The organism is Mycolicibacter algericus DSM 45454, from assembly GCF_002086455.1.
GTDB classification, from domain to species: domain Bacteria; phylum Actinomycetota; class Actinomycetes; order Mycobacteriales; family Mycobacteriaceae; genus Mycobacterium; species Mycobacterium algericum.
This window is the reverse complement of the sequence record NZ_MVHC01000027.1, coordinates 1-46,319: the sequence shown is the minus strand read 5'-3', so window position 1 is coordinate 46,319 and position 46,319 is coordinate 1. Positions and strand designations below refer to the sequence as shown.

Annotated in this window: 47 protein-coding genes and 2 pseudogenes; 20 read left to right on the top strand and 29 right to left on the bottom strand. The window is 68.8% G+C overall.

What is annotated here, in order from left to right; all coding sequences use genetic code 11:
• The 3 genes and pseudogenes from BST10_RS18355 to BST10_RS24310 all read left to right on the top strand — a co-directional run.
• A partial coding sequence (locus tag BST10_RS18355; RefSeq protein ID WP_207567911.1) for a DUF349 domain-containing protein occupies nt 1-1,282 on the top strand: 1,282 nt, incomplete at its 5' end.
• 74 nt (nt 1,283-1,356) lie between these two features.
• Nucleotides 1,357-1,815 carry an SRPBCC family protein gene (locus BST10_RS18350; RefSeq protein WP_013829403.1) on the top strand — a complete coding sequence of 153 codons (459 nt, stop codon included), beginning with the start codon at nt 1,357-1,359 and terminating at the stop codon, nt 1,813-1,815.
• Nucleotides 1,812-2,477 (top strand): annotated as a pseudogene (locus BST10_RS24310) (phosphodiesterase); the annotation flags it as partial. The gene BST10_RS18350 and the pseudogene BST10_RS24310, both read left to right, overlap by 4 nt.
• A gap of 12 nt (nt 2,478-2,489) precedes the next feature.
• Here the strand turns inward: BST10_RS24310 and BST10_RS18340 are convergent.
• Together BST10_RS18340 and miaB are read right to left on the bottom strand one after the other, a co-directional pair.
• Nucleotides 2,490-3,086, bottom strand: a complete 597-nt coding sequence (locus BST10_RS18340) for an Rv2732c family membrane protein (protein WP_013829405.1) — start codon at nt 3,084-3,086, stop codon at nt 2,490-2,492.
• Entirely contained in the window at nt 3,083-4,549 is a 1,467-nt protein-coding gene (gene miaB / locus BST10_RS18335) for a tRNA (N6-isopentenyl adenosine(37)-C2)-methylthiotransferase MiaB (RefSeq protein WP_083039679.1), read from the bottom strand. Before miaB ends, BST10_RS18340 begins: the two co-directional genes overlap by 4 nt.
• A gap of 128 nt (nt 4,550-4,677) precedes the next feature.
• Here miaB and BST10_RS18330 point away from each other — a divergent pair, with 128 nt between their 5' ends.
• The 5 genes from BST10_RS18330 to BST10_RS18310 all read left to right on the top strand — a co-directional run bounded on the left by BST10_RS18330 (nt 4,678) and on the right by BST10_RS18310 (nt 8,075).
• Complete coding sequence (locus BST10_RS18330) at nt 4,678-5,406, top strand: amino acid ABC transporter ATP-binding protein (protein WP_165757211.1); 729 nt, start codon at nt 4,678-4,680, stop codon at nt 5,404-5,406.
• Nucleotides 5,406-6,227: a glutamate ABC transporter substrate-binding protein gene (locus tag BST10_RS18325; protein ID WP_165757210.1), complete on the top strand. Its 822-nt coding sequence runs from the start codon at nt 5,406-5,408 to the stop codon at nt 6,225-6,227. The genes BST10_RS18330 and BST10_RS18325 overlap by 1 nt, the downstream gene beginning before the upstream one ends.
• The gene (locus BST10_RS18320; protein ID WP_083039671.1) at nt 6,224-6,901 is read left to right on the top strand and encodes an ABC transporter permease subunit; all 678 of its coding nucleotides are present in this window, start codon (nt 6,224-6,226) and stop codon (nt 6,899-6,901) included. The genes BST10_RS18325 and BST10_RS18320 overlap by 4 nt, the downstream gene beginning before the upstream one ends.
• Nucleotides 6,898-7,782 (top strand): amino acid ABC transporter permease, encoded by an 885-nt coding sequence (locus BST10_RS18315; RefSeq protein ID WP_083039668.1) that lies wholly within the window; start codon nt 6,898-6,900, stop codon nt 7,780-7,782. Before BST10_RS18320 ends, BST10_RS18315 begins: the two co-directional genes overlap by 4 nt.
• Nucleotides 7,783-7,844: 62 nt before the next feature.
• The gene (locus BST10_RS18310; RefSeq protein ID WP_013829411.1) at nt 7,845-8,075 is read left to right on the top strand and encodes an Rv1893 family protein; all 231 of its coding nucleotides are present in this window, start codon (nt 7,845-7,847) and stop codon (nt 8,073-8,075) included.
• A 2-nt stretch (nt 8,076-8,077) separates the two neighbouring features.
• Here BST10_RS18310 and recX read toward each other — a convergent pair whose 3' ends face one another.
• The 3 genes from recX to BST10_RS18295 form a co-directional block, all read right to left on the bottom strand.
• The gene (gene recX / locus BST10_RS18305) at nt 8,078-8,617 is read right to left on the bottom strand and encodes a recombination regulator RecX (RefSeq protein ID WP_085975772.1); all 540 of its coding nucleotides are present in this window, start codon (nt 8,615-8,617) and stop codon (nt 8,078-8,080) included.
• Nucleotides 8,583-10,724, bottom strand: a complete 2,142-nt coding sequence (recA, locus tag BST10_RS18300; RefSeq protein WP_083039666.1) for an intein-containing recombinase RecA — start codon at nt 10,722-10,724, stop codon at nt 8,583-8,585. The genes recX and recA overlap by 35 nt, the downstream gene beginning before the upstream one ends.
• Nucleotides 10,725-10,889: 165 nt before the next feature.
• Complete coding sequence (locus tag BST10_RS18295; RefSeq protein ID WP_083039662.1) at nt 10,890-12,110, bottom strand: oxygenase MpaB family protein; 1,221 nt, start codon at nt 12,108-12,110, stop codon at nt 10,890-10,892.
• Nucleotides 12,111-12,186: 76 nt separating this feature from the next.
• Here BST10_RS18295 and BST10_RS18290 point away from each other — a divergent pair, with 76 nt between their 5' ends.
• Entirely contained in the window at nt 12,187-12,837 is a 651-nt protein-coding gene (locus BST10_RS18290; RefSeq protein WP_083039660.1) for a TetR/AcrR family transcriptional regulator, read from the top strand.
• Here BST10_RS18290 and BST10_RS18285 read toward each other — a convergent pair.
• Entirely contained in the window at nt 12,828-13,022 is a 195-nt protein-coding gene (locus BST10_RS18285; protein ID WP_013829416.1) for a DUF3046 domain-containing protein, read from the bottom strand. The genes BST10_RS18290 and BST10_RS18285 overlap by 10 nt on opposite strands.
• A gap of 14 nt (nt 13,023-13,036) precedes the next feature.
• Entirely contained in the window at nt 13,037-14,206 is a 1,170-nt protein-coding gene (locus BST10_RS18280) for a glycosyltransferase (protein ID WP_083039657.1), read from the bottom strand.
• Between the two features lie 42 nt (nt 14,207-14,248).
• Here BST10_RS18280 and BST10_RS18275 point away from each other — a divergent pair, with 42 nt between their 5' ends.
• The 4 genes from BST10_RS18275 to BST10_RS18260 all read left to right on the top strand — a co-directional run bounded on the left by BST10_RS18275 (nt 14,249) and on the right by BST10_RS18260 (nt 16,847).
• Entirely contained in the window at nt 14,249-14,686 is a 438-nt protein-coding gene (locus BST10_RS18275) for a limonene-1,2-epoxide hydrolase family protein (protein WP_083039655.1), read from the top strand.
• Nucleotides 14,687-14,764: 78 nt separating this feature from the next.
• On the top strand, nt 14,765-15,106 hold the full coding sequence (locus BST10_RS18270) for a DUF5313 family protein (RefSeq protein WP_013829419.1): 342 nt from the start codon (nt 14,765-14,767) through the stop codon (nt 15,104-15,106).
• 201 nt (nt 15,107-15,307) lie between these two features.
• Entirely contained in the window at nt 15,308-16,090 is a 783-nt protein-coding gene (locus tag BST10_RS18265; RefSeq protein ID WP_083039652.1) for a class I SAM-dependent DNA methyltransferase, read from the top strand.
• A 43-nt stretch (nt 16,091-16,133) separates the two neighbouring features.
• Entirely contained in the window at nt 16,134-16,847 is a 714-nt protein-coding gene (locus BST10_RS18260; RefSeq protein WP_083039649.1) for a TRM11 family SAM-dependent methyltransferase, read from the top strand.
• Here the strand turns inward: BST10_RS18260 and pspM are convergent.
• The 4 genes from pspM to pgsA form a co-directional block, all read right to left on the bottom strand.
• Nucleotides 16,844-17,647, bottom strand: coding sequence for a phage shock envelope stress response protein PspM (pspM, locus tag BST10_RS18255; protein ID WP_083039646.1), 804 nt, complete (start codon nt 17,645-17,647; stop codon nt 16,844-16,846). The two genes, BST10_RS18260 and pspM, sit on opposite strands and share 4 nt — an antisense overlap.
• A 3-nt stretch (nt 17,648-17,650) precedes the next feature.
• On the bottom strand, nt 17,651-18,466 hold the full coding sequence (gene pspA / locus BST10_RS18250) for a phage shock protein PspA (protein ID WP_013829423.1): 816 nt from the start codon (nt 18,464-18,466) through the stop codon (nt 17,651-17,653).
• A gap of 125 nt (nt 18,467-18,591) precedes the next feature.
• Nucleotides 18,592-18,933, bottom strand: coding sequence for a transcriptional regulator ClgR (gene clgR, locus BST10_RS18245; protein WP_083039644.1), 342 nt, complete (start codon nt 18,931-18,933; stop codon nt 18,592-18,594).
• Nucleotides 18,934-19,022: 89 nt separating this feature from the next.
• Nucleotides 19,023-19,610, bottom strand: a complete 588-nt coding sequence (gene pgsA, locus BST10_RS18240) for a CDP-diacylglycerol--glycerol-3-phosphate 3-phosphatidyltransferase (protein WP_049792890.1) — start codon at nt 19,608-19,610, stop codon at nt 19,023-19,025.
• Between the two features lie 55 nt (nt 19,611-19,665).
• Here pgsA and BST10_RS18235 point away from each other — a divergent pair, with 55 nt between their 5' ends.
• Nucleotides 19,666-20,190 (top strand): amino-acid N-acetyltransferase, encoded by a 525-nt coding sequence (locus BST10_RS18235; RefSeq protein WP_041318178.1) that lies wholly within the window; start codon nt 19,666-19,668, stop codon nt 20,188-20,190.
• 9 nt (nt 20,191-20,199) lie between these two features.
• Here BST10_RS18235 and BST10_RS18230 read toward each other — a convergent pair whose 3' ends face one another.
• Nucleotides 20,200-20,709, bottom strand: a complete 510-nt coding sequence (locus tag BST10_RS18230) for a DUF421 domain-containing protein (protein WP_083039642.1) — start codon at nt 20,707-20,709, stop codon at nt 20,200-20,202.
• 180 nt (nt 20,710-20,889) lie between these two features.
• On the opposite strand from BST10_RS18230, the gene BST10_RS18225 reads away from it, so the two are divergent.
• Nucleotides 20,890-22,239, top strand: a complete 1,350-nt coding sequence (locus BST10_RS18225) for a wax ester/triacylglycerol synthase family O-acyltransferase (protein WP_083039640.1) — start codon at nt 20,890-20,892, stop codon at nt 22,237-22,239.
• 10 nt (nt 22,240-22,249) lie between these two features.
• On the opposite strand, the gene BST10_RS18220 is transcribed toward BST10_RS18225, so the two are convergent.
• On the bottom strand, nt 22,250-24,772 hold the full coding sequence (locus tag BST10_RS18220; protein WP_083039638.1) for an FtsK/SpoIIIE family DNA translocase: 2,523 nt from the start codon (nt 24,770-24,772) through the stop codon (nt 22,250-22,252).
• Nucleotides 24,773-24,929: 157 nt separating this feature from the next.
• Between BST10_RS18220 and BST10_RS18215 the strand changes: the two genes are divergently transcribed.
• Nucleotides 24,930-25,247 carry a putative quinol monooxygenase gene (locus BST10_RS18215; RefSeq protein WP_083039636.1) on the top strand — a complete coding sequence of 106 codons (318 nt, stop codon included), beginning with the start codon at nt 24,930-24,932 and terminating at the stop codon, nt 25,245-25,247.
• A complete protein-coding gene (locus tag BST10_RS18210) occupies nt 25,247-26,065 on the top strand; it encodes a mycofactocin-coupled SDR family oxidoreductase (RefSeq protein ID WP_083039634.1) in 819 nt (272 codons plus the stop codon). The genes BST10_RS18215 and BST10_RS18210 overlap by 1 nt, the downstream gene beginning before the upstream one ends.
• 1 nt (nt 26,066) lies before the next feature.
• Here the strand turns inward: BST10_RS18210 and BST10_RS18205 are convergent, their stop codons facing one another.
• Genes BST10_RS18205 through BST10_RS18190 form a run of 4 tightly spaced genes read right to left on the bottom strand, consistent with a single transcriptional unit; the run spans nt 26,067 to nt 30,185 of the window.
• Entirely contained in the window at nt 26,067-27,743 is a 1,677-nt protein-coding gene (locus BST10_RS18205) for a ribonuclease J (protein WP_041319959.1), read from the bottom strand.
• A gap of 6 nt (nt 27,744-27,749) precedes the next feature.
• The gene (gene dapA / locus BST10_RS18200; RefSeq protein WP_083039631.1) at nt 27,750-28,652 is read right to left on the bottom strand and encodes a 4-hydroxy-tetrahydrodipicolinate synthase; all 903 of its coding nucleotides are present in this window, start codon (nt 28,650-28,652) and stop codon (nt 27,750-27,752) included.
• Nucleotides 28,653-28,684: 32 nt separating this feature from the next.
• Nucleotides 28,685-29,449 (bottom strand): FAD-dependent thymidylate synthase, encoded by a 765-nt coding sequence (gene thyX, locus BST10_RS18195; protein ID WP_013829434.1) that lies wholly within the window; start codon nt 29,447-29,449, stop codon nt 28,685-28,687.
• Nucleotides 29,450-29,480: 31 nt separating this feature from the next.
• Nucleotides 29,481-30,185, bottom strand: a complete 705-nt coding sequence (locus BST10_RS18190) for a sensor domain-containing protein (RefSeq protein WP_083039629.1) — start codon at nt 30,183-30,185, stop codon at nt 29,481-29,483.
• A 315-nt stretch (nt 30,186-30,500) separates the two neighbouring features.
• Here BST10_RS18190 and mbp1 point away from each other — a divergent pair, with 315 nt between their 5' ends.
• Nucleotides 30,501-30,743 (top strand): microaggregate-binding protein 1, encoded by a 243-nt coding sequence (gene mbp1, locus BST10_RS18185; protein ID WP_083039627.1) that lies wholly within the window; start codon nt 30,501-30,503, stop codon nt 30,741-30,743.
• A 15-nt stretch (nt 30,744-30,758) separates the two neighbouring features.
• Nucleotides 30,759-31,511 carry a DoxX family protein gene (locus tag BST10_RS18180; protein WP_083039675.1) on the top strand — a complete coding sequence of 251 codons (753 nt, stop codon included), beginning with the start codon at nt 30,759-30,761 and terminating at the stop codon, nt 31,509-31,511.
• A gap of 1 nt (nt 31,512) precedes the next feature.
• Here the strand turns inward: BST10_RS18180 and BST10_RS18175 are convergent, their stop codons facing one another.
• The 3 genes from BST10_RS18175 to BST10_RS18165 are packed head-to-tail and all read right to left on the bottom strand — an operon-like array spanning nt 31,513 to nt 34,030.
• Nucleotides 31,513-32,742, bottom strand: coding sequence for a winged helix-turn-helix domain-containing protein (locus BST10_RS18175; RefSeq protein WP_013829438.1), 1,230 nt, complete (start codon nt 32,740-32,742; stop codon nt 31,513-31,515).
• Nucleotides 32,742-33,233: a dihydrofolate reductase gene (locus BST10_RS18170; RefSeq protein WP_083039625.1), complete on the bottom strand. Its 492-nt coding sequence runs from the start codon at nt 33,231-33,233 to the stop codon at nt 32,742-32,744. Before BST10_RS18170 ends, BST10_RS18175 begins: the two co-directional genes overlap by 1 nt.
• Entirely contained in the window at nt 33,230-34,030 is an 801-nt protein-coding gene (locus tag BST10_RS18165) for a thymidylate synthase (protein ID WP_083039623.1), read from the bottom strand. Before BST10_RS18165 ends, BST10_RS18170 begins: the two co-directional genes overlap by 4 nt.
• Before the next feature lie 43 nt (nt 34,031-34,073).
• Here BST10_RS18165 and BST10_RS18160 point away from each other — a divergent pair, with 43 nt between their 5' ends.
• Nucleotides 34,074-34,814, top strand: coding sequence for an alpha/beta fold hydrolase (locus BST10_RS18160; RefSeq protein WP_083039620.1), 741 nt, complete (start codon nt 34,074-34,076; stop codon nt 34,812-34,814).
• A 17-nt stretch (nt 34,815-34,831) separates the two neighbouring features.
• On the opposite strand, the gene BST10_RS18155 is transcribed toward BST10_RS18160, so the two are convergent.
• From BST10_RS18155 to BST10_RS18115, 9 genes and pseudogenes are all read right to left on the bottom strand, one after another.
• On the bottom strand, nt 34,832-36,220 hold the full coding sequence (locus tag BST10_RS18155) for an MFS transporter (RefSeq protein WP_083039618.1): 1,389 nt from the start codon (nt 36,218-36,220) through the stop codon (nt 34,832-34,834).
• 9 nt (nt 36,221-36,229) lie between these two features.
• Nucleotides 36,230-37,258 carry a phosphotransferase family protein gene (locus tag BST10_RS18150; protein ID WP_083039616.1) on the bottom strand — a complete coding sequence of 343 codons (1,029 nt, stop codon included), beginning with the start codon at nt 37,256-37,258 and terminating at the stop codon, nt 36,230-36,232.
• Complete coding sequence (locus tag BST10_RS18145; protein WP_083039615.1) at nt 37,248-38,021, bottom strand: SDR family oxidoreductase; 774 nt, start codon at nt 38,019-38,021, stop codon at nt 37,248-37,250. Before BST10_RS18145 ends, BST10_RS18150 begins: the two co-directional genes overlap by 11 nt.
• Nucleotides 38,018-39,238, bottom strand: coding sequence for an acyl-CoA dehydrogenase family protein (locus BST10_RS18140; protein ID WP_083039614.1), 1,221 nt, complete (start codon nt 39,236-39,238; stop codon nt 38,018-38,020). Before BST10_RS18140 ends, BST10_RS18145 begins: the two co-directional genes overlap by 4 nt.
• 13 nt (nt 39,239-39,251) lie before the next feature.
• Entirely contained in the window at nt 39,252-40,076 is an 825-nt protein-coding gene (locus tag BST10_RS18135) for an SDR family oxidoreductase (protein ID WP_083039613.1), read from the bottom strand.
• A 59-nt stretch (nt 40,077-40,135) separates the two neighbouring features.
• Nucleotides 40,136-40,774 carry a TetR/AcrR family transcriptional regulator gene (locus BST10_RS18130; protein ID WP_013829447.1) on the bottom strand — a complete coding sequence of 213 codons (639 nt, stop codon included), beginning with the start codon at nt 40,772-40,774 and terminating at the stop codon, nt 40,136-40,138.
• A 9-nt stretch (nt 40,775-40,783) separates the two neighbouring features.
• Nucleotides 40,784-42,031 (bottom strand): DNA recombination protein RmuC, encoded by a 1,248-nt coding sequence (locus BST10_RS18125; protein ID WP_013829448.1) that lies wholly within the window; start codon nt 42,029-42,031, stop codon nt 40,784-40,786.
• Nucleotides 42,032-42,061: 30 nt separating this feature from the next.
• Nucleotides 42,062-45,238 carry an acetyl-CoA carboxylase family protein gene (locus tag BST10_RS18120; RefSeq protein WP_083039612.1) on the bottom strand — a complete coding sequence of 1,059 codons (3,177 nt, stop codon included), beginning with the start codon at nt 45,236-45,238 and terminating at the stop codon, nt 42,062-42,064.
• A pseudogene (locus tag BST10_RS18115) lies at nt 45,235-46,245 on the bottom strand (class I adenylate-forming enzyme family protein); the annotation flags it as partial. The pseudogene BST10_RS18115 and the gene BST10_RS18120, both read right to left, overlap by 4 nt.
• Nucleotides 46,246-46,319: the final 74 nt, after the last annotated feature.

Sequence of the window (46,319 nt, the reverse complement as noted above, 5' to 3'; positions counted from 1 at the left end):
ACCTGGGCCCCGCCCCGGCCCCAGATCCGGAGCCCGGCCAGCCCCGGTCGTTACCGGTCCTCCCAGCGCCGATCCGCACCGCTTCGGGCGGGTCGACGACGACGGCACGGTGTGGCTGGTCACCGCGGCCGGCGAGCGGCAGATCGGCTCCTGGCAGGCCGGTGACCCCGAGGCCGCGTTCGCGCACTTCGGTCGGCGATTCGATGATCTGAGCACCGAGGTCGCCCTGCTCGAGGAACGACTGGTCTCCGGGAGCGGCGACGCGCGCAAGATCAAGGCATCCGCGGCGGCGCTGGCCGAGTCGTTGCCGACGGCGAACGTGCTCGGCGACATCGACGCGCTGGCGGCGCGGGTCACCGCGGTCGGCGAGCGTGCCGACGCCGTCGCCGCGGCCAATCGGGCGCAGCGTGACGAGCAGCGGGCCGCGGCGACCGCCCGCAAGGAGGCCCTTGCCGCCGAGGCCGAGGAGCTGGCCGCGAACTCGACGCAGTGGAAAGCCGCCGGCGACCGGTTGCGGGCCATCCTCGAGGAGTGGCGCACGATCACCGGCCTGGACCGCAAGACCGATGACGCGCTGTGGAAGCGTTATGCCGCGGCCCGAGACGGCTTCAACCGGCGGCGCGGTTCGCACTTCGCCGATCTGGACCGCGGGCGAGCGGGGGCACGCGAGGACAAGGAACGGTTGTGCAAGCGGGCCGAGGAGCTGGCCGGCTCCACCGACTGGGCCGCCACCAGCGCCGCATTCCGGGAGTTGCTCACCACCTGGAAGGCGGCCGGGCGGACGACCAAGGACGCCGACGAGGCGCTGTGGCAGCGGTTCAAGGCCGCCCAGGACACCTTCTTCAGCGCTCGAAACGCCGCCAACGCCGAACGCGACGCCGAACTGGTGGCCAATGCCACGGCGAAGGAGGCACTGCTTGCCGACGCCGAGCGGATCGACCCGACCAATCAGAATGCGGCGCGCAGCGCGCTGCGCTCGATCGTGAACAAGTGGGACGAGATCGGCAAGGTCCCCCGCGAGCGCTCTGCCGACCTGGAGCGGCGGCTGCGTGCCGTGGAGAAGAAGATCCGCGACGCCGGCGCGGCCGCCGACGCCGCCGGTGTGGACCCCGAAGCGCAGGCGCGCGCCGCCCAGTTCCGTACCCGCGCTGAGCAATTCGAACGCCAGGCGGAGAAGGCGCAGGCGGCCGGCCGCGACAAGGAGGCCGCCGAGGCCAGCGCCAGCGCCGAACAGTGGCGGCAATGGGCCCAAGCCGCCGAGCAGGCACTCAACCGGCGCTGACCCACCGATGTTTGGCGGCCGGGTAGGCCGGGTTAACCCCTTGGTGACAACGACCATCTCACCTGGGGGGAAGTATGGCCAGCAATATCACCGCAGCTCTCGACGTCGAGCGGCCGATCCGGACGGTCTACAACCAGTGGACCCAGTTCGAATCGTTCCCGCAGTTCATGGAGGGCGTCGAGCGCGTCGAACAGCGCGACGACACCCACCTGCACTGGACGATCAAGGTCGGGCCCGCGACCCGGGAGTTCGACGCCACCATCACCGAGCAGCATCCCGAGGAACGGGTGGCCTGGCGATCCGACACCGGTCCCCGGCACGGCGGCGTGGTGACCTTCCACAAGATCGATGAGGGCACCACCCGGGTGACCACCCAGATGGACATCGACCCGGAAGGCGTCGTGGAGAACGTCGCCGACAAACTCAACATCCTCGACCACCGGGTCCACTCGGATCTCAGGCGGTTCAAGGACTTCATCGAGAACCAACCCGCGGAGACCGGCGCGTGGCGCGGAGACGTGCCGCGGCGCTGACCGGCCCCGCCGCGCGGGTGTTCCGCTGGGGGGCCGCCGCGCGGCACCGTCGGTTGTTTCATCCGTCGGGCGTACTGGCGACCGGCTTCCTGGACCGGGTCGCACCGGCCGACGAGGGTCTGCCGGTGGGGTCGTCGGCCGTCGTCGCTCGTGTTTCCAAGGGTGTAGGCACTCCCGGCGCGGCGCCCGATGCCGTCGGATTGGCCCTGCGGGTGCCCTTCTCGCAGCACGATCCGGACTGCTGGGACATTCTGCTGGTGTCGGCGGGTTCGGGGGTGTTCGGCCGCGCGCTGGGGCTGCGCCCGGTGCTGTCATGGGCGGGCCTGACCATGACCACGCTCATGCCGCTGGGCTATCGGGAAGCCACGTGGTGGCTACGCGCCCGGTTGGTCACGTCGGTGCACGGCTACGGCTTGGCGCTGGGCAGCATGCGGCGCGAGATCGAGCGGGGCCGGGTCTGCTTCGAACTCGACCAGGCCCACGGCACGGGGGACTTTCGTCCGTTGGCCGATCTGGTGCTCACCGGCCTGGATCAGTGCCACGGGGCGTGCCACGACGTGTCGTTCGACCCGATCGTGAACACCGCGCCGGGGGTGGTCCTGCGTCCCCGGTGGCTGGCGGCACTGCGCGCCCAGGCCTATCGGGGAAGCCACGACGGCCGGGGGCGCCGCCGGTCACTCGCCGGGCGGCCGGTCGTCCGGACGCTTGATGTCGTCCAGCAGTCCGCGGGGCTGGCGCTGCGCGGTGCGTCGGCGCCGCTCTTCCTCGGCGGCCAGTTGCACCGCGGTGCGCGACCACACCAGTCGAGCCCAGTGAAACGTCAGCACGATCACCGTGAGCCAGCACAGGATCAGTCCGAAGCCGGGGCCCGGATGGCCTTGCATCACGGTCTGCCGCGACCATACGGCCAGCAGTCCGGCCACGCTGGCCACCGCCGAGCCAGCCAGCGCCACCCAGGCCACCGTCCAGCGCCGGGTCATCAGCGCCAGCATCGAGAACCCGACACCGAACACCAGCGCCAGCCACATGAACAGCCGCGACGGCAGCGTCACGAGCGCTTCGTCGGAACCGTTGGCCGCGAACAACACATCCCAGCCCCGCACGGTTCCGGTATGCGGCAGCAGAAACGACGCCAGCAGCACGAAGACAGCGATCGAGACGACCAGTCCCCTGCCGCCGGGGTCGATTTCGCTGGCGACGCGCCGCTCCGCGGCCTCGATGTCGGCCCGATAAGCCTCGAAGTCGTCCGGGTTGCCGCCGTGACCGCTCATCGCACCGCCCCCGGCATCTTCGGCATGCCCAGCCCGACACCGGGTGGGGGGCCGGCGTGGCGGTCGCCCGCCCGGGTGCGGCGATGACTGTGCAGCGGCCCGTCGGCCAGCAGGTGGTGCGGTGCGGCGCCGGTCACCGTCGTGGTCACCACGTCACCGGGACGCACGTCGGCACCGCCGGGCACGAAGTGCACCAACCGGCCGTCGCGGGCCCGACCGCTCATCCGCGCCGTCTGGGCGTCCTTGCGCCCCTCCCCGACCGCGACGAGCACCTCGACGGTGCGCCCGACCTGTGCCCGGTTCTCGGCCAATGAGATCTCCTCCTGGAGGTCCACCAAGCGGTCATAGCGTTGCTGGACAACCTCTTTGGGCAGCTGGTCGGGCAGCTCCGCGGCCGGTGTTCCGGGACGCTTGGAGTATTGGAAGGTGAACGCGGCAGCGAATCGGGCGGCCCGTACCACCTCGAGGGTGTCGTCGAAATCCCGTTCGGTCTCGCCCGGGAACCCGACGATCAGGTCGGTGGTGATCGCCGCGTCCGGGATGGCGGCCCGCACCCGGTCGAGGATCCCCAGGTAGCGCTCGGCCCGGTAGGAGCGACGCATCGCCCGCAGCACCACATCGGAGCCGGACTGCAGCGGCATGTGCAGCGTGGGACAGACGTTGCGGGTCTGCGCCATCGCCTCGATGACGTCGTCGGTGAACTCGGCCGGATGCGGCGAGGTGAACCGGACCCGCTCCAGCCCGTCGATGTCCCCGCAGGCCCGCAGCAGCGATGCGAACGCCCCCCGGTCGCGCGGCAGTTCCGGGTCGGCGAACGAGACGCCGTAGGCGTTGACGTTCTGGCCCAGCAGCGTCACCTCGAGAACGCCCTGATCGGCAAGCGCCCGAACTTCGGCGAGGATGTCGTCGGGGCTTCGGTCGACCTCGCGGCCCCGCAGCGACGGCACGATGCAGAACGTGCAGCTGTTGTTGCAGCCGACGGAGATGGAAACCCAGGCCGCGTAGGCCGATTCCCGCGCGGCCGGCAACGATGACGGGAACTCCCGCAGCGACTCGACGATCTCGACCTGCGCCTGGCGGTTGTGACGGGCCCGTTCCAGCAGCACCGGCAGCGACCCCAGGTTATGGGTGCCGAACACGACGTCCACCCACGGTGCCCGGCTCAGCACGCCGTCCTTGTCTTTCTGGGCCAGGCAGCCGCCGACGGCGATCTGCATGTCCGGGTTGCTGCGCTTGTTCGGCGCCAGGTGGCTCAGGTTGCCGTAGAGCTTGTTGTCGGCGTTCTCCCGCACCGCGCAGGTGTTGAAGACCACCAGGTCGGCGTCGGTGCCCGCGGCGGCGCGGCGGTAACCGGCCGCCTCCAGCATGCCGGCGATGCGTTCGGAGTCGTGAACATTCATCTGGCAGCCGTAGGTGCGCACCTCATAGGTGCGCAGCTGTTCGGAAATCACCGGCGAACTCACCCGGCCTATGGTACGGCGGCCGGCCTCGGCCGGACCGATCGGATTGACCCGCGGACGGGGATACAACCGCCAACACCGCATCGGTAGGGTCGGATGCCATGACCAGCGGCGGGCCGGATCCCGTGCCGATGATCGCCATCCGGGACGTCAACAAGTACTTCGGCGACCTGCATGTGCTGTGCGACATCAACCTCGACGTCGCCCGCGGCGAGGTGGTGGCGATCCTCGGTCCGTCGGGCTCGGGCAAGTCCACCCTGTGCCGCACCATCAACCGACTCGAGACCATCGACTCGGGCACCATCACCGTCGACGGCGAGCCGTTACCGGCCGAGGGTGCGTCACTGGCCCGGTTGCGGGCGCAGGTCGGGATGGTGTTCCAGTCGTTCAACCTGTTTCCCCACAAGACGGTCCTCGACAACGTCACACTGGCACCGATGAAGGTGCACAAGACCCCGCGGGCGCAGGCTCAGCGTCGGGCGATGGCACTGCTGGAACGGGTCGGGGTGGCCGATCAGGCCCGCAAACACCCCGCTCAGTTGTCCGGCGGGCAGCAGCAGCGGGTGGCGATCGCCCGTTCGCTGGCGATGAACCCGAAGGTGATGCTGTTCGACGAGCCGACCAGTGCGCTCGACCCGGAGATGATCAACGAGGTGCTGGCGGTGATGAGTTCACTGGCCGACGACGGGATGACCATGGTGGTGGTGACCCACGAGATGGGCTTCGCTCGCCGCGCCGCCGACCGGGTGGTCTTCATGGCCGACGGGACGATCGTCGAGGACGCCCCGCCGGCGGAGTTCTTCGGTGAGCCGAAGTCCGCGCGCGCAAAAGACTTTCTCGCCCGGGTCCTCGACCACTGATGCTGGTCAGGCGGCTGTTGCACCGGCTGGCACAGCTTTGTGCCGTGACGGCGGCGGGGTCCGCCCTGGCTGTGCTCGCCGCGGCGTGCACTGCCCACGACAGCGACAAGATCACCATCGGTGTCAAGTTCGACCAGCCCGGGTTGAGCGTCAAAAGACCCGACGGCACGCTCAGCGGGTTCGACGTCGACGTGGCCCGCTACGTCGCCGGGCGGTTGGGCTACCCGACTGAGCGCATCACCTGGCTCGAAGCGCCGTCCGGCCAACGCGAGATGCTGCTGCGCAACGGTCAGGTGGACTATGTGGTGGCCACCTATTCGATCACCGATTCGCGACTGGAGAAGGTCGACTTCGCCGGGCCCTACCTGCTGGCCGGGCAGTCGCTGTTGGTGCGGGCCGACAACAGCGACATCACCGGCACGGCGTCGCTGCAACGCCACAAGAAGTTGTGTTCGGTGTCGGGATCCACTCCTGCCCAACGCATCAAGGACCGCTATCCGGGGGTGCAGTTGCAGCGCTACGACACCTACTCGGCGTGCGTGGAAGCCTTGCGAAACGACGCCATCGACGCGGTGACCACCGATGACGTGATCCTGGCCGGCTATGCCGCCCAGAGCCCCGGTGCGTTCAAGCTGGTCGGCGAACGGTTTTCGCGGGAGGAGTACGGGATCGGCGTGCGCAAGGGCAACGACGGCCTGCGACACCGGATCAACGACGCCATCGAGCAGATGGAGCGCGACGGCTCGTGGCGGGCGGCGTTCATCGACAACTTCGGCGGCGCCGGCTTCGCGGTGCCCGACCCCCCGCCGGTCGCGCGATGATATTCGCCGAGTACCGGGGACAGATTGTCGAGGCGTTCACCGTCACGGTCGAGTTGGCGTTGCTGTCGGGCGGCTTGGCGCTGCTGCTGGGCACCGGGTTGGCGGCGATGCGGCTGGCTCCGGTTCCGGCGCTGCGGTGGCTGGGTGCGGCTTACGTTCATCTGCTGCGCAACACGCCGCTGACCCTGCTGTTGCTGCTGTGCTCATTCGGCCTGGCCCAGACGCTGGGGGTGACGCTGACCGATCCGCATTCGCCGACGTCGGTCGACGACAGCAATTTCCGGCTGGCGGTGCTCGGATTGGGCGTGTACACGGCGTCGTTCGTGTGTGAGGCGTTGCGTTCCGGCGTCAACACGGTGGGGATCGGCCAGGCCGAGGCCGCCCGGTCACTGGGGCTGAGCTTCAGCCAGAATCTGCGGATCATCTTGTTACCCCAGGCTTTTCGGGCGGTGATCATCCCGCTGGGATCGGTGCTGATCGCGTTGACGAAGAACACCACGCTGGCGTCGGCGATCGGGGTCGCCGAGGCGGCGCTGCTGATGAAGTCGATGACCGAGAACACCGCGGCGCTGATGGCGGTGGGTGGCATCTTCGCGGCCGGTTTCGTGGTGCTCACCCTGCCGCTGGGGCTGTTGTTCGGGTATCTGGGCCGGCGCTGGGCGGTGTCGCGATGAGGTCGGCGGCACACGCGACCGTACTGTTCGATGCACCCGGGCCGCGGGCCCGCGTCCGCCACCACGCCATATCGGTGGCGACCGTGCTGACCGTGGCGTTGCTGGGCTGGCTGGTGTATTCACGGCTGTCGGCCAAGGGCCAGCTGGCCGCGGAGAAGTGGACACCGTTTTTGACCGCCGACCTGTGGCGGACCTACGTGCTGCCCGGGGTGACGGGCACCCTGACCGCGGCGGCCTGGGCCATCGGGCTGGCCCTGGTACTCGGTGTGAGCCTCGGCGTCGGCCGGCTGTCGAGCATCCGGCCGGTCCGCTGGTGTTGCGCGGTGCTGGTGGAGTTCTTCCGGGCGATCCCGGTGCTGATCATGATGATCTTCGCCTACTTCGTCTACGGCGTGCTCAACGCGTTTCCGCCACAGCAGCTCGCGTTGGCCGGGGTGGTGACCGGCCTGACGCTGTACAACGGTGCCGTCATCGCCGAGATCGTTCGAGCCGGTGTGCACGCCCTGCCCCGCGGGCAGTCCGAGGCGGCCGCCGCACTGGGGCTGAGCTGGGGCGGCTCGATGCGACTGGTGCTCCTGCCGCAGGCCGTCACCGCGATGCTGCCGGTGCTGGTGTCACAACTGGTGGTGGCGCTGAAGGACACCGCGATCGGCTACCAGATCACCTTCGTGGAGATGGTGCGCCAGGGCACGGTGGTCGGGTCCCAGTACAGCAATTACCTGCCCGCCCTGCTGGTAATCGCGGCGCTGATGATCAGCGGAAACCTGGCGATGTCGGCAGGCGCCACCGCGCTCGAGCGCCGGCTGCGCCGCTCCCGTCGGACCCCGTTGGAGGCGGCCCCGATCGAACCGGAGGGTACTCCGGGAGCCCAGGTCGTATAGGTCTGCGCAGGCCCGGCCCGGCGTCTAGAGTCGGAGCCACCAGCCAGCGACAGGAGACCCTCATGGCCATCACTCCCAAGGACGCTTTCAACGCTGCCCGCGACATCGCCACCCACGCCGTGGAGAAGGCTTCCGACATCGTCGAGGACGCCGGCGACATCATCCGCGGCGACGTCTCCGGCGGTGTCAATGCGATCGTCCAGGACTCCATGGAGATCGCCACTCACGCCGTCGAGCGGACCAAGGAGGTCTTCACCGACCGCGACGGGGCCGACGAGGTCGACGAGGTCTGAGTTCAGACCCGGCGGCGCTCCCGTTCGGCGGCCAGTTCGGCACTGACCACGTCATAGGCGAGCGAGGGGCTATAGCCCCGCCGCGCCAGCATGGCCACCAGCCGCCGGGTGACACGCAGATCGTCCTCCCCGAGGGTTTCGCGACGAAGTTTGCTCTGCACCAGCTGTTCGGCCCGGCCCCGCTCGGCGCCCGCGTCGATACCGGCCAGCGCTCCGGCAATGACGTCTTCGTCGACGCCCTTGGTGCGCAGTTCGGCGGCGAGCACTTTGCGGCCCTTGCCCGCGCGTTCGCGCCGCGACCGCACCCACTGCGCGGCGAAATCAGCGTCGTCGATCAATCCGGCGGTGGCCAGCCGATCGAGCACCCGGGTGCTGACGTCGTCGGGATAGCCCCGTTTGCTCAGCTGCCCGGCAAGCTCTGCCCGGGTGCGGGCCCGCGCGGTGAGCAGGCGAAGGCACAGTGCCTTCGCCTGCTCCTCACGCTTGGCCGGATTGACCTCGGTGGGCTCAGAAGTCGACGGGGGCGGGAAGGACGTCATCAGCCAAGCCATCGGTCAGCACGGCGCCGATGCCGAGCTTCTCCTTGATCTTCTTCTCGATCTCGTTGGCCACGTCGACGTTGGTCAGCAGATAGTTACGGGCGTTCTCTTTACCCTGCCCGAGCTGTTCGCCGTCGTAGGTGAACCAGGAACCGGACTTGCGGATGAAGCCCTGGTCCACACCCATGTCGATCAGCGAGCCCTCACGGCTGATGCCCCGGCCATACAGGATGTCAAACTCGGCTTGTTTGAACGGCGGCGAAACTTTGTTCTTAACCACCTTGACCCGGGTGCGGTTGCCGACCGCGTCGGTGCCGTCCTTGAGCGTCTCGATCCGCCGCACGTCCAGGCGCACCGAGGCATAGAACTTCAAAGCCTTTCCGCCCGTGGTTGTTTCGGGCGAGTTGTGCACCATCACTCCGTCGACGAAGTAATTGTGGTTGCCCTCCACTTCGATGTCGAAGCGATGCATTGAGCGAGTGCGCGGTTTGACGTGTACATCGAGTACCCGGGAGGGCACCAGCCGCTGGGTGGGCTCGACGAACTGCGGTGTCACGGTGCTTTGACCACGGAATCGCGGCAGCAGCTTGTACTCCATCGACGGCGCCATGTAGGGCGCCACCATTTCCTGGAACTGCGCAGTCGCCGCGGTTGAGAACGTCAACACCGCCTTGCCTGCCGAGCCGGACGACCGCAGGCGCACATCCAGGCCGTGAGTGTCGCGCAGGTAATCACGCAACCGAGCCCGGGTACCGTCCGTCATCGCCTCGACGCAGATTTCGATGCGCCCACTGCCACCGGCGGTACGTTCTTGCAATCCCTTGGAGCGTAAGGTGAATGAGCCGTCATCCATGTACCAGATGGCCAGCGCCAGTGGAGTAAGCGCCTTGAGGTAGTCCTCGGAGAGGAACTTCTTACCGTCCCCGAGGTACACCGCGCGCTGCAGCTCCCCCAGCTCGGGCAACGGAGTGAAGTCGACGAAAGTCGCGCCCTGCGCGTTCTCCCGCACCGAGTGGCCGATGTTGCCCATCAGCGCTGTCTTCCACTGCAGGTACTCCACCTGTTTTGCGCCGTGCCCGAGCCGGAACCGCGCACCATTGCGGTCACGCCGATTAGGCGAGAGGTTCCCATCGCCCATCAACGAACCGAGTACGATCTGGAACTGCTGGCCGCTGAGCAGGTGTGGCTCCGCGGTGAGAACCCGATCGCCGGCGATCAGTTCACCGGCTTCAGTCCAGCCGCCCGGGGTGCGAATGAGGTGGTTGGGCGTCGCGGCGAATTGGGATTTACCGTTGCCGCCGGATTTCTCAACGGTGAACTGCAGAAACTTCTCGGTGGGTCCGTTGTCGAACCAGTTGACCACCTTGCGCGGCACCAACTGATCGGTGTCGACGTCGTAGGACAGCACTTCGACGTCCATCTTGTTGTTGACGATCTTGCCGATCTTCTCGGTGGTTCCGTCGGCGAGGGTCACTCGGGTGCTGTAGTTCATGCATCCGAACATCACACCGATCTTCTCCCGCAGCTGGTTGATGAAGATCGCGGTGGTGCCCGAATTGTTCAGCGCGCCGGTCATCTTCCGCAGCGCCTGGCTCATCAGCCGGGCCTGCAGGCCGACGTGGCTGTCCCCCATCTCGCCCTCGATCTCGGCACGCGGAACCAGCGCGGCCACCGAGTCGATGACCAGGATGTCCAGCGCACCGGAGCGGATCAGCGTGTCGGCGATCTCGAGCGCCTGTTCACCGGTGTCGGGCTGAGAAACCAGCAGCGAATCGGTGTCCACGCCGAGCTTCTTGGCATATTCGGGGTCCAGCGCGTGCTCGGCGTCGATGAACGCCGCGATCCCGCCGGCGGCCTGGGCGTTGGCCACCGCGTGCAGCGCCACGGTGGTCTTACCCGAGGATTCCGGGCCGTAGACCTCGACGACCCGGCCGCGGGGCAGGCCGCCGATGCCCAGCGCCACGTCCAGGGCGATGGATCCGGTCGGGATGACCGAGATCGGCTGACGCACCTCGTCGCCGAGGCGCATCACCGAGCCTTTGCCGTAATTCTTGTCGATCTGGGCCATCGCCAGTTCGAGTGCTTTTTCGCGGTCGGGGGCTTGCGCCATGATGCCTCTCCTGTGGTCTCGGTGTTCGGTTGACCGGTTCCCGGTCGGTTGGCCGTGACGCTAGCCACAGGGTCCGACAACCCGGCGAACTCTCTCCACAGTAGGCGAACGGATGTTCGAATCAAGTGCGACACGCGGCGCGGCGGCGTGTCGTATTTTCCAGGCCTAAGCCACCTGCATCACGTGCGCCGAGGCCCCGATGGCGGTGTCCTCGTCGCCCATCATGGTGCGCATGAACTGCTCCTGCTCGCGCCGCCCGCGGGCCGCCGCGCGGTCCAGTCCGCCGGGCAGCGCCAGCGCGGCGGCGCTGCGCAGCAGGTTCACCGGCATCCGCACCAGCGGATACCACGGCAGCACGAACGCCGGAAGGCCCAGCTTGCGCATCGTGCGCGGCCCCAGAAAGCTGCCGGTCACCGACAGGTGTGCCGACCGCGCGATGCGGCGCCGCACGCCGGTCAGCGCGGCATAGTGCCATTGCAGCGGATCGTCGGCCATCGGCCCGGCCAGCTGCATGGTCGACTCGTCGGGCTCAGACAGCGCACCGAGGGTCTGATAGAGGATGCGGACGCCGTCACGGAAGCTGGCCGGCAGCCAGTCCTCGCGGATGCCCATCAGCCAGCCGACGTAGCGGGTCATATGCGCGATGTCCTCGAGTTCGCCCGGCGACAGCACGATTCCCAACCCGATTCCGGCGGCGGGCGGCGCGATCAGCGCCCCCACCAGGGTGGCGGCCATGTCGGTCTGGTTGACCGGCAAGCCCCACTCGTCGCCGCGCCAGTCCGGCAGCGCGGCCACGTGCCGGCGCACGTACTCGTGGATCAGCCGGACCCGGATGGTGGCCTGATATCCGAGACCGAGCGGCTCCAGTCCCCCGTCGCCGGTGACGTCCATCGCCCACTGCAGTGTCTCGGCGAACCGCTTGTTCGAGCCCTTTTCCAGCACGCCGGTGCGCAGCAGGGTCTTGTTGAACGAGGAGAACTGGTAGCCGCCCAGGAAGGACACATCGCGGGCGATGTAGGTGCCATCGGCTCCGCTGCGGCGCAGCGCCCGCTGCCCGCGGCGCACCCGGTCCATGTCGACCCAGTCCGGGATCGGCTCGAACTCAGCGAAGAACTCGCGTAGCGGTTCCGGCGCGTCGGGCACCGCCGCCAGCCCGTCGGCGAGGATCCGCTCGAAGAGCGGCCGTGCCTCGTTGACACCGGACATCCACTCCACCAGCCGCTGCATCGGCTCGTCGCCGACGGTCAGGTCCGCACCGATCTGGCGCCACCGCTGCGGCGACGGCTTGGCGATCGCCAACACTCCGGCCAGCATCCGGATGCTGGCCGGGATCGCGCGAGGCGAGTCCGGATGGCGGGTCGGGATGGCCACGACGGGCGAGTTCATTCGATGCCCCTCCCTCCAGCGCAGATTTTGGATAACAGACGTGTTCCAAATTTAAGCCGCAGGTAGGGTGATGTCAATGAAACGCCCGGGCGTGGTGCGCGACTACGGCGGCATCAGCGCGGTTGACCGCCGCGCCGAACGCCGGGGCAAACTGCTGGCCGCCGGGCGCCGGATCTGGGGTGAATCGGGGCTCGGCGAGGTCACCGTCCGCGGTGTCTGCACGGCCGCGGGGCTGATCCCGCGCTACTTCTACGAGCAGTTCGCCAACCGCGACGCGCTGCTGTTCGCCGTCTCCGATGATGTGCGCGACCAGCTGCTCGAGGCCATGGTCACCGCCGGCGTCGGCGATCCCGGGACGCTCAGCGACAAACTGCGCTCGGCGTTGACGGCCTTCCTCGAGCTGATCGCCGTCGATCCGTACATCCACCGCATCGCCACCTGCGACCTGTCCGCCGTCCCCGGGCTCAGCGAGCACCGGGCGCGCATCCTCGACATGATCACCGACGCGGTCGTCGAACAGGCACCCGGTGTCATCGAGGGCGACCTGCCGGCGCCGGCCGACTTACGCCGCGGCGCCCTGTTCATCGTCGGCGGCGTCAACCAGATCATCGAAGCCTGGCTCGACGATCCCACCGAGACCCCGGCTGAGCTGGCCGCCACCTGCTCGGACCTCGCCGTCGCCCTGGTCCGCAGCATCATGGATACGTCCGATCACGCTCACCACTGATCACGCGGCACGTCGAAGTCCACGCACAACGCGCGCCACACGTCGCGCGGTTCCACCCCGTCCTCGATGGCCTGGGCCGCGGTACGCCCGCCCACCGCGGCCAGCACATGATCGGTCAGCACGGTGGCGCCGTAGGCCGCACCGAAGCGGTGCGTGACCCGCTCGTGGAATTCGGTCAGGCGCACGCGCCCCAACCTACTCAGCCACCCGACAGTGCCTCGTGACACACCCGCACCGGGTCGGCCACCTGGGCGGCGCCGTCGGCGGCCCGTCGCGCGGCGGCACGGTAGCTCGGCGACGCCAGCACCGCGCTCACCGCCTCGGTCAGCGCCGCCGGGCTCAGCGGACGGACCAGCCGTCCACTACCTTGGCGCACAACGCGATTGGCGATCTCCCATTGGTCGCCTCCGCCGGGAACCACCACCAGCGGCAGCCCGGCCAGCAGGGACTTGGCCACCATGCCGTGTCCGCCGCCGCAGATGACCAGATCAGCGCGCGTCAGCAGTTCGTCCTGGCGTCCGAGGCCGGCGACGGCCCATTCCGGCAGCGTCAACTCGGGGCCGTTCAGCCGCGACACCGCCACCCGGGCGCCCGCCGGCAGCCCGGCGCCCGGCACCAGATGCTCCAGCACCAGCTCGGTCAACCCGGCGGCCCCGGTCAACGCCGTGGACGGCGCCACCACGATCAGCGGGCCGGAGCCCGGCGGTACTGCCAGCAGCTCGTCGGTGGGCTCGAAGTGCAACGGCCCGACCACGACCGCCTCGGCGGGCCAGTCGGGCCTGGGCACCTCCAGGGCGGGCAACGTGGCGATCAGGCGCCGCAGCGGGCCCGGGTCGCGCTCCGGCAAACCGATGCCCGCCCGGGCCTCGGCGCGCTGGCGCAGCCCGGTTCGCACCGACCGCGCGGTCAGCGACCGCATCACCACGTCGCGCAGCCGGCCCCGCAACCCGGTGCCGGGCGCCAGGCCGCTGCCGATCGGCGGCAGCCCCTTCGACGGCAAGTACAGCGGATGCGGACTCAGTTCGACCCACGGGATGCCGAGCAGTTCGGCGGCCATGCCGCCGCAGGCGGTGATGACGTCGGAGACCACCAGGTCCGGCGCCAGCTCCCGGAGCTGGTCGAGGTTCTGGCGCGCCATGCGCGCCGCCCGCCGATGAATCTTGGCCCCGGCATCGCCGTCGTCGTCGCCGGCGGCGGGATCCAATCCGATCAGCTCGGCGGCATCCACCCCGGCGACCCGCGCGGTGTCTAGCCACTGCACTCCGGTCAGCAGCGTCGGCGCGTCCCCGGCCGCGGCGAAGCGTCGGCACAACGCCATCGCCGGGAACGCGTGGCCGGGGTCAGGCCCGGCGACCACCACGATGCGCATCGGCCTACCGTGCCACAGCCCCGCGGGCCTAGGCTGGCAGGCATGACCGACCCGAGTGTCCACGACAGCGCCGTCGACAACATCCGAACCGTGGAGACCTTCCTCGACGCCCTCGCCGACGACGATCTCAACACGGCGGCCGACGCCCTGGCCGAGGACGTGGTGTACCACAACGTCGGGCTGCCGACCATCTACGGCCGGAGCGCCACCGTCGGGGTGTTCCGCCGGATGTCCGGCCGCGCGGGCTTTGAGGTGAAGGTCCACCGCATCGCCGCCGACGGCTCGGCGGTGCTCACCGAGCGCACCGACGCCCTGACCTTCGGCCCGCTGCGATTGCAATTCTGGGTGTGCGGGGTGTTCGAGGTGCACAACGGGCGGATCACGTTGTGGCGCGACTACTTTGACTTTCTGGATATGTTCAAGGCGACGTTGCGCGCGGTGGCGGCGACTGTCTTCCCGGCGCTGCGCCCGACGTTGTAGGCCGCATTGAGCACACGCCGACGCCCCAACCCGATCCAATATCTGCGGTACTGCATCGGGCGACCGCTGCCGCCGTCCATGCAGGACTGGGTGCGCAACGACCTGGCCGGCCCCGGCGCAACCACTCGGATAATCATGCGCGCCGTCGTGCCGACGACATTGATCCTGATCCCGTTCTGGTTTCTGCCGACAGACTTCATGACGCATGTGTCGATGACGTTTCCCATCTGGTTCATGGCGATCCTGTTCTCGCACGCCCTCAACAAGGTGTGGCGCAAACACATGCTGCGGATGCACGGTCTGGACCCGGACCTGGCCGACGCACAAAAGCGCCAGCGTGATGCCCACCTCCACCGCGCCTACATCGAACGCTATGGACCGCGGCCCGAATCCGCCGATCAGCGAAGCGACGATATCTGAGTCTGGTGTCTGTCCGAATACGCGGAGTCAGCATTCTTACGCCGCATAACTTACCCGCGCCCCCCATGGATCCAACGCCGAACAGTGAACCCTACCATATTCAATCCATTATTTGTGTTTTTAGGACACGAGGATGCCCGGTGATCAGAACGGCGCGCAGCCCGGCAGAAGCGCAGCAGCCGGTAGCTGTATTATCACGATATGACTTCGCAGCTATATAGAATTGAGTTTCCGCCGGTTAATTCGGAACGCCTGACTCAAGACGAAGTTGAGTTCGGACTCGTCGATAACGGCAAAGTTCAAATGCTACGCTTTCACGACTACGCCGAAATATATAAACGGCCAGGCCTTTACGAGGAACTCTTCTATGGTCGACTGAGGTGTAAATCCCCGGACAAGGTGTTGGAATTGCTTCAACGGGCGTTACAGACCGAACGGGAGCCGCTGACCGAGTTGCGGATCCTGGATCTGGGAGCAGGCAACGGCATGATGGGCGAAGTCCTCAAGCGCGATGGAGTAGCCCGACTCGTCGGCGTCGACATCATCCCAGAGGCACGTGATGCCGCTTATCGTGATCGGCCCACCGTTTACGACGCGTACTACATCACGGATCTGAGCGACGTGGACGCGCGCTTGCGCGGCGAGCTCACCGAGTGGAATTTCGATTGCTTGACGTGTGTGGCGGCGCTCGGTTTCGGAGATATTCCACCGCGTGCTTTCATCAACGCGGTCCGACTGATCAAACCGACCGGTTGGCTGGCATTCAACATCAAACACTCATTCCTGGACGCCGACGATCAGACCGGCTTTTCACGCCTGGTTCGCGCGCTTGTTTTTTCAAGATATTTTGACGTCTATCACCTCGAGTTATACCGGCATCGGCTATCAATGGAAGGCAGGCAGCTATTTTACTACGCGCTGGTCGGAAGGTTGACGGCGCCGTTGCCGGAGGATTTTCTAGCGAGTCACAATATTGCAAGTTAGGCGAGCGGAGTAGCTGCGCCGCGCGACGCGATTATGAGTCGGGATGTGGTTGATGAGATCTAGGCCTGGGACTTCCCCGCTGGATATACGGCTGTTCGCGGCGCACGGCGCGTTTCTGGCGGAGCGCCCGCCAGCCTCCGACGAAGACGTGCACATGCTTTCCGCAACAGTCGACCATGTGATCGAACGGTGCACTGCGCCCGGCGACCTGGTGTTCGATCCGTTCGCCGGGTTCGGCACCACCCTCGATCGGGCTGTGGCTCTCGGGCGGGCAGCGCTTGGTATCGAGTTGCTGCCCGAGCGTGTCGACTACCTGCGGAGACGCGTGCCCGGTGCGCATGTTCTGCAGGGCGATGCACGGGAACTGCTGGAAGTAATCCGCGGGAGCGGACGGCACCTTCCCGACGCGAGTGTCGACCTCGTCCTCACATCTCCGCCCTACATGACCCGGCAGCATCACGAGGCCGATCCACTCACCGGTTACGAAGAGAACAACGGGGACTACGGCCGTTACCTGGCCGAACTCGGCGCCGTCGCCGCCCAGTGCGCGCGGCTGCTGGCGCCCGCGGGCTTCGCCGTGTGGAACGTGGCGGACATCCACCACTTGGGTTCCACCACGCACTTGATCTCCGATTGTGCACGCGTTCTCGAACACCACCTCACCCGGCTAGGGACGACAGCGGTGGTGTGGGATCGGTACCCGCACGATCTGATCGCCGACGCGCTGCTGGTTTTTCAGCGGATCCCGGCCTACTAAAGCCTGGGTGATTGGGCGAGTTCCTCGAATGCCTGGGCCCAGCCCAGCATTCGGTCGGTCGCGCCGGCCAACTCTTCGCGGTAAGTACCAGGAGATATCGTCGAACCATCATTGGCTGCGGCCACCAATTGCGCGGCAGCGGTGACCATTTCGTTGTACTGGCGGACCCCGGCGCTCAACTGGGCGGTGAACGCGTTGATCGTCGGCACCAGGTACTGCCCCGCCTGCGCGTTGTGCTGCACGGTGCGCTCCATCGACACCACCTGGCCGGCGGTGGCCGCCATCGTCGACGCGGCGCCGCCCGCCGCGGCGGTCAGTTCGGCGATCTCCTCGCCGGGTAGCAACCGGCCGCGTTCCAGCACGCCCAGCAGCGACACCATGCCGCGCTCGGAGGCGCCCAGCGCATACATCGCCGGCCGCGCCGCCGAACCGGGCGGCGGTAGGCGGCGCGCAGTGACGGTCCGCGCGGCCGGCAGCGGCACCGAACGCAGCCAACGGAACCGCAGCAACAGCAACGTGGCCGGCGCGGCCGCCCCGGCGGCGATCAGCCCGGTGATCAGCAACACCCACACCGGTGTGGCCCACGAGGCCAGCACCGCCGTCACCAGCAACCAGAATCCGCATGCCGCGCCGAAGAACAGGCCCAGCCGTAGCGCCCAGCGGCGCTTGCGCAGCAACCTGGCCCGCGGGTCGGCGATCGCACCGAGCTTGTCGGCCAGTACGTCGGCGGCCTCACTGGCACGGTCGACGGCCCGCTGCAGCAGCACGCGCCGGGAGCGACCTCCGACTGACATGGCCATCTACTACCGGCCCAGCGGATTCTCGGGATTGGGATCGGCGCCCGATTGCGGCGCCGCCGGCGTGACCGGCGGTGTGGCGCCGCCGGCCGGCAGCGACTCACCGCGCATCGAGGCGCGGATCTGCTCCAACCGGGAATGGCCGGCCATCTGCACGCCCGCCTGTTCGACCTCGATCATCCGACCCTGCACCGAGCCTTTTGCCAGTTCCGCTTCGCCGAGTGCGTTGGCGTAGCGCCGTTCGATCTTGTCGCGCACCTCATCGAGGCTGGGAGTGGTTCCCGGCGCGGCAATCTCGCTCATCGACCGCAGCGAGGCGCTGACCTGCTCCTGCATCTTGGCCTGCTCGAGCTGGCTGAGCAGCTTGGTGCGCTCGGCGATCTTCTGCTGCAACATCATCGCGTTCTGCTCGACGGCCTTCTTGGCCTGACCGGCAGCGGTCAGCGCCTGGTCGTGCAGCGCCTTGAGGTCTTCCACGCTCTGCTCGGCAGTGACCAGTTGAGCCGCGAACGCCTCGGCAGCGTTCTCGTACTCGGTTTTCTTGGCGGCGTCACCCGCCGCCTCCGCCTGGTCGGCCAGCGTGAGCGCCTGGCGCACGTTGACCTGGAGCTTCTCGATGTCGGCCAGCTGCCGATTCAGCCGCATCTCCAGTTGCCGCTGGTTGCCGATCACCTGGGCGGCCTGCTGGGTCAAGGCCTGGTGCTGACGCTGCGCCTCTTCGATCGCCTGCTGGATCTGCACCTTGGGATCGGCGTGCTCGTCGATCTTCGAGTTAAACAGCGCCATCAAGTACTTCCACGCCTTGACGAACGGGTTGGCCATCAGTCAGCTCCGTCTGATTGTTCGGATGTTGTCAGTCTGCCGCTTACCGCTGACAATTTATCGGTTCGCCGGTCGGTGGGTGCGGCTTCAGGCTGCCTTCCGCCCGGGCGCGCCGGGCCGGACTGTCATGCCGAGGCCATCGCCCGCGGCGGCGGGATGACGACCTTGGTTCCGGCGTCGATGCGGGTGACGCCCAGGTTCCGGACGGCCCGTTCGGCCCGCTCGGCCCGCTCGGCCCGCGCCAACCGGCTGCCGGCATCGAAGAGCACGTCCGACAACGGGACCTGCAATGCCGAGCAGATCGCGTTGAGCAACTCGCTGGACGCCTCCTTGCGGCCCCGCTCGACCTCCGAGAGATAGCCCAGGCTGACCCGCGCCGAGTCGGACACCTCACGCAGCGTGCGACCCTGCGCCGTCCGGGCCTGGCGCAACACCTCGCCGACCGATTCCCGCAGCAATGCCGTCATCGTGTACTCCCCCTTAGGGCCAACCTGGAAAACCGACAGTCACCAAGGTCAACGCGCGCCACGCCCGTCAGGGTTCCCGGATCGCTCGATCAACTCCGGTCGCGGAGATCGGCGATCGCCGACATCACGTAATCCACGCCGGTCACCACGGTCAGCACCACCGCGGCGGCCATCACCGCCCAGGCCGTCACCAGCCACGGACCGCTCAGCGGCAGGATGAGCAGCCCGATACCGACCGCCTGCACCAGTGTCTTGAGTTTCCCGCCGCGGCTGGCCGGGATCACGCCGCGGTGCAGCACGGCGAACCGCAGCACGGTGATCCCGATCTCTCGGACCAGCACCAGCACCGTCACCCACCACCACAGATCGCCGAGCATCGACAGGCCGATCAACGCCGCGCCGATCAGTGCCTTGTCGGCGATGGGGTCGGCCAGGGTGCCGAATTCGGTCACCAACCCGTAGTTGCGGGCCAGCGCACCGTCGAGCCGGTCGGTGATGATCGCCACCGCGAAGATGACGAACGCCGCGATGCGGGTCTTGGCGTCGTGGCCGTCCGCGGCGAACAACGCCAGCAGGAAGACCGGCACCAACAGCAGCCGCATGACGGTGACCGCGTTGGCGAGATTGACCACCGGGACGTGCGTCACCGCCGGGCCGGTTTGAGGTTGCCGCGACACGGCAGACAGAATATCGGTTACCAAGCACGAAATGAGAAACCGTTACTGTGCACCTGTGCACCTCGCGGCTGATTCGCCGGCCCCACAGCCCCTGATCCGGCGCGCGCGGACATCCGACGTCCCGGCGATCAAGCGGCTGGTGGACACGTACGCCGGCAAGATCCTGCTGGAAAAGAACCTGGTGACGCTGTACGAGGCGGTCCAGGAGTTCTGGGTCGCCGAGGATTCCGAACAACAGGTGGTGGGCTGCGGCGCCCTGCACGTGCTGTGGTCTGATCTCGGCGAGGTGCGCACCATCGCGGTGGACCCGGCGCTGACGGGCCGCGGCATCGGCCACGCGCTCGTCGACCGGCTACTGCAGGTCGCCCGGGAACTGCAGTTGCAGCGACTGTTCGTGTTGACTTTCGAGACCGCCTTCTTCGCCCGGCACGGCTTCACCGAGATCGACGGAACACCGGTCACCGCAGAGGTTTTCGCGGAAATGCAGCGGTCCTACGACGTCGGGGTGGCCGAATTCCTGGACCTGAGCTACGTCAAGCCCAACACGCTGGGCAACACCCGGATGCTGCTGGTGCTCTAGAGTCCTGCGCTAGTCCATCACCAGACCGGCGGTCCGGCGCGTCGAGCCGACGAGGAAGCTGAACTGACCGTCGGATTCCATGCGACCCTCCCGCACCATGGCGAGGTCCGCGATCCCCTGCTTGCGGGCCTGCTCACGGACGTGCTGCTCGGTGATCATCTCCTTGCGCATGTTGCCGTACAGGAGTTCGCCGTCGTGAATCACCAGCAACGGCCCGGGCCGCAGCAGCCGTGCCACGGTCGGCCAGCGGTGGGCCATCCAGTTCAGCAGGTAGGACCAGCCGATGATCACTCCGACCAGCAGGATCCCGTCGCTGATCGACCGGTAACCGCCCGCCATCCCGTTCTGGGCGGCGTCGGCGATCAACACCACGACGATCAGATCCGTGATGCCGTTGGTGCCCGCCTCCCGTTTCAACACCACCCGCAGCAACGCATAAATCGCTATGTAGATGACGGTCCCGCGGACAATGATCTCCGAAGGCGGTGTGTCGAAAGCAAAAAGGCGAGCCCAGTCCACGAGGCGAGATTACGCGCCCGCCGGACGCGGGAAAACCGCCGGTGTCTGGTCCGTGTCCGGTCCGTGTCCGGCACGTGTCCGTGCGTACCGGGTGCGCCGAACCAGGGACTTCCGGCCCTGCCGCCGGCGACGCGAACACGAGATAGTGGTACTGACAGTTGCAGACAACTGGAGGTAGTCGTGGCCGAGCACCTGACCCCCCTGGATGCGAGTTTTCTCAACGTCGAGGACGCCGATCGGCACACCAACCTGGGCATGGGTGCCCTGGCGGTGCTCGACGGCCCGATGCCCGATCACCAGGCGCTGATGTCGGTGCTGGGCGAGCGGATCGCGGCCTGCCCACGGTTCGCCCAGCGGCTGCGGCGTCGCCTCTTCGACCTCGGCCCTCCCGAGTGGGTCGAGGACCGCAACTTCAAGCTCGCCAACCACGTCTGCGGTATCGCGGTCCCCGGCACCGGTAGCGACGACGACTTGTTCTCGGTGGTGGCCGAGGTGATGTCCTGGCGGCTGGAGCGGGACAGGCCGCTGTGGGAGATCTGGGTGATCGGGGGCCTGTCCGATGGCCGCTGGGCGATGCTGGTCAAGGTCCACCCCTGTATCGCCGACGCCGTCGCCACCGTCCACATCCTCGCCGGGCTGTCCGATGAGGGTCCGGCTCACGGCACCATGCCCGGCGCGGTCGCGGCTGCCGCCGACGGCGGGTGGCGCGGTGCGCTGCGGCTCGCCTCCTCGATCGCGACCGCCACGGTGGCCGGGGTGATGCGGACCGACCAGGCGTTGCGCGACGCCGCGGAGTTCGCCGCCGGCCTACGGCGGCCGGCGACACCGCTGAACGGCCCACTGACCAGCCGGCGGCGCCGGTACGTCTCGGCAAGGGTCAGCGCCGCCGAGGTCGACCGGATCTGCCAGACCTTCGACGTCACCGTCGACGATGTCGCGCTGGCTGCCCTCACCGAGAGCTACCGCAACATGATGGTCCGCCGCGGCGAGCGGCCGAAGTCCGATTCGCTGCGTACCCTGGTACCGCTTCGGCAGGCGGTGCTGCTGCCCCGGCTGCCGGTCGACGAAGACAACCCGGTGGTTCGGCTACGCCTGGTGCACGCGCGGCTGGCGCAGGCCAGAGCCGACGCCGACCGCGGCCCCGCCGGCGCGGTGGCGGCGGTGGCACGGGCGATCCCGGTGCCGGTCACCGCCTGGGCGACCAATCTGCTGTCCCGGCTGCCGCAGCGCAGCGTGGTGGCGCTGGCGGCCAGTGTGCCCGGCCCCGGCCGGCCGCTGGCGGTCATGGGACGCCCGGTCTCCGCGGTGTTGCCAGTCCCGCCGATCGCGATGCAGTTGCGTACCGGCGCGGCGATCCTGCGCTACGCCGACAGCCTGTTCTTCGGCATCGTCTCCGACTACGGCACCGTCCGCGACGCGGACGAGCTGGCGCGCGGCGTCGAGGCGGCGGTGGCCCGGTTGCTGGTTCGCAGCAGGCGGCGCCGGGCCGGCCGGGATCGGCACGGGTTGTCGCTGGTGGTCAACGTCTGATCGTCGCCGGCTACCCGTCGTCGTCATCCGCGGCGTCGGCGTCCGCGCCGCCGCGGATGGCCATCAGCGTCGCGGCCAGCTCGTCGGGCTTGACCAGCACTTGGCGGGCCTTGGAGCCCTCGGAGGGGCCCACGATGCTGCGGGTCTCCATCAGGTCCATCAACCGGCCGGCCTTGGCGAAGCCGACCCGCAGCTTGCGCTGCAACATCGAGGTGGAACCGAATTGGCTGGACACTACCAATTCCACGGCCTGCAGGAAGACCTCCATGTCGTCGCCGATGTCGGGGTCGACGTCGGTGCGCTCGCCGGTCGGTTTGGCGGTGGTGACGCCGTCGGTGTACTCGGGCTCGGCCTGGTCCTTGCAGGCGGTGACGACGGCGTGGATCTCCTCGTCGGTGATGAAGGCGCCCTGCAGCCGGACCGGCTTGTTGGCGCCCATCGGCAGGAACAACCCGTCGCCCATCCCGATCAGCTTCTCGGCGCCGGCCTGGTCCAGGATCACCCGGGAGTCGGTCAGCGACGAGGTGGCGAACGCCAGCCGGGACGGCACGTTCGTCTTGATCAGACCGGTGACGACGTCCACCGACGGCCGCTGGGTGGCCAGCACCAGGTGAATGCCGGCGGCGCGGGCCTTCTGGGTGATCCGCACGATCGCGTCCTCGACGTCGCGCGGCGCGGTCATCATCAGGTCGGCGAGCTCGTCGACGATCGCGAGGATGTAGGGGTAGGGCCGGTACTCCCGTTCGCTGCCCAGCGGTGCGGTGATCTCCCCGGAACGGACCTTCTCGTTGAAGACGTCGATGTGGCGCACCCGGGACGCCTGCATGTCCTGGTAGCGCTGCTCCATCTCCTCGACCAGCCAGGCCAGCGCGGCCGCCGCCTTCTTCGGTGAGGTGATGATCGGGGTGATCAGGTGCGGAATGCCTTCGTACGGCGTGAGTTCCACCATCTTCGGGTCGATCAGGATCATCCTGACCTCTTCCGGGGTGGCCCGTGCCAGCAGCGACACCAGCATCGAGTTGACGAAGCTGGACTTACCCGATCCGGTGGACCCGGCCACCAGCAGGTGCGGCATCTTGGCCAGGTTGGCGCTGATGAAGTCGCCCTCGATGTCCTTGCCCAGCCCGATCACCAGCGGGTGATGATCGCGGCGGGTGCTCGGCGCGGTCAGCACGTCGGCCAGTCGCACCATCTCCCGGTCGGTGTTGGGCACCTCGATGCCGACGGCGGACTTGCCCGGGATCGGTGCGAGCATTCGCACACTCTCGGTCGCCACCGCGTAGGCGATGTTGCGCTGCAGGGCGGTGATCTTCTCGACCTTGACCCCGGGGCCCAGTTCCACCTCATAGCGGGTGACGGTGGGGCCGCGGGTGCAGCCGGTGACGGCGGCGTCGACCTTGAACTGCTCGAGCACCGAGGTGATCGCGTCGGTCATCGCCTCGTTGGCGGCGGTGCGGGTCTTGGGGGGATCGCCGGCGGTCAGCAGGCTAAGCGGCGGCAGCGTGTAGGGGCCCTCCACCACCCGGTCCAACACGACGGTGGTGTCGGTGGGTTTGGCCGTCTTGGGGGCCTTGCGGCGAGCGGGCTTGGGCGCCGGCGCCGGGGGCTCGGCGGGCGCTACGTCCGTCTCGGAGAGCGGGTAGTTGTCCAGCGGCGTGCGCGACTGCCAATCCGGGGTGTCCTCGGCGCCATCGGCCGCCGCGCCGCCTTCGAAGCCGCCGCCATCCTCGTCGTAGTAGTCGTCCTCGCCGGCGTAGTCGTCGTCGTAATAGCCGTCGTCATAGCCGTCGTCGTAGTCCCGCGCGACGAACATGGTCCGTAGCGCTTCAGGCGCCTCGCGCAGCGTCGTCCCGGTCAGCAACAACACCCCGAACAGCACCCCGATGCACAGCAGCGGAGCGGCGATCCAAGCGGTCAGGCCGTCGGCGAGCGGGCCGCCGATGGCGAACCCGACGAAACCGGCGCCGTGCAGGCGCCCCTCGGGGGTCGGCGGCGAGCCGGCCCACAGATGCCACAGGCCCAGGATCGGCAGCGCCACCATCGCCGAACCGAGGATCAGCCGGGGCCGGTTCTCCGGGACGGGTTCGGTACGCATCAGCGCGACGGCGCCGACGCCGGCCAGCACCGGCAGCAGCACCACCGCGCCACCGATCACGGCGCGCAGCCCGGTGTCGATCCATGCTCCAACCGGCCGCGCAGCGTCCAGCCAGCAACTGGCGGCCGTCACGACGGCCAGGCCCAGCAGCGCCAGCGCGATACCGTCGCGGCGATGACCCGGGTCGATGTCATGGGCGCGGCCGACGGACCGCGCGGTGCCGCCGGCCGCCTTGGCGACCATCAACCACGCCGCCCGGGCGGCCCGCCCGCAGGCCATACCCGCCCCGGCCAGCCCCGAATGCTGCCGGCACGGCGCGGGCTTGCGGCGTGCCGCCGCTGCGCGGGCCGGTCGGGCATTGGCTCGCGAACCGGCCTTTGACCTGCTAGTTCGCTTTCCCGATCGAGCCTTGGTGGCACTAGCCGTCTTACTAGCCATAGCCGCAAGCCTAACCGCAATACCCTCATTAGCACCATCTGCCACACTGGCCACGGCCCGGGTTGCCCGAGCTCACCCGCGTGGCACCGGTCACAGCGCGGCTGCGTACGGTGACAGGGCCTGACTTCCCCCGCCACCCCTCACGAAGGAGATCCGCATGCCCGTGGTCGTCGTCGCCACCTTCGCCGTCAAGCCGGAATCGGTCGAAGCCGTCCGCGACATCTGCGCCAAGTCGGCGGCACAAGTGCACCAGGAGCCGGGCTGCCAGCTCTACGCGGTGCACGAAACCGAAGGCGCCTTCGTATTCATCGAGCAGTGGGCCGACGCCGATGCGCTGCGGGCACACTCGACGGCCCCGGCGGTCGCCGAGCTGTTCGGCAACCTCACGGAGCACCTGGACGGCGCGCCCGATATCAAGATGCTGCAGCCGCTGCCGGCCGGCGACCCGGCCAAGGGCCAGCTCCGGGCCCAGTGATGGGAGCCCTGGACGGCAAGGTCGCCTTCATCACCGGCGCCGCACGCGGCCAGGGGCGCGCCCACGCACTGCGGTTGGCCGGCGAGGGCGCCGACATCATCGCGGTCGACCTGTGCCAACAGATCTCCAGCGTGCCGTATCCGCTGGCCACCGCCGACGATCTGGCGGAGACGGTCAAGCTGGTCGAAGAGACCGGTGCGCGCATCGTGGCCAGGGCAGCCGACGTCCGCGATCGCACCGCACTGGGCACCGCCTTGCAGGCCGGCATTGACGAACTCGGGCGGCTCGATTTCGTGATCGCCAACGCCGGAATCGCTCCGATGGCGGGCGAGGACGCCTGGCAGGACGTGATCGACGTCAACCTCACCGGTATCTACCACACCGTCGATGTGGCGATGAAGCCGATGATCGCCCAGGGTGACGGCGGGTCGATCGTTCTGGTCAGCTCGGTGGCCGGGCTGGTCGGGCTGGCCGCTCCTGCGGCGGGCTCCCTGGGTTACGCCGCCGCCAAGCACGGCATCGTCGGGCTGATGCGGGTATACGCCAACCTGCTGGCGCCACACAGCATCCGGGTCAACTCCGTGCATCCCGCCGGCGTGCAGACGCCGATGATCGACAACGAGTTCACCCGGAAGTGGCTGGAGGGCCTGGAGGACACGGACGCCCAAGGCGGACCGGACATGGGCAACGCGTTGCCGGTGCAGGTGCTGCAACCGGAGGATGTCGCCAACGCCGTATTCTGGCTGGTCTCCGATGCGGCCCGCTACATCACCGGTGTGACGCTGCCGGTGGACGCCGGCTACGTCAATAAGAGGTAGCTCAGATCTCGATGACGGTCGGCACGATCATCGGCTGGCGGCGGTAGCTCTCGCCGACCCACTTGCCGACCGTGCGGCGCACCGCCTGCGCGATCCGGGCCGGGTCGGTGACGCGTTCGGCGGCAAGGGATTCCAGCTCCGCCTCCACCTTGCGGGCCGCCGGCTCCAGCGCCTTGGGGTCTTCGGAGAAGCCACGCGAATGCAGCTGGGGCGGCGCCACCGCCTTGCCGGTCCCGCGACGCAGCACCACGGTGATCGCAATGAATCCCGATGACAGGATCAGCCGCTCCCCCAGCGTCGCATCGCCGACGTCGCCGTCCACCAGTCCGTCGATGTACACCTTGCCGACCGGGACCGCCCCGGCGATGCTCGCCTGCCCGGCGACCAGATCGACGCTGACACCGTTCTCGGCCAACAGGATCGCTTCGGGCGGCACCCCGGTGCGGGCGGCCAGCGCGGCGTTGGCGCGCAGCATCCGCCAGGTGCCGTGCACCGGCATCACGTTGCGCGGCCGGATCCCGTTGTAGAGGAACAGCAGCTCGCCGGCGTAGGCGTGCCCGGAGACATGCACCCGCGCCGCGGCGTTGGTCACCACCCGTGCGCCGATCTTGGCCAGCGCGTCCATCACGCCGTAGACCGCCTCCTCATTGCCGGGGATCAGCGACGATGACAACACCACCAGATCACCCGCGGTCAGCGTGATGGACCGGTGCTCGCCGCGCGACATCCGCGACAGCGCCGACAACGGCTCGCCCTGGGTCCCGGTGGTGACCAGCACCACCTGCTCCGGCGGCATCATCTCGGCGGCGCCGATGTCGACCAGATCGGAGTCCGCCACCCGCAAAAAGCCCAGCTCCTTGGCGATGCCCATGTTGCGGACCATCGACCGGCCGACGAACGACACCCGGCGGCCCAGTGCGACCGCCGCGTCGACGATCTGCTGCACCCGGTCGACGTTCGAGGCGAAGCAGGCCACGATCACCCGTCCCTCGGCGCCGCGGATCAACCGGTGCAGGGTGGGGCCGACCTCGCTCTCACTGGGTCCGACACCCGGGATCTCGGCGTTGGTCGAGTCGCACAGGAACAGGTCCACACCCTTGTCGCCCAGCCGGGACATGCCGGGTAGATCCGTGGGACGCCCGTCCGGCGGCAATTGGTCGAGCTTGATGTCGCCGGTGTGCAGCACGGTGCCCGCGCCGGTGTGCACCGCGATCGCCAGCGCGTCCGGGATGGAGTGGTTGACTGCGAAGTATTCGCATTCGAACACGCCGTGGGTGCTGCGCTGACCTTCGGCGACCTGGACGAACACCGGTTTGATGCGGTGTTCGCGGCATTTGGCGGCGACCAGCGCCAGCGTGAACTTCGAGCCGACCACCGGGATGTCGGGGCGCAGTTTGAGCAGGAACGGGATGGCGCCGATGTGGTCCTCGTGGGCGTGGGTCAGCACCAGCGCCTCGATGTCGTCGAGGCGGTCGGTGATGTGCCGGATGTCCGGCAGGATCAGGTCGACGCCGGGCTCGTCGTGGCCCGGGAACAGCACCCCGCAGTCGATGATCAGCAGCCGGCCGAGATGCTCGAAAACGGTCATGTTGCGGCCGATCTCGCTGATTCCGCCGAGCGCCGTGACGCGTAATCCGCCGGCGGTCAGCGGACCCGGCGGCTTGAGGTCCTCACTCACCCGCACTCACTCGAGGACCGACGCGGCGCGCATGTCGATGGCCAGTTCGTCGACCTCGGCCCCGGTCGCGGGCACCATCGGCAGCCGTGGCTCGCCCGCATCGAACCCCTGCAACCGCAGCCCGGCTTTGACGAAGGTGACCCCGCCGGTGCGGCCCATGGCGTTGGACAGCGGCGCAATCGAGACGTTGATCTTGCGGGCGGTCTCGACGTCACCGGATTCATACGCAGCCAGCATGTCGCGCAGCTGGCCCGCCGCGAAGTGCCCGATCACGCTGACGAACCCGGTGGCGCCCATCGCCAGCCACGGCAGGTTCAGGGCGTCGTCGCCGGAGTAGTAGGCCACGTCGGTTTCGGCCATGATCTGCGCGGCGGCATGCAGGTCGCCCTTGGCGTCTTTGATCGCGACGATGTTCGGGTGCTCGGCGAGCTCGAAGATCGTGTCCGGGGCGATCGGCACCGCCGAACGGGCCGGGATGTCATACAGCATCACCGGCAGCCCGCTGGCGTCGGCGACCGCGGTGAAGTGCGCCAGCAGCCCGGCCTGCGACGGCCGCGAATAGTAGGGCGTCACCACCAGCAGGCCGTGGGCGCCGACCCCGGCGCAGGCCTCGGCCAGCCGGACGCTGTGTTCGGTGTCGTTGCTGCCGGCGCCGGCGATGATGCGGGCGCGGTCGCCCACGGCCTCGACCACGGCACGAAGCAGCGTGAGCTTCTCGTAGTCGGCGGTGGTCGGCGACTCGCCGGTGGTCCCGGAGAGCACCAGGCCGTCACAGCCGGCGTCGACGAGCCGGTTCGCCAGCCGTACGGCGGCGTCGGTGTCCACGGAGCCGTCCGCACCGAACGGGGTCACCATCGCGGTCAGAACGGTGCCCAACTGCGCCTTGGCGTCGAATACGGTGCTGCTCACGAGCCCAAGAGTACCTGGCGCCGCGCCGTTGCTCAGACCTCGGTGGCGAGCGGACTGGTCGCTACTTCGGTGCCGTCGGCCAGCGCGGTGATCTCGAAATCGCCGAACGCCGCCGGGGCGAGCCCGATGAGCTGCCGCAGGCATTCGACGGCCAGCCGGCGGATCTCGACATCGGCATGCTCGCTGGCACGCATCGCGATGAAGTGCCGCCAGGCCCGATAGTTGCCGGTCACCACGATGCGGGTCTCGGTGGCGTTGGGCAGCACGGCGCGGGCGGCCTGGCGGGCCTGCTTGCGCCGCAGCACGGCCATCTTCTCGCCGGGCTGATCGGCGGTGAATTTGGCCTCCAGCCTGGCCAGCAGTTCGGCGTAGGCGGCCCGGCTGGCATCGGCGGCCTCGGCCAGGATCTGCTGCAACTCCGGGTCGTCGTCCATCCCCGGCGGCACCACGATCCGGGAGTCCGGTTCGGGGACGTAGCGCTGGGAGAGCTGGGAGAACGAGAAGTGCCGGTGCCGGATCAGTTCGTGGGTGGCCGACCGGGAGATTCCGGTGATGTAAAAGCTCACGCCGGCGTGCTCGAGGACCGAGAAGTGTCCGACGTCGATGATGTGCTTCAGGTAAGCGGCGTTGGTGGCGGTGCGCGGGTTGGGCTTGGACCAGCTCTGATAGCAGGCTCGGCCGGCGAACTCGACCAGCGCCTGACCGCCCTCGGCGTCGGTGCTCCACGCAACGTCCGGCGGTGGTAAGAACTCGGTCTTGGCAATCAGTTGCACGCCCAACGGCGCCGTCTCGGCCACGGCACCCACCTTAAGACGTGCCGGCCCGGGGTCAGCCCTTCGGCACTTTCGCGGCGATTTGCCGGGCGATGACGACCGCGGAGTCCTTCGGGTCGGTGCTGCAGGTGTTGACGTCGACGACGACGTTGTTGGCCACGGTCAGCGCCCGCCCGCAGGCCTGCCAGGCCGACTCGCCGGCGTTCTGCTGGGTCGCGACGGTGCTCAACACGCCCTCGATGTTCGATATGCGCCCGGCGGTCCACTCCGAACCGCTCTGGGTGTGGGTGTATTCGTGGCATTCCGGCCATTGCTTGGCGGACGCCTCGAAGAACGCCTCGGCTTGCTCGGCGGTCGGAAACAGCACCACGGCCTGATCGACGAAGTGGGCGTTGTCTTCGCCGTCGCTGACACTCTGCTCTCGCACCGCGCTGAAACCGCTGCGCGCATAGACCTGCTCCTGGGCGACTCCGTCGACGGCCAGGCACTCCCTCGGCTGCATCGTGGCGCTGTCGTCGGGCAGCACATCGTGGGGGGCGTGCGCCTTCATGTCGGCCACGCCCATGATCGGGTTGATCTCCTCGGGGGTGAGCAGCAGTGCCCGCAGCCCGTCCTCGCCGACCGGGGCGACAGCGACCGTCGTCGTGGTCGGCGTCGCCGCGACGGTGGTGGTGGTTTTCGCCGCGCCGCCGCTGCCGCCGCAGCCGGCGATCGCCAGGCAGCCCACCACGACGAAACCGTACGAAACCGAACCCCGCACGCGATCACACCCCTGTGTTTCCGATCAGGCTTGTGGATCCGCACGCCAGTCAAAGGCGTCACCGATCAGTTCTTCGGTCACAGTAGCGAAAACCGGGCCGTGCCGCCCGAGGTCAGGACAGATCCGCCCAACCGCGTTGACGCCGAACCCTTTTGGTTGCCGGCGAACCGGAGCCGACGACTCCGCAGGTTTACGTTGTAATCCCATCGGGTATCCCGGCACATCGGCGGCCACCCGGTCGCCTGCTGGGTGGACGGCCCCGCACCGCCGCGGCCCGTCCGTCCGGTCTTGATCCGATCAAGAGAGGCACACCACATGAGTGACGACAAGGACAGTGGCCCCGAAGCCGGCATCAAAGGCGTCGTGGAAGGCGTCAAGGGCAAGGCCAAGGAGGCTGTCGGCACGGTGACCGGAGACGACTCGCTCAAGCGGGAAGGCCAGGCGCAGCAGGACAAGGCCGACGCGCAGCGTGAGGTCGCGGCCAAAGAGGCAGAGGCCGAGAAGGCCCGCGCCAAGGCCGAGGCAGACGAGGCGCGCGAGCGTGCCGAACAGGAGTGAGGGAATCGCGTGTTGATGCGCAGAATCGCACGTCCGCTGCTGGCGGCGGCGTTCATCGGTCAGGGAGTGGAGGCGTTGCGCCGGCCGCAGCAGGCCGGCCAGACGGCCCGTCCGGCGTTCGACGGGCTGCAACACCTACCGGACGAGATATCGGCGAAGGTGCCGTCCGATGTCGAGACGTTCGCCAAAGCCAACGCGCTGGTCCAGATCGGCGGCGGCCTGCTACTGGCCAGCGGCAGACTGCCGCGGGTTGCCGCTGCGGCGCTGGCATGCACCGTCATTCCGGGCAGCGCAGGCGGCCACATGTTCTGGATGGAGCCTGACATCCAGCGCAGGGCCCAACAGCGCCAAGCGTTCCTGACCGACGTCAGCCTGATCGGCGGGTTGATGATCGCGGCGGCCGACACCGAGGGACGACCGTCGCTGGGCTGGCGGGCCCGGCGTGCCGCCCGGCACGCCTATCAGCGCGCGGCCACGGCTATGCCGGCCATGCACACCACTTCCGGTGATGCGGTGCTCGAGACGGTCGGCGACAGGCTGAGCGCGGGCCTGCAGGCCGGCGCCGAACACGGCCGAGAGCTCGCCGAACTGGTGGGTGAGCGGGCCGGGCCACTGCTCGAGGCGGCCGGTGAACGGGGCGCACAGTTCGCCGAGGTCGCCGCCGACCGCGGCACCGAGTTGGCGCAGGCGGCCCGCGAAAGCGCGACCACCCTCGCCGAGAGCGCGCGCCGGCACCTTCACCGACCGGACAAGCACCGCGGCCGGTGATTCATCGGCGTGGCCGCTCTCGGCGCAGCTCGGCCGCCAGATCGCCGCGCTCCCCCACGCTGACCTGGCTCAATCCCAGCCAGCGCGCCATGGTCTCCAGCTCGGGGAGCAGCGCCTGCGCCACCCGCTGACGGGCATGGCCCGCTTCGGCGAACGCCCCGACGACGTGCAGCGCCCCGGCTCGGCGGTCGGCCTTCAGGTCCACCCGGCCGACCAGCTGCCCGTCCAGCAGGAACGGCCACACGTAGTAGCCGTATCGTCGCTGGGCCGCCGGGGTGTAGATCTCGAGCCGGTAGTGGAAATCGAACAGCCGCTCCACCCGGGGACGGAAGAAGATCAGCGGGTCGAACGGGCACAGCAGCGCGGTGCCCCGATCACCCCGGGGAATCGGCTGACCGGCCCGCAGGTATGCCGGCCCGTCCCAGCCGGCCACCGTCACCGGCTCCAGGTCGCCGGCGGCCACCAGCGCCGCGATCGCCGGTTTGGCCTGGCCGGCCGACAGCCGGAAGTAATCACGTAGATCGGCCTCGGTACCGACCCCCAGGGCGGTCGCCGCCCGCAGCACCAGTTCCCGCACGGCCTCGGCGTCGTCGACGTGGCGCGCCAGCACGTGGGCCGGCAGCACGTTCTCCACCAGGTCGTAATGCCGGGCGAATCCCACCCGGGTGGCGGTGGTCAGCACCCCGGCGGCGAACAGCGCCTCGGCCACCCACTTGGTGTCGCTGCGATTCCACCACGGGCCCTTGCCCGCCCGGCCGGCTGCCGACCACGTGGCGGCCAGGTGCGCCTCGAGTTGGCCGGCGGTGGCCGGGCCGATCTCGGCGACTGCGGCGGTGACGTCCTCGACGAGCTGCGGATTGGCCCGCACGATGTGGGCGCCCCAGCGGCCGTGCGGCCACTGCCGCATCCGCCAGCGCAGCAGCGGCCAGTCGTCGACGGCCATCAGCGCCGCCTCGTGCGCCCAGTATTCGACCAGCAGCCGCGGCGAGCGGCTGCTGTGGCTCCAGGCGGCGCGGTCCAGCACGGTGCGGTCGTAGCAGCCCAGTCGGCTGAACACCGGGGCGTAGTGGGCGCGCACCGCCACGGACACCGAGTCCAGTTGCAACACCTGGATGCGGGAGATCAACCGCTTCAGGTGCGCCCGGGTGATGGCGGCGCGTGGTTTGGCGACAGCGAATCCCTGTGCGGCGACCGCGATCCGGCGCGCCTGCGCCGGCGTCAACGACGCCATCAGCGGTGGTAGCTGCAGAACCGGTACCGCAGGCCGCGCGCGCTGGTGAGCCACGGCCCCGCGGTGCCCCGCCAGCTTTCGTCGAGCACCGGTGCGACGGCGTCCTCGTCTTGCCGGGGCAGGTCGATCTCCACCTCGGTCACCTCGCACCGGTCGGCCAGCGGCAGCGCCAGCGCGTAGATCTGCGCCCCGCCGATCACCCAGGTCTCGGCATCGGTCAGCGCCGCGTCGAGGGTCGGAACCACCTCGGCCCCGACGGCGCGGTAGTCGCTCCGGCGGCTGACCACCACGTTGGCCCGGCCGGGCAGCGGACGCACGCCGGCCGGCAGCGATTCCCAGGTCAACCGGCCCATCACCACCCGGTGTCCCAGGGTGAGTTCCTTGAAACGCGCCTGGTCTTCGGGCAGCCGCCACGGGATGCCGCCGTCACGCCCGATCACCCCGGACGTCGACTGGGCCCAGATCAGACCCACCTTGGCCGGGGGGCTCATACCGCGACGGGCGCCTTGATCGCCGGGTGTGGGTCGTAGCCCAGGATCTCGATGTCGTCGAAGGTGTAGCCGAAGATCGAATCCCGTGGCGCCAGAGCCAGTTTCGGGTAGCCGCGGGGCTGACGGGACAGTTGCTCCCGCACCTGCTCGACGTGGTTGTCGTAGATGTGGCAGTCCCCGCCGGTCCAGACGAACTCTCCGACGTCCAGCCCGGCCTGCGCGGCCATCATGTGGGTGAGCAGCGCATAGCTGGCGATGTTGAACGGCACGCCGAGGAACAGGTCGGCGCTGCGCTGGTAGAGCTGGCAGGACAGCCGCCCGCCGGCGACGTAGAACTGGAAGAGTGCGTGACACGGCGCCAGCGCCATCTGGTCCAGTTCGCCGACGTTCCACGCCGAGACGATGATGCGGCGTGAATCCGGGTCGGTGCGCAACAACTCCACCGCGCGTTCGATCTGGTCGATGTGCTGCCCGCTCGGTGTCGGCCAGGAGCGCCACTGCACGCCGTACACCGGCCCGAGATCACCGGTGTCGGAAGCCCATTCGTCCCAGATGCTGACGCCGTGTTCCTTGAGCCAGGCGATGTTGGAGTCCCCGCGCAGAAACCACAGCAGCTCATAGACCACCGATTTGACGTGCACCTTCTTGGTGGTGACGAGCGGGAAGCCGGCGGCCAGGTCGTAGCGCAGCTGGTGGCCGAACAGGCTGCGGGTGCCGGTGCCGGTCCGGTCGGCCTTGGGGGTTCCGCGCTCGAGCACCAGGGCCAGCAGATCCTCGTACGGCGTGGCGATCGGCACGCCGTCCAGCTTACTTGCCCGGCGTCGGGGTAGAACGGAAGCCATGCCGACGATCACCGACACCATCACCACTGCCGACGGCGACTGCCCGGTCCGGCTGTTCACCCCGGACGGAGCTGGTCCATGGCCGGGCGTCGTCATGTATCCCGATGCCGGCGGAGTGCGGCAGACCTTTGTCGAGATGGCCGCCGAACTGGCCGGTTCGGGTTACGCCGTGTTGCTGCCCGACGTGTACTACCGGAACCCCGGCTGGGCGCCCTTCGACATGGCCACCGCGTTCAGCGACGCCAAGGAGCGGGGCCGGATCATGTCGATGCTGGGCAGCGTCACCTTCGACCGGATGACGACCGACGCCGAGGCGTTCTTCGACTATCTGGCGGGCCGCCCCGAAGTCCGCGGGGAGAAGTTCGGGGTCTGCGGCTACTGCATGGGCGGGCGTATCTCGGTGGTCGTGGCCGGCCGTGTTCCCGATCGGGTGGCAGCGGCGGCGTCGTTCCACGGCGGCGGCCTGGTCACCGACGCGGCCGACAGCCCGCACCTGCTGGCTGAGCAGATGAGCGCCACGGTGTACGTCGCCGGTGCCGCCAACGACGCGTCCTTCACCAAGGCGCAGGCAGCGACGCTGGAGCAGGCACTGGCCGCCGCCGGCGTCGAGCACACCGTCGAGTTCTACCCGGCCGCCCACGGCTTCGCGGTCCCCGACAACGCGCCGTACGACGCCGACGCCGCGGCCCGGCACTGGGCGGCGATGCGGGAGGTGTTCGCCGCCGCGCTGACCGGATAGCCGTGCCGGCTCCCGGCCTAGCCGGAATGCAGGGCGTCACCGAGGTGGTCGGCGATGCTGACCTCGTCGAGCTCGGTGTCGCGGGTTTCGCGCATCACCAGCACCGCGGCGAAGGACAGCGCCGCCGCGAGCGACAGGTAGACGCCCACCCAGCGCACGCCGTACCCGGTGGCCAGCCAGGTGGCGATGAACGGCGCCACCGCCGCCCCCAGGATGCTCGCCGCGTTGTAGGACACACCCGATCCGGTGTAGCGGACATTGGTCGGGAACAGCTCGGGCAGCACCGCGCTCATCGGCCCGAATGCCAAGCCCATCAACGTCATCCCGATGATCAGGAAGACCAGTATCGCCGCGGGTGATCTGTCCGGACTCAAGAAGAGACCGAAAGTGGTCCCGTACAGCATGATTCCGGCGATGAAGACCAGCAGCACCGGCCGACGGCCGAATCGATCGGCCAGCACCCCGGACAGCGGCAGCACCGCTATGAAGAACAGCACCCCGATCAACTGCAGCCCGAGGAAGTCGGCGTAGCTGTAACCCAGCCCGGTGCCCTGCGGTGGCCGCTGGGTGGTGGCGTGGCTCAGCGTCCACGTCGTCACGGTATAGAACAGCGTGTAGGTCGCCACCATCACCAGCGTGCCGATGACCAGCTCGCGCCAGCTGTCCCGGAACACCTGGGCGATCGGCGCGGTGAGGCGTTCACCGCCCTCGATCGCCTGGGTGAACACCGGTGTCTCGGTGAGCCGCAGCCGGACATAGAGACCGACGCCGACCATCACGGCGCTCAGCAGAAACGGAATGCGCCAGCCCCAGCTCAGAAACGCCCCGGACTCGTCGCCGCCGGCGGTGGCCGGCCCCAGCAGCTTCAGCAGCAGCAGGAACAGCGCGGTGGCGAACAGAAAACCCAGCGGTGCGCCCAGCTGCGGCCATATCCCCGCCGACGCCCGCCGGCCCGGTTTGGCGGTCTCGGTGGCCAGCAGCGCCGCACCGCTCCATTCGCCTCCCAGCGCCAGGCCCTGGCTGAACCGCAGGATGGCCAGCAGGACCGGTGCGGCCAGGCCGATGTGGTGGTAGGTCGGCAGCAGCCCGATCAGGAACGTCGCCACACCCATGACCAGCAATGAGGCGACGAGCGTGGCCTTGCGGCCCAACCGGTCGCCGAAGTGGCCGAACAGCACCGACCCCAACGGCCGGGCCACGAACGCCAGGCCGAACGTCGCCAACGACGCCAACAGTGCTGCGGCTGGGTTTCCCGGTGGGAAAAACAGGTGCGGAAAGACGGTGACCGCCGCGGCCGCATAGACGTAGAAGTCGTAGAACTCGATCGTGGTGCCGATCAGCGACGCCACCGCTATTCGCCTGCGCGGAACCCCGTCGACGAGATCCGGTTCCCTGGTGCGGGTCACCGCCTCCCCTCAGATCCCCGCTTCATCGGCAACCTCGCGGGCCTTGCGCACGAGCGCGTCGATCCACCCGGTGATCGGGGTCCCGGCAGCGGCCTTGTTCACCGGGTTGTCCAGCACCCGCCGCACGATCCCCTCGGCGATGATCGCAACCTTCCAGAGCCCCAGCGCATGCCAGTACTGCAGCGTCGCCGCGTCGCGCCCGGTCTGCTCGAGGTAGACCCGGGCCAGTTCGGCCCGGCCGGGGAAGCCCTCCAGCGTGCTGAGGACGAACTCTCCGGCGATGTCCTCCTCGCCGGGCTCAGGCCAGTACGCCAGCAGGCTGCCCATGTCGGCCAGCGGATCGCCGAGGGTGGACAGCTCCCAGTCCAGCACGGCCACCACCTGCCCGCTCTGCGGTGAGGTGATCACGTTGCGCAGGTGAAAGTCACCGTGCACCAAGGTGAGTTCCTGCTGCGGCGGTGCCGCCGCGACCAGCCGCCGGGTCAGGTCATCGAGCGCGGGCAACTCGCGGGTCTTGGACTTCTCCCATTGACCGGCCCAGCGTTTGAGCTGACGCTGCGCGTACGGTTTGTGGCTGGCCAGATCGTCGAGGCCGACGGCTTTGATGTCGACGGCGTGAATCTTGGCCAGCGTCTTGGGCATTGACAGCCCGATCTGCCGGCGCCGCTGCGGTGTCAGCGATTCGGCAACCGACATCCGGTCCGCCACCACCCCGTCGACGTACTCCATCAACAGCAGCGGCGTGCCCTCCGAGTCGCGGGTCATCCCGTACACCCGCGGGGTGGGCACCTCGGTGTCCTCCAAGGCGGCAAGAATCCGTGCTTCCCGCGCGACGTCGTGGGCTGACGCCAGCAACTCACCCAGCGGCGGGCGGCGCAGCACCCACCGGTGGTCGGCGGCGTCGGAGACCAGGTAGGTCAGGTTCGACTGCCCGATCCCGATCCGCTCGAACTTCACCGGGCGGCTGACGGGAATCCCCAACTGCGCAATCCAACGCGCGATCATCGGCGGGTCGACGCCGAGCACCTCAGCCACCATGACCTGCCCGGAAACCGGTTGCGTCACCGAGGATCTGGCCACCGTCGACCACCAGCGTCTGACCGGTGATCCAGCTCGCCGCATCGGATACCAGGAACGCGACCGCGTCGGCCACATCGACCGGTTCCCCGATCCGTCCCAGCGGCATCGTCGTCGACAACGCCTGCTCGTGCTCCTGCCACAGCACCTCGGCCAGCTTGGTGCGCACCACGCCGGGGCAGATGGCGTTGACCCGCACGCCCGGTGAGAGCTCCAGGACCAACTGCTTGGTGAGGTGGATCAGCGCGGCCTTGGTGGCGTTGTACATGCCCATCAGCGGCGCGGAGCTCATCCCGCCGATCGAGGCGGTGTTCACCACCGCGCCGCCGTGCTCGCCCATCCACGACTTGACCGCGCAGGACGTCCACAACAGCGGACCCCACAGGTTGACGTCGAAGATCTTCGCGAACCGGCCGTGGTCCTGGTCGATCAGCGGACCGAACGCCGGATTGGTGCCGGCATTGTTGACCAGGATGTCGATGCTGCCGAACCGTTCCAGCGTGAGATCGACACAGCGCTGGGCGGCGTCGTCCTCGGCGACGTGGGCGGCCACACCCAGCGCATCGCCATCGATCTGTGCGGCCGCGGCATCGGCGCTCTGCTGGTCGCGCGAGGTGAGCACCACGTTGGCGCCCGCCTGGGCCAGTCGCTGTCCGATCGCCAGCCCGATGCCGCGGGAGGCGCCGGTGATGATCGCGGTGCGCCCGGTCAGCTCCGTTGTCACTGGGCGGCCTCCCGGTACTTCTTCAATTCCTGCCGGGCGATGGCGCGCTTGTGGACCTCGTCGGGACCGTCGGCGAGCCGCAGCGTGCGCAGGTGCGCCCAGAACCCGGCCAGCGGGAAGTCCTCGGTGACCCCGCCGGCGCCATGCACCTGGATGGCCCGATCGACGATCTTCAGCGCGATCTCGGGTGCGGCGACCTTGATCGCCGCGATCTCGACCTGCGCAGCCTTGTTGCCGACGGTGTCCATCAGGTAGGCGGCTTTGAGGGTGAGCAGCCGGATCATCTCGATGTCGATGCGCGCCTCGGCGATCCAGTCGCGGATGTTGGCGTTGTCGGAGACCGGCTTGCCGAAGGTGACCCGGGATTGCGCACGCCGGCACAGCAGTTCCAGCGCACGCTCGGCCATGCCGATGCAGCGCATGCAGTGGTGGATGCGGCCCGGCCCCAGCCGGGCCTGGGCGATCGCGAAGCCCTCCCCCTCGCCCTTGAGCACGTCCTTGGCCGGCACCCGGACATCGTTGAAGTCGATCTCGGCGTGGCCCTCGCGGTCCTGGTAGCCGAAGACCGAGACTCCGCGCATGACGGTGACGCCCGGGGCGTCGATGGGAACCACCATCATCGATTGCTGCCGGTGGGTGGCGGCGGCGGGATCGGTTTTGCCCATCACGATCATCACCCGGCAGTTCTGGTGTAAAGCATTGGAGGCAAACCATTTCCGTCCGTTGAGGACGTATTCGCCGCCATCTTTGGCCATCGACAGCTGCACGTTGGTGGCGTCGGAGCTGGCCACCGCCGGCTCGGTCATCGCGAACGCCGAGCGGATCTTTCCCTCCAGCAGCGGCTTGAGGTATTTCTCCTTGTGCTCATCGCTGCCGAACAGCGTGAACACCTCCATGTTGCCGGTGTCGGGCGCGCTGCAGTTGGTCGCCTCCGGCGCCAGGTGCGGGCTGCGGCCCATGATCTCGGCCAGCGGCGCGTATTCAAGGTTGCTCAGGCCGGGGCCGACGTCCGGATGAGGGTGAAACAGGTTCCACAGACCGCGGTTTCGCGCCTCGGCCTTGAGCTCCTCCAGGATCGGGGGCTGAAAATGTGGGTTGCCGGATTCGGCCATCTGCGTCTCGTAGACCGGCTCCGCCGGGTACACCAGGGCGTCCATGAACTCCAGCAGGTCGGACCGGTATTTCGCCGCGCGCTCCGACATCTCGAACAGTGACATGCAGACTCCTCTTCTAGGACACTTCCGGATTGAGCAGGCCGCGCTGGTAGCGACGCATGCCACGCAGCCAGCGGTCGTAATCGGCTCCCTTGAACCGGTACATCTCCAGCACGGCCGGATGCGGCAGGATCAGGAAGCGTTCGTCGGCGATGGCGGAGAGCACCTCCTCGGCGACGGCGGCCGGTTCGAGCACCTCGCCGGCTGCGGTGACCGCCCGGGTGGCGAGATCTCCCAGCGGGTCGCCGGATTGTTCGCCGGCGTAGAGCAGCTTGGTGTTGACGCCCATCGGGCACAGGCAGCTGACCCGCACGCCCTGATCGCCGTAGCTGATGTTGAGCCATTCGGCGAATCCGACGGCGGCATGTTTGGTGACGGCGTAGGTGGCGCCACCGAGTTGGGTGAGCAGGCCGGCCGCCGACGCGGTGGACACGAAATAGCCCTCGCCGCGGCGCACCCAGGCGGGGACCAACAGCTGCGCGGCGCGGATGTGGGCCCGCAGGTTGATGTCGATCGCCTGGTCCCAGTCGCCGTCGTCGGCTTCCAGGCCGGGGGCGCCGGTGATGCCGGCGTCGGCGAAGTACATGTCGACCGGACCGTAGTGGTGCTCGGCGAGCGCGATGAGCTCCCGGATCACCTCGGTGTCGGAGACGTCACCGCCACTGCTGGTCGCCGCGCCCGGACGCTCGGCGTTGATGGCGTCGGCCACCGCCGCCGCGGCCTGCGTGTCGAGGTCGGCCACCACCACCGTCGCCCCGGCCCGGGCCAGCGCTGTGGCCAGTGCGCCGCCGATGCCACCACCGCCCCCGGTGACGATGGCGACCCGCTCGGCAACCTTCATGGGCACCTTCCCTCACTTCGGTCGTCCGTCACCGTAATTGAAACCGATTTCACCTTCAACTATTGGCCTTCCGGAAAGCGCAGGGCGTTGGCCCACAGCCGGGTCACCGTGCCCACCAGCGCCTCGAAGTCGATGTCGACCGCCTCGCCGAGCACGAACGCGCCGTAGGCCAGTCGGCTGACCATCCCCGAGAGCGCCAGGGATGCCAGCAGTGGATCGACGTCCGCGCCGGCGATCCCACGTGCCTGCAGATCGGCGATTCCGGCGGCATTGCGCTGGACGAACGCATCGGCGCGCTGCGATCGGAAAGCCCGGAACGTGGGATCGATCTGGGCCACCTGTTCGAGCAGGCCCATCAGCTTGGCATTGCGCCGATATGCCTCCAGGTAGGCACGATTGCTCGCCTCCAGTACCGCATAGGGATCGTCGGTGCCGCCCACCCGGCCCATGCCCGGGTGCATCATGTCCTGCTGTGCTTGTTCGAGAACGGCGGCGAAGATCTCCTCTTTGTTCGCGAAGTAGGTGTAGAACGACCCGGTGGCGCAACCGGCCGCCTTGGTGATGTCGGTCAGCTTGGCGTCGAGATAACCGTCCCGCTCGAACACCTTGCGGGCGGCGGCGACCAGCGCGGCCCGGGTCCGTGCGCCGCGCACCGTCGCCGGCGGTTGGCGGGTCGGGGCGGCCGGCACGGCTTCCATCCGGGCAGCTTAGCTGAATCCGACGTCAAGTTCATCCATTGTCGCGGCGCCGTCGGCGAGTCCGCCCAGCATGGCTTCAGCCTCCGGTTCGGGCAGTGACTCCACCCCGCGCAGTTTGCGTTCGATGGCGCGGGTGCGGACCCCGGCGGTGTCGATGGTGTTGCGGGCGGTGTCGAGTTGCTTGCGGGTCTTCTCCAGGACCGCCGCGAATTTTCCGAACTCGGTTTTGACCGCACCGAGCACCTGCCAGACTTCGCTGCTGCGCTGCTCGATCGCCAGCGTACGAAAGCCCATCCGCAGGCTGTTGAGCAGCGCCGCCAGTGTCGTCGGGCCGGCGAGGGTGACCTTGTACTTGGCCTGGATCTGTTCGAACAGCCCCGGTTGGCGCAGCACCTCGGCGTAGAGGCTCTCGGTCGCCAGGAACAGGATCGCGAAGTCGGTGGTGTGCGGCGGTGAGAGGTACTTGTCACAGATGTCGCCGGCTTCGGCTTCGATCCGCCGGATCAACGCCTGCCGCGCGGCGGCCTCCCCCGCGGTGTCGGCGCTCTCCTGGGCGTCGAGCAGGCGCTCGAAGTCCTCCCGCGGAAACTTGGCGTCGATCGGCAGCAGCACTTCACCGGCGCCGGATCCGCCGGGCAACCGGATCGCGAATTCCACACGGGCAGCCGATCCCGGCACGGTGGCCACGTTGGTGGCGTACTGCTCTGGCGTGAGCGTCTCGGCCAGCAGCGCGGCCAGTTGCGCCTCACCGAAGATGCCGCGGGTCTTGACGTTGGTCAGCACCCGCTTCAAGTCGCCCACCCCGGTGGCCAGCGTCTGCATCTCACCCAGTCCCCGCTGCACGGCCTCCAGCCGCTCGGAGATCTGCGTGAAAGACTGGGCCAGCCGGGTTTCCAGCGTCGCCTGCAGCTTCTCGTCGACCGTGGCGCGCATCTTCTCCAATTGCTCGGTGTTCTCGGTCTGCAGGCTCTTGAGTTGGCGATCCAGCGTGGCGCCCAGTTTGTCCTGGGTGCCCTGCAGGGTCGACCCGAAGCGGTGCAGCGTCAGCTGCCATTGGTGAAACGCCTGCGCGAGTTCGGCACGCCCGGTGCGCTGCTCTTCGCGCAGCGTTCGCTCCACCCGCTCGCTGTCGCCGCGCAGCGCGGCGAGTTGTTCGGGTGAGAGCGCTCCGCCGCCCGGCCGCAGCAGCACCACCACCTGGAGGATCACCGCCAGCAACGCCAGTGACGTGAGCAGGATCAGCAGGGCGGTGTCCATACCCGGCAAGGTAGCGCGGGGTACGGACAACTAGCCGCTCGACAGCCCCGCGATCCACCGTCGGGATTCCGCCGGGTCGATGACGTCGTCGAGTTCGAAGGTGGTCGCCGCGCTCAGCGCCCGTCCGCGCAGGTAGGCCGCCGCCACCAGCTGCTCGAACAGCTGTTGACGCTGATCGGCGTCGGCGGCCTCGGCGAGTTCCTTGCGGAACCCGAGCCGCACCGCCCCTTCCAAACCCATCCCGCCGATCTCGCCGGTCGGCCAGGCAACGGTGAACTGCGGGGCGTGAAAAGAGCCGCCCGCCATCGCCATCGCCCCCAACCCGTAACCTTTGCGCAGCACGATCATCCCCATCGGCACGCTCAGGCGGGCGCCGGCGATGAACATCCGGCTGAACCGGCGCACGGTGGCTTCCCGTTCGGCGTCCGGGCCGACCATGAATCCCGGCGTGTCGCACAACGTCACCACCGGCAGCCGAAACGACTCGCACAGCGCGAAGAAGTCGGCGGTCTTATCGGCCGCCTCGGCGTCGATGGCACCGCCAAGGTGGTGGCTGTTGTTGGCCAGCAGCCCGTACGCCACGCCGCGCACGCGCACCAGGGCGGTCACGATGCCGATCCCGTAATCCGGTCGCAGTTCCAGCGCCGAATCGACGTCGACGATCGCCTCGATCGCCCGGCGCACGTCATAGGCCCGCAACCGGTTCTGCGGCACCACATGCCGCGCCAGTCTCGGATCGGGTTCCCGCCATTCGGTGACCCCGCCGCCGAAGTAGGACAGATAGCGCTTGGCCAGCACCACCGCGTGCGCCTCGTCGGTGGCGGCCAGCGCCACCACCCCGTTGCGGCGCTGCACCTCGATCGGGCCGATCTCCTCGGGCCGGTACACCCCGAGTCCGCCGCCCTCGATCATGGCAGGGCCGCCCATCCCGATATTGGCGTCGGGCGTCGCGATGATCACGTCGGACACGCCGGCCAAGGCCGCATTGCCGGCGAAACAGCGGCCGGACACCACGGCCACCAGCGGCACCTGGCCGTTGAGTGCGGCCAGTGCGCGAAACGTCATGAGGTCGAGCCCTGCCATGCCTGCGACGTCGGTGTCACCGGGTCGGCCGCCGCCGCCCTCGGCGAACAGCACCAACGGAATTCGCCGACGGGCTGCCAGCTCGAAGAGCCGATCGGTCTTGGCGTGGTTGCGCATGCCCTGCGTTCCGGCCAGCACGGTGTAGTCGTAGGAGGCCACCGCCACCCGCGCAGAATCGATGGTCGCCAGGCCGGCGACCAGGCCGTCGGCCGGCGTGTTGGCGATCAGGTCCTCCTCGGAGCGCCGACTGCGTTGCGCGGCCAGCGCCAGCGCCCCGTATTCGACGAAGCTGCCCGGGTCGACCAGATCGGCGATGTTCTCCCGGGCGGTGCGTCGCCCCTGCCGGTGCCGTCTGGCGACAGCCTCGGGCCGGCCGTCGTCGCGAGTGAGCCGGTGGCGGTGGGCGACCTCGTCGAGGTCGGCCCGTGGCGAATCCAGGTCTGGGCCGCCGTCGGGCCCCTCGCCGGTCTCGTCGCCGGCTCCGGCGAACACCAACAGCGGTTCCCCGGCGGCGACGACCTGCCCGACGGCGACCAGTGCGCGCACCATCGCGCCGGGAGCGGCGAGCACGTGCTGCATCTTCATCGCCTCCAGCACCACACCGCCGGGCTCCACTTCGGCGACCGTGCCCGCCATCGGTGCGTACAGCACGTGTTCGCCCGGGCCCAGATCCGTTGTGGGTAACCGATGCCCGGCGCTAGTCGGCGACGCGGCCCCCACCAGGGCGGGCAGTCGCCGGCCCAGCCAGCCGGTCGTGACAGCCCCGGTCGCCGGCTCCGCCTCCGACAACACCGCGGCGAGCAGCCCGGCGTTGGTGCCGACCCCGGCGATGATCAACTCCGACAACGCCGTGCGGGCTTTGTGGAGCGCGGCGGCCAGCGAGGTGCCGTGCACGTGGGTGATCACCTTGGCCAGCAGCGAGTCGTAACGGGGGCTGATGGTCAGGCCCGGGCGGGCATAGGTGTCGACCCGGATCCCCGGGCCGGTTGGCGGCGTGAACGCCGTCAGCGTGCCCACGCACGGTTGCACTGCCCCGTCGGCGGCCACCGTTTCGGCGTTGACGCGGCATTCGACCGCGATCCCGTGGGAGCGCGCCGGTTCCCCGGTTTCGCGACCATCAGCGGCGACGACGCCGGCCGGCAGATCCAGCTCGCCCAGCGCGGCGCCCTCGGCAATCCGGAACTGCACCGCCACCAGATCCAGCCCGCTCACCGCCTCGGTGACCGGGTGTTCCACCTGAATGCGCGGATTGACCTCCAGGAAGACGAAATCGTCTCCGGTGACCAGGAATTCCACGGTTGCCAGGCCCCGGTACCGGACCGCTGCGCACAGTCGGGCTGCCGCCCGGTGCAATGCGGTACGCAGCCCGGCGGAGACCGCCGGGGCGGGCGCGATCTCGATCAGCTTCTGATAGCGGCGCTGGATGCTGCAGTCGCGATCACCGACCGCCAGGGCGCGCACGCCGTCGCCGACGATCTGTACCTCGATGTGGCGGGCGTCGGCGACGAACTCTTCGGCGAACACCGCTGCCGCGCCGAAGCCGAGCCTGGCCTCCTCGGTGCACCAGCGGTAGGTGTCCTCGAGTTGACCGGCTTCGCGTACCGTGCGTATCCCGCGGCCGCCACCGCCGGCGAGCGCCTTGAGCATGATTCCGCCGGGGTGGGCTTGCAGGAAGCCGCGGATCTGTTCCAGACCGCCGGCGCCGTCGGTGGCCGCCGGCACCGGCAGGCCCGCGGCGATGGCGGCACCGCGGGCCACCGACTTGTCGCCGAAGGTATCGAGCAGATCCGGATCCGGCCCGACGAAGCGTCGCCCGGCGGCCGCCACCGCTCGGGCGAATGCCGGGTTCTCCGAGAGGAACCCGTAGCCGGGATGAATCAGCACCGCGCCGGATTTCTCCGCCGCGGCCAGGATGGCACCCTGATCAAGGTAACCGGCGGGGCCGGTGCCCGGCAGTGCGATGGCGTCGTCGGCGGCGCGCACGTGCGGACTGTCGGCGTCGTCGGGGGCATAGACCGCAACGGTGCGATAGCCGGATTCGGCGGCGGTGCGGATGATCCGCAGGGCGATCTCGCCGCGGTTGGCGATCAACACCGCCTTCGGCGGGGCGTGGCTGGCGCTCACCGCAGCGGGTCGCCCCACTGCACCCGCTCGCGCAGCCGCCCCTTGAGCAGCTTGCCGCTGGCGGTGCGTGGCAGTTCCTCGGCGACGACCGTGATGTACTGCGGCACTTTATAGTCCGCCAGCTGACCACGACAGTGATCGAGCACCGCTGCCACGTCTAAATCCTGCTGGCCTGCGCCGAGCAGCAGCGCGCCCACCTTCTCCCCCATCACGTCGTCGGGCACCCCCAGCACACAGGCGTCGGCGACCCCGGGCGCCGACAACAACGCCGCCTCCACCTCGACGCTGGAGACATTCTCGCCGCCACGGATGATGATGTCTTTGAGCCGGTCGATGATATGCACCCGGCCGGCGTCGTCGACGCGGACCACGTCGCCGGTGTGCAGCCAGCCGTCGACGATGGTGGCGTCGGTGGCATCGGGCCGGTTCCAGTACCCGCGCATCACATTCGCGCCCCGCACCACCAGCTCGCCGGTGGTCGGGTCGCCGGGATTACTGTCCAGCGGTGCGACGCCGAGGTCTCCCGAGGGCACCGCGTAGCCGACCGAGTCGGCGTGGGCGACGGCGTCGGAGTCGGGCAACACCGTCATCAGCGAGGCCGTCTCGGTCATGCCGTAGCCATTGAACACCGTTGCCGCGCCGAACGCGTCGCGCAGCGACCGCACCAGGGCAGGGGCGGTCGGCGCACCACCGTAGCCGACCCAGCGCACCCCGCTGACGTCCACGCCGGCGAAGTCCGGGTGCCGCAGCAGCAGCGAATAGACCGCAGGAACCGTTACCATCGACGAAATCCGTTGCGCGGGAAGCGCAGCGATCAGCTCGGGTAGGCTCAGCGCCGGCATGATCACCGCCGCTCCCCCGGTGTAGGCGGCGACCAGCAGCTGCGAATTGCAGCCGGTCACATGGAACAGCGGCACGGAGATCAAGGTGCGCAGTTCCTCGCCCAACTTCCGGGACTGGCCAATGGAACGCACCATGTTCTCGGCGTTGGTCAAGAATGCCTCGTGTCCTGAGTCATTAATTCGTACGCTCTTGTTAGCATGGGTGATGCCATCGCCGCATGCCGCCAAGATCGTCCTGA

Excerpts from the sequence above, each read along its gene's own strand:
- BST10_RS18350 (WP_013829403.1), top strand. The coding sequence starts at position 1,357 with ATGGCCAGCAATATCACCGCAGCTCTCGACGTCGAGCGGCCGATCCGG.
- BST10_RS18340 (WP_013829405.1), bottom strand. The coding sequence starts at position 3,086 with ATGAGCGGTCACGGCGGCAACCCGGACGACTTCGAGGCTTATCGGGCC.
- BST10_RS18330 (WP_165757211.1), top strand. The coding sequence starts at position 4,678 with ATGATCGCCATCCGGGACGTCAACAAGTACTTCGGCGACCTGCATGTG.
- BST10_RS18325 (WP_165757210.1), top strand. The coding sequence starts at position 5,406 with ATGCTGGTCAGGCGGCTGTTGCACCGGCTGGCACAGCTTTGTGCCGTG.
- BST10_RS18320 (WP_083039671.1), top strand. The coding sequence starts at position 6,224 with ATGATATTCGCCGAGTACCGGGGACAGATTGTCGAGGCGTTCACCGTC.
- BST10_RS18315 (WP_083039668.1), top strand. The coding sequence starts at position 6,898 with ATGAGGTCGGCGGCACACGCGACCGTACTGTTCGATGCACCCGGGCCG.
- BST10_RS18310 (WP_013829411.1), top strand. The coding sequence starts at position 7,845 with ATGGCCATCACTCCCAAGGACGCTTTCAACGCTGCCCGCGACATCGCC.
- recA (WP_083039666.1), bottom strand. The coding sequence starts at position 10,724 with ATGGCGCAAGCCCCCGACCGCGAAAAAGCACTCGAACTGGCGATGGCC.
- BST10_RS18295 (WP_083039662.1), bottom strand. The coding sequence starts at position 12,110 with ATGAACTCGCCCGTCGTGGCCATCCCGACCCGCCATCCGGACTCGCCT.
- BST10_RS18290 (WP_083039660.1), top strand. The coding sequence starts at position 12,187 with ATGAAACGCCCGGGCGTGGTGCGCGACTACGGCGGCATCAGCGCGGTT.
- BST10_RS18280 (WP_083039657.1), bottom strand. The coding sequence starts at position 14,206 with ATGCGCATCGTGGTGGTCGCCGGGCCTGACCCCGGCCACGCGTTCCCG.
- BST10_RS18275 (WP_083039655.1), top strand. The coding sequence starts at position 14,249 with ATGACCGACCCGAGTGTCCACGACAGCGCCGTCGACAACATCCGAACC.
- BST10_RS18270 (WP_013829419.1), top strand. The coding sequence starts at position 14,765 with ATGCAGGACTGGGTGCGCAACGACCTGGCCGGCCCCGGCGCAACCACT.
- BST10_RS18265 (WP_083039652.1), top strand. The coding sequence starts at position 15,308 with ATGACTTCGCAGCTATATAGAATTGAGTTTCCGCCGGTTAATTCGGAA.
- BST10_RS18260 (WP_083039649.1), top strand. The coding sequence starts at position 16,134 with ATGTGGTTGATGAGATCTAGGCCTGGGACTTCCCCGCTGGATATACGG.
- pspM (WP_083039646.1), bottom strand. The coding sequence starts at position 17,647 with ATGGCCATGTCAGTCGGAGGTCGCTCCCGGCGCGTGCTGCTGCAGCGG.
- pspA (WP_013829423.1), bottom strand. The coding sequence starts at position 18,466 with ATGGCCAACCCGTTCGTCAAGGCGTGGAAGTACTTGATGGCGCTGTTT.
- clgR (WP_083039644.1), bottom strand. The coding sequence starts at position 18,933 with ATGACGGCATTGCTGCGGGAATCGGTCGGCGAGGTGTTGCGCCAGGCC.
- BST10_RS18220 (WP_083039638.1), bottom strand. The coding sequence starts at position 24,772 with ATGGCTAGTAAGACGGCTAGTGCCACCAAGGCTCGATCGGGAAAGCGA.
- BST10_RS18215 (WP_083039636.1), top strand. The coding sequence starts at position 24,930 with ATGCCCGTGGTCGTCGTCGCCACCTTCGCCGTCAAGCCGGAATCGGTC.
- BST10_RS18210 (WP_083039634.1), top strand. The coding sequence starts at position 25,247 with ATGGGAGCCCTGGACGGCAAGGTCGCCTTCATCACCGGCGCCGCACGC.
- mbp1 (WP_083039627.1), top strand. The coding sequence starts at position 30,501 with ATGAGTGACGACAAGGACAGTGGCCCCGAAGCCGGCATCAAAGGCGTC.
- BST10_RS18180 (WP_083039675.1), top strand. The coding sequence starts at position 30,759 with ATGCGCAGAATCGCACGTCCGCTGCTGGCGGCGGCGTTCATCGGTCAG.
- BST10_RS18175 (WP_013829438.1), bottom strand. The coding sequence starts at position 32,742 with ATGGCGTCGTTGACGCCGGCGCAGGCGCGCCGGATCGCGGTCGCCGCA.
- BST10_RS18170 (WP_083039625.1), bottom strand. The coding sequence starts at position 33,233 with ATGAGCCCCCCGGCCAAGGTGGGTCTGATCTGGGCCCAGTCGACGTCC.
- BST10_RS18160 (WP_083039620.1), top strand. The coding sequence starts at position 34,074 with ATGCCGACGATCACCGACACCATCACCACTGCCGACGGCGACTGCCCG.
- BST10_RS18150 (WP_083039616.1), bottom strand. The coding sequence starts at position 37,258 with ATGGTGGCTGAGGTGCTCGGCGTCGACCCGCCGATGATCGCGCGTTGG.
- BST10_RS18140 (WP_083039614.1), bottom strand. The coding sequence starts at position 39,238 with ATGTCACTGTTCGAGATGTCGGAGCGCGCGGCGAAATACCGGTCCGAC.
- BST10_RS18135 (WP_083039613.1), bottom strand. The coding sequence starts at position 40,076 with ATGAAGGTTGCCGAGCGGGTCGCCATCGTCACCGGGGGCGGTGGTGGC.
- BST10_RS18130 (WP_013829447.1), bottom strand. The coding sequence starts at position 40,774 with ATGGAAGCCGTGCCGGCCGCCCCGACCCGCCAACCGCCGGCGACGGTG.
- BST10_RS18125 (WP_013829448.1), bottom strand. The coding sequence starts at position 42,031 with ATGGACACCGCCCTGCTGATCCTGCTCACGTCACTGGCGTTGCTGGCG.